The sequence below is a fragment of the Brenneria populi genome (genome assembly GCF_036016195.1).
Classification (GTDB): domain Bacteria; phylum Pseudomonadota; class Gammaproteobacteria; order Enterobacterales; family Enterobacteriaceae; genus Brenneria; species Brenneria populi.
In genome coordinates this window covers 1-56,167 of sequence record NZ_JAYWTM010000027.1, presented here as the reverse complement: position 1 = coordinate 56,167, position 56,167 = coordinate 1, and the positions used below count along the sequence as shown (strand labels likewise).

52 protein-coding genes and 2 pseudogenes are annotated in these 56,167 nt (G+C 56.9%); 37 read left to right on the top strand and 17 right to left on the bottom strand.

Annotated features, from left to right (window positions below):
- Positions 1 to 302: 302 nt before the first annotated feature.
- Positions 303 to 2,567 (bottom strand): 5-methyltetrahydropteroyltriglutamate--homocysteine S-methyltransferase, encoded by a 2,265-nt coding sequence (metE, locus tag VSX58_RS19535; protein ID WP_327619555.1) that lies wholly within the window; start codon positions 2,565 to 2,567, stop codon positions 303 to 305.
- 103 nt (positions 2,568 to 2,670) lie between these two features.
- On the opposite strand from metE, the gene metR reads away from it, so the two are divergent.
- Positions 2,671 to 3,606, top strand: coding sequence for an HTH-type transcriptional regulator MetR (gene metR / locus VSX58_RS19530; protein ID WP_327615572.1), 936 nt, complete (start codon positions 2,671 to 2,673; stop codon positions 3,604 to 3,606).
- Here metR and VSX58_RS19525 read toward each other — a convergent pair.
- From VSX58_RS19525 to VSX58_RS19500, 6 genes are all read right to left on the bottom strand, one after another.
- Complete coding sequence (locus VSX58_RS19525) at positions 3,512 to 4,411, bottom strand: carboxylate/amino acid/amine transporter (RefSeq protein ID WP_327619554.1); 900 nt, start codon at positions 4,409 to 4,411, stop codon at positions 3,512 to 3,514. The genes metR and VSX58_RS19525 overlap by 95 nt on opposite strands.
- 199 nt (positions 4,412 to 4,610) lie before the next feature.
- On the bottom strand, positions 4,611 to 5,150 hold the full coding sequence (gene pagP / locus VSX58_RS19520) for a lipid IV(A) palmitoyltransferase PagP (protein WP_407654898.1): 540 nt from the start codon (positions 5,148 to 5,150) through the stop codon (positions 4,611 to 4,613).
- 621 nt (positions 5,151 to 5,771) lie between these two features.
- Positions 5,772 to 6,593: a serine O-acetyltransferase gene (cysE, locus tag VSX58_RS19515; protein WP_327619552.1), complete on the bottom strand. Its 822-nt coding sequence runs from the start codon at positions 6,591 to 6,593 to the stop codon at positions 5,772 to 5,774.
- Positions 6,594 to 6,715: 122 nt separating this feature from the next.
- Positions 6,716 to 7,735 carry an NAD(P)H-dependent glycerol-3-phosphate dehydrogenase gene (gpsA, locus tag VSX58_RS19510; protein WP_327619551.1) on the bottom strand — a complete coding sequence of 340 codons (1,020 nt, stop codon included), beginning with the start codon at positions 7,733 to 7,735 and terminating at the stop codon, positions 6,716 to 6,718.
- A complete protein-coding gene (gene secB / locus VSX58_RS19505; protein ID WP_327615577.1) occupies positions 7,735 to 8,205 on the bottom strand; it encodes a protein-export chaperone SecB in 471 nt (156 codons plus the stop codon). Before secB ends, gpsA begins: the two co-directional genes overlap by 1 nt.
- 145 nt (positions 8,206 to 8,350) lie before the next feature.
- Entirely contained in the window at positions 8,351 to 8,782 is a 432-nt protein-coding gene (locus tag VSX58_RS19500) for a rhodanese-like domain-containing protein (RefSeq protein WP_327619550.1), read from the bottom strand.
- Between the two features lie 391 nt (positions 8,783 to 9,173).
- On the opposite strand from VSX58_RS19500, the gene envC reads away from it, so the two are divergent.
- The 13 genes from envC (at position 9,174) to VSX58_RS19435 (ending at position 23,912) form a co-directional block, all read left to right on the top strand.
- Complete coding sequence (envC, locus tag VSX58_RS19495; RefSeq protein WP_327619549.1) at positions 9,174 to 10,475, top strand: murein hydrolase activator EnvC; 1,302 nt, start codon at positions 9,174 to 9,176, stop codon at positions 10,473 to 10,475.
- 1 nt (position 10,476) lies between these two features.
- Positions 10,477 to 11,430 (top strand): divergent polysaccharide deacetylase family protein, encoded by a 954-nt coding sequence (locus VSX58_RS19490; RefSeq protein ID WP_327619548.1) that lies wholly within the window; start codon positions 10,477 to 10,479, stop codon positions 11,428 to 11,430.
- A 288-nt stretch (positions 11,431 to 11,718) separates the two neighbouring features.
- Positions 11,719 to 12,651: an ADP-glyceromanno-heptose 6-epimerase gene (rfaD, locus tag VSX58_RS19485; RefSeq protein WP_327619547.1), complete on the top strand. Its 933-nt coding sequence runs from the start codon at positions 11,719 to 11,721 to the stop codon at positions 12,649 to 12,651.
- Between the two features lie 87 nt (positions 12,652 to 12,738).
- On the top strand, positions 12,739 to 13,791 hold the full coding sequence (gene rfaF, locus VSX58_RS19480; RefSeq protein ID WP_327619546.1) for an ADP-heptose--LPS heptosyltransferase RfaF: 1,053 nt from the start codon (positions 12,739 to 12,741) through the stop codon (positions 13,789 to 13,791).
- Positions 13,788 to 14,750 (top strand): lipopolysaccharide heptosyltransferase RfaC, encoded by a 963-nt coding sequence (gene rfaC / locus VSX58_RS19475; protein ID WP_327619545.1) that lies wholly within the window; start codon positions 13,788 to 13,790, stop codon positions 14,748 to 14,750. Before rfaF ends, rfaC begins: the two co-directional genes overlap by 4 nt.
- Before the next feature lie 321 nt (positions 14,751 to 15,071).
- Entirely contained in the window at positions 15,072 to 16,322 is a 1,251-nt protein-coding gene (locus tag VSX58_RS19470; protein ID WP_327619544.1) for an O-antigen ligase family protein, read from the top strand.
- 223 nt (positions 16,323 to 16,545) lie between these two features.
- Positions 16,546 to 17,628 carry a lipopolysaccharide core heptosyltransferase RfaQ gene (gene rfaQ, locus VSX58_RS19465; protein WP_327619543.1) on the top strand — a complete coding sequence of 361 codons (1,083 nt, stop codon included), beginning with the start codon at positions 16,546 to 16,548 and terminating at the stop codon, positions 17,626 to 17,628.
- A gap of 10 nt (positions 17,629 to 17,638) precedes the next feature.
- Entirely contained in the window at positions 17,639 to 18,760 is a 1,122-nt protein-coding gene (locus tag VSX58_RS19460; RefSeq protein ID WP_327619542.1) for a glycosyltransferase family 4 protein, read from the top strand.
- A gap of 12 nt (positions 18,761 to 18,772) precedes the next feature.
- Entirely contained in the window at positions 18,773 to 19,570 is a 798-nt protein-coding gene (gene rfaP, locus VSX58_RS19455; RefSeq protein WP_327619541.1) for a lipopolysaccharide core heptose(I) kinase RfaP, read from the top strand.
- A 22-nt stretch (positions 19,571 to 19,592) separates the two neighbouring features.
- The gene (waaB, locus tag VSX58_RS19450) at positions 19,593 to 20,675 is read left to right on the top strand and encodes a lipopolysaccharide 1,6-galactosyltransferase (RefSeq protein WP_327619540.1); all 1,083 of its coding nucleotides are present in this window, start codon (positions 19,593 to 19,595) and stop codon (positions 20,673 to 20,675) included.
- A 47-nt stretch (positions 20,676 to 20,722) separates the two neighbouring features.
- Entirely contained in the window at positions 20,723 to 21,742 is a 1,020-nt protein-coding gene (gene waaO, locus VSX58_RS19445) for a lipopolysaccharide 3-alpha-galactosyltransferase (protein ID WP_327619539.1), read from the top strand.
- A 93-nt stretch (positions 21,743 to 21,835) separates the two neighbouring features.
- Entirely contained in the window at positions 21,836 to 22,924 is a 1,089-nt protein-coding gene (locus VSX58_RS19440) for a glycosyltransferase family 9 protein (RefSeq protein ID WP_327619538.1), read from the top strand.
- Positions 22,925 to 22,937: 13 nt separating this feature from the next.
- Positions 22,938 to 23,912 (top strand): glycosyltransferase family protein, encoded by a 975-nt coding sequence (locus tag VSX58_RS19435; protein ID WP_327619537.1) that lies wholly within the window; start codon positions 22,938 to 22,940, stop codon positions 23,910 to 23,912.
- Between the two features lie 155 nt (positions 23,913 to 24,067).
- Here the strand turns inward: VSX58_RS19435 and VSX58_RS19430 are convergent, their stop codons facing one another.
- The gene (locus VSX58_RS19430) at positions 24,068 to 25,135 is read right to left on the bottom strand and encodes a glycosyltransferase family 9 protein (RefSeq protein WP_327619536.1); all 1,068 of its coding nucleotides are present in this window, start codon (positions 25,133 to 25,135) and stop codon (positions 24,068 to 24,070) included.
- 561 nt (positions 25,136 to 25,696) lie between these two features.
- Here VSX58_RS19430 and aldA point away from each other — a divergent pair.
- The 4 genes from aldA (at position 25,697) to coaD (ending at position 30,416) form a co-directional block, all read left to right on the top strand.
- Entirely contained in the window at positions 25,697 to 27,136 is a 1,440-nt protein-coding gene (gene aldA, locus VSX58_RS19425) for an aldehyde dehydrogenase (RefSeq protein WP_327619535.1), read from the top strand.
- Positions 27,137 to 27,177: 41 nt separating this feature from the next.
- Positions 27,178 to 28,332: an FMN-dependent L-lactate dehydrogenase LldD gene (lldD, locus tag VSX58_RS19420; protein ID WP_327619534.1), complete on the top strand. Its 1,155-nt coding sequence runs from the start codon at positions 27,178 to 27,180 to the stop codon at positions 28,330 to 28,332.
- A 280-nt stretch (positions 28,333 to 28,612) separates the two neighbouring features.
- On the top strand, positions 28,613 to 29,890 hold the full coding sequence (gene waaA, locus VSX58_RS19415) for a lipid IV(A) 3-deoxy-D-manno-octulosonic acid transferase (RefSeq protein ID WP_327619533.1): 1,278 nt from the start codon (positions 28,613 to 28,615) through the stop codon (positions 29,888 to 29,890).
- Positions 29,891 to 29,927: 37 nt separating this feature from the next.
- Complete coding sequence (gene coaD / locus VSX58_RS19410; RefSeq protein ID WP_327619532.1) at positions 29,928 to 30,416, top strand: pantetheine-phosphate adenylyltransferase; 489 nt, start codon at positions 29,928 to 29,930, stop codon at positions 30,414 to 30,416.
- A 401-nt stretch (positions 30,417 to 30,817) separates the two neighbouring features.
- Here the strand turns inward: coaD and VSX58_RS19405 are convergent, their stop codons facing one another.
- A complete protein-coding gene (locus tag VSX58_RS19405; protein ID WP_327619531.1) occupies positions 30,818 to 31,798 on the bottom strand; it encodes a glycosyltransferase family 9 protein in 981 nt (326 codons plus the stop codon).
- A gap of 107 nt (positions 31,799 to 31,905) precedes the next feature.
- On the bottom strand, positions 31,906 to 32,715 hold the full coding sequence (mutM, locus tag VSX58_RS19400) for a bifunctional DNA-formamidopyrimidine glycosylase/DNA-(apurinic or apyrimidinic site) lyase (RefSeq protein ID WP_327619530.1): 810 nt from the start codon (positions 32,713 to 32,715) through the stop codon (positions 31,906 to 31,908).
- A gap of 183 nt (positions 32,716 to 32,898) precedes the next feature.
- On the opposite strand from mutM, the gene parS reads away from it, so the two are divergent.
- Positions 32,899 to 33,354 carry a type II RES/Xre toxin-antitoxin system antitoxin gene (parS, locus tag VSX58_RS19395; protein ID WP_327619529.1) on the top strand — a complete coding sequence of 152 codons (456 nt, stop codon included), beginning with the start codon at positions 32,899 to 32,901 and terminating at the stop codon, positions 33,352 to 33,354.
- Positions 33,354 to 33,827: an RES family NAD+ phosphorylase gene (locus VSX58_RS19390; protein ID WP_327619528.1), complete on the top strand. Its 474-nt coding sequence runs from the start codon at positions 33,354 to 33,356 to the stop codon at positions 33,825 to 33,827. Before parS ends, VSX58_RS19390 begins: the two co-directional genes overlap by 1 nt.
- A gap of 143 nt (positions 33,828 to 33,970) precedes the next feature.
- Here VSX58_RS19390 and rpmG read toward each other — a convergent pair whose 3' ends face one another.
- From rpmG to radC, 3 genes are all read right to left on the bottom strand, one after another.
- Positions 33,971 to 34,138 carry a 50S ribosomal protein L33 gene (rpmG, locus tag VSX58_RS19385; protein ID WP_004392084.1) on the bottom strand — a complete coding sequence of 56 codons (168 nt, stop codon included), beginning with the start codon at positions 34,136 to 34,138 and terminating at the stop codon, positions 33,971 to 33,973.
- An 11-nt stretch (positions 34,139 to 34,149) separates the two neighbouring features.
- Complete coding sequence (rpmB, locus tag VSX58_RS19380; RefSeq protein ID WP_208229312.1) at positions 34,150 to 34,386, bottom strand: 50S ribosomal protein L28; 237 nt, start codon at positions 34,384 to 34,386, stop codon at positions 34,150 to 34,152.
- A 237-nt stretch (positions 34,387 to 34,623) separates the two neighbouring features.
- Positions 34,624 to 35,289 carry a RadC family protein gene (gene radC, locus VSX58_RS19375; protein WP_327615041.1) on the bottom strand — a complete coding sequence of 222 codons (666 nt, stop codon included), beginning with the start codon at positions 35,287 to 35,289 and terminating at the stop codon, positions 34,624 to 34,626.
- A 187-nt stretch (positions 35,290 to 35,476) separates the two neighbouring features.
- Here radC and coaBC point away from each other — a divergent pair, with 187 nt between their 5' ends.
- From coaBC to slmA, 3 genes are all read left to right on the top strand, one after another.
- On the top strand, positions 35,477 to 36,736 hold the full coding sequence (coaBC, locus tag VSX58_RS19370; RefSeq protein ID WP_327619527.1) for a bifunctional phosphopantothenoylcysteine decarboxylase/phosphopantothenate--cysteine ligase CoaBC: 1,260 nt from the start codon (positions 35,477 to 35,479) through the stop codon (positions 36,734 to 36,736).
- Positions 36,705 to 37,163, top strand: a complete 459-nt coding sequence (gene dut, locus VSX58_RS19365) for a dUTP diphosphatase (protein WP_327619526.1) — start codon at positions 36,705 to 36,707, stop codon at positions 37,161 to 37,163. Before coaBC ends, dut begins: the two co-directional genes overlap by 32 nt.
- A gap of 168 nt (positions 37,164 to 37,331) precedes the next feature.
- Positions 37,332 to 37,928 (top strand): nucleoid occlusion factor SlmA, encoded by a 597-nt coding sequence (gene slmA, locus VSX58_RS19360; protein ID WP_048637006.1) that lies wholly within the window; start codon positions 37,332 to 37,334, stop codon positions 37,926 to 37,928.
- Positions 37,929 to 38,049: 121 nt separating this feature from the next.
- Here slmA and pyrE read toward each other — a convergent pair whose 3' ends face one another.
- The gene (gene pyrE, locus VSX58_RS19355) at positions 38,050 to 38,691 is read right to left on the bottom strand and encodes an orotate phosphoribosyltransferase (protein WP_327615044.1); all 642 of its coding nucleotides are present in this window, start codon (positions 38,689 to 38,691) and stop codon (positions 38,050 to 38,052) included.
- 104 nt (positions 38,692 to 38,795) lie between these two features.
- On the bottom strand, positions 38,796 to 39,512 hold the full coding sequence (gene rph / locus VSX58_RS19350) for a ribonuclease PH (protein ID WP_327619525.1): 717 nt from the start codon (positions 39,510 to 39,512) through the stop codon (positions 38,796 to 38,798).
- A 330-nt stretch (positions 39,513 to 39,842) separates the two neighbouring features.
- Here rph and dgcA point away from each other — a divergent pair, with 330 nt between their 5' ends.
- From dgcA to VSX58_RS19285, 13 genes and pseudogenes are all read left to right on the top strand, one after another.
- Positions 39,843 to 40,808: an N-acetyl-D-Glu racemase DgcA gene (dgcA, locus tag VSX58_RS19345; RefSeq protein ID WP_327619524.1), complete on the top strand. Its 966-nt coding sequence runs from the start codon at positions 39,843 to 39,845 to the stop codon at positions 40,806 to 40,808.
- A gap of 44 nt (positions 40,809 to 40,852) precedes the next feature.
- Positions 40,853 to 42,724, top strand: coding sequence for an ABC transporter ATP-binding protein (locus VSX58_RS19340; protein ID WP_327619523.1), 1,872 nt, complete (start codon positions 40,853 to 40,855; stop codon positions 42,722 to 42,724).
- A gap of 94 nt (positions 42,725 to 42,818) precedes the next feature.
- Entirely contained in the window at positions 42,819 to 44,360 is a 1,542-nt protein-coding gene (locus tag VSX58_RS19335; RefSeq protein WP_327619522.1) for a glutathione ABC transporter substrate-binding protein, read from the top strand.
- 18 nt (positions 44,361 to 44,378) lie between these two features.
- Complete coding sequence (locus VSX58_RS19330) at positions 44,379 to 45,299, top strand: ABC transporter permease (protein WP_327619521.1); 921 nt, start codon at positions 44,379 to 44,381, stop codon at positions 45,297 to 45,299.
- An 8-nt stretch (positions 45,300 to 45,307) separates the two neighbouring features.
- Positions 45,308 to 46,207, top strand: coding sequence for an ABC transporter permease subunit (locus VSX58_RS19325; RefSeq protein WP_327615050.1), 900 nt, complete (start codon positions 45,308 to 45,310; stop codon positions 46,205 to 46,207).
- A gap of 8 nt (positions 46,208 to 46,215) precedes the next feature.
- On the top strand, positions 46,216 to 47,283 hold the full coding sequence (locus tag VSX58_RS19320) for a DmpA family aminopeptidase (protein ID WP_327619520.1): 1,068 nt from the start codon (positions 46,216 to 46,218) through the stop codon (positions 47,281 to 47,283).
- Positions 47,284 to 47,285: 2 nt separating this feature from the next.
- On the top strand, positions 47,286 to 48,107 hold the full coding sequence (locus tag VSX58_RS19315) for a M55 family metallopeptidase (protein WP_327619519.1): 822 nt from the start codon (positions 47,286 to 47,288) through the stop codon (positions 48,105 to 48,107).
- Between the two features lie 38 nt (positions 48,108 to 48,145).
- The gene (locus tag VSX58_RS19310; protein WP_327619518.1) at positions 48,146 to 49,093 is read left to right on the top strand and encodes an isoaspartyl peptidase/L-asparaginase family protein; all 948 of its coding nucleotides are present in this window, start codon (positions 48,146 to 48,148) and stop codon (positions 49,091 to 49,093) included.
- Between the two features lie 209 nt (positions 49,094 to 49,302).
- Positions 49,303 to 50,247, top strand: a complete 945-nt coding sequence (locus VSX58_RS19305; RefSeq protein WP_327619517.1) for an Rpn family recombination-promoting nuclease/putative transposase — start codon at positions 49,303 to 49,305, stop codon at positions 50,245 to 50,247.
- A 360-nt stretch (positions 50,248 to 50,607) separates the two neighbouring features.
- A pseudogene (locus VSX58_RS19300) lies at positions 50,608 to 51,574 on the top strand (dipeptidase).
- A 133-nt stretch (positions 51,575 to 51,707) separates the two neighbouring features.
- The gene (locus VSX58_RS19295; protein WP_327619516.1) at positions 51,708 to 52,616 is read left to right on the top strand and encodes a LysR family transcriptional regulator; all 909 of its coding nucleotides are present in this window, start codon (positions 51,708 to 51,710) and stop codon (positions 52,614 to 52,616) included.
- Positions 52,617 to 52,723: 107 nt separating this feature from the next.
- A complete protein-coding gene (locus VSX58_RS19290; RefSeq protein WP_327619515.1) occupies positions 52,724 to 53,587 on the top strand; it encodes a YicC/YloC family endoribonuclease in 864 nt (287 codons plus the stop codon).
- Positions 53,588 to 53,823: 236 nt separating this feature from the next.
- Positions 53,824 to 55,107, top strand: a complete 1,284-nt coding sequence (locus VSX58_RS19285; protein ID WP_327619514.1) for a tyrosine-type recombinase/integrase — start codon at positions 53,824 to 53,826, stop codon at positions 55,105 to 55,107.
- Here the strand turns inward: VSX58_RS19285 and VSX58_RS19280 are convergent.
- On the bottom strand, positions 55,089 to 55,340 hold the full coding sequence (locus VSX58_RS19280; protein WP_034918379.1) for a helix-turn-helix transcriptional regulator: 252 nt from the start codon (positions 55,338 to 55,340) through the stop codon (positions 55,089 to 55,091). The genes VSX58_RS19285 and VSX58_RS19280 overlap by 19 nt on opposite strands.
- A 121-nt stretch (positions 55,341 to 55,461) precedes the next feature.
- Between VSX58_RS19280 and VSX58_RS19275 the strand changes: the two genes are divergently transcribed.
- On the top strand, positions 55,462 to 55,725 hold the full coding sequence (locus tag VSX58_RS19275) for a helix-turn-helix domain-containing protein (protein WP_039550300.1): 264 nt from the start codon (positions 55,462 to 55,464) through the stop codon (positions 55,723 to 55,725).
- Positions 55,726 to 56,009: 284 nt separating this feature from the next.
- Here VSX58_RS19275 and VSX58_RS19270 read toward each other — a convergent pair.
- Positions 56,010 to 56,111, bottom strand: a pseudogene (locus VSX58_RS19270) (integrase domain-containing protein); the annotation flags it as partial.
- Positions 56,112 to 56,167: the final 56 nt, after the last annotated feature.

Genomic DNA, 56,167 nt, shown 5'->3' with positions numbered 1-56,167 from the left:
ATGGGGATGACGGAGGGAAACGAGGTTTTTCCACACTCTGAGAGCCGAGGAATCGCCACAAATTTGGGGAAGAATTTCTGTCAGTACAGCGAAGGTTTCGTGCGCACTCACCATTGTCGAATCATGCGGTTATCGCCGCACGCGCCCGATACGGGGGGCTCAGCGTCAGCCCCCAGTGGCGGAATACTCGTCTCATCCCTGAGACTCGCCCTAACGGGCCAGCGCAAGCGCTGTGCAAAAACGTTCCAGACGTTTTTGTCCGACGCGGCACTGGCTTTCGCCTCCCGGTGTTTATTTAACGTTTACCGCGCCGCGCGCAGACGCCGGGCGGCTTCAACCATATTCGCCAGCGCCTGGCGGGTTTCCGGCCAGCCGCGGGTTTTCAGGCCGCAATCCGGATTGACCCACAGACGCTCCGCCGGAATACGCTGCGCCGCCTTGCGCAATAACGCCTCCATCCACTCTACGCTCGGTACGTTCGGCGAGTGAATGTCATACACGCCGGGGCCGATCTCGTTGGGATATTCAAACTCCTCGAACGATTCCAGCAGCTCCATATCGGAACGGGACGTCTCAATGGTAATCACATCCGCATCCAGCGCGGCGATGGAGTCCATTATGTCGTTAAATTCGCAGTAACACATATGGGTGTGAATCTGCGTATCGTCGCGGGCAACGGCCGCGTTCAGGCGGAAGGCTTCCACCGCCCAGGCCAGATAGGCTTCCCAATCGGAGCGATGCAGCGGCAAACCTTCGCGCAAGGCGGGCTCATCGATCTGAATAATACCGATGCCGGCTTTTTCCAAATCGGCGACCTCGTCGCGCAGCGCCAGCGCTATCTGTTTGGCGATGGTTTCCCGGGTGACGTCTTCGCGCGGGAAAGACCAGCACAGAATGGTGACCGGACCGGTCAGCATGCCTTTCATCGGCTTATCGGTCAGCGACTGCGCGTACTTCGCCCACTCCACGGTAATCGCTTCCGGGCGGCTGACGTCGCCGATGATCACCGGCGGCTTCACGCAGCGGGAGCCGTAGCTCTGCACCCAACCGTTCTGGGTAAAGATAAAACCGTCCAGATGCTCGCCGAAGTACTCCACCATGTCGTTGCGCTCGGCTTCGCCGTGCACCAGCACGTCGAGCCCCAGACGCTCCTGTTCCGTCACGGCCTGCTTGATGTGCTCGGCGATGCCGGTACGGTAGTGGTTGCCGTCCAGCCGCCCCTGTTTGAAGTCCAGACGCAGACCGCGAATCTCCGTGGTTTGCGGGAAAGAACCGATGGTAGTGGTCGGCCAGGCCGGCAGATTGAAGCGCTCGCGCTGGGACGCGGCGCGCAGCGGGTAAGCGCTCCGGCGCTGGCTATCCTGCGCGGTGATGGCGGCCAAACGCCGGGCCACCGCCGGGTTGTTGACGCGGGTCGAAGTGCGGCGCGCGCGAATCGGCGCGCTATAGTCTTCCAGCGCCCGGCCATCGCCGCCGTTCAGCGCCTGAGATAATAAAGAAAGCTCGGCACATTTCTGAATCGCGAAAGCAAACCAGCTTTTTACTTCGTCGTCCAGACGTGTTTCCACGCTTAAATCGATTGGGCTATGCAGCAAAGAGCAGGAGCTTCCCAGCCACAGATCGCGTTTTCCCACCAGCGGTTGCAGGCGTTCAAGCCACTGGCTCAGATCGGCGCGCCATACGTTACGCCCGTTAATCACGCCCAGCGACAGCAGCCAGTCGGCAGGCAATTGCTCAGCCAGCGCGGCAGCGTCGTCTTTACCATGCACCAGATCAACATGCAGCCCCTGTACCGGCAGCGCTTTGATGGTGTCCAGATTCTGGCCGATGCTGTCGAAATAGGTGGTCAGCAAGACTTTCACCCGCCCTTGCAGCGCGTCGTACGCCGGCTTGAACGCGGCCAGCCACGCCGACGGCAGCTCCAGCGCCAGCGCCGGCTCGTCGATCTGCACCCATTCGATGCCGCGCTGCGCCAATTCAGCCAATACCTGCTGATAGACCGGTAAAATATCCGCCAGCAGCGACAGGCGCTCGAACGGTTCGCCTTTTACCTTGCCCAGCCACAGGTAGGTTACCGGCCCCAGCAGCACCGGTTTCACTTTATGCCCCAGCGCTAGCGCCTCATCCACCTCATCCAGCAGCTGCGTCCAGGTTAGTTTGAACTGCTGGCCCTGGGTAAACTCCGGCACCATATAGTGGTAGTTGGTGTTGAACCATTTGGTCATCTCGGCGGCGGCGGCGGGTTCGCCGGTCGGCGCCCGACCGCGGCCGATACGAAACAGCGTGTCCAGATCGACCGAGCCGTCCGCGTTCCGATGGCGAGCCGGGACGTTCCCCAGCAGCAGGCTGGTGGTCAACACGTGATCGTACCAGGCGAAATCCCCCACGGGCAGCAGGTCGACGCCGGCGTCCTTCTGCTGCTGCCAGTGACGGGCGCGCAGTTCGCGTCCCACGCTCAGCAGCTCTTCCTGCGTCGCATTGCCCGCCCAGTAGCTTTCCTGCGCTTTTTTCAGTTCGCGCCGCAGTCCAACGCGAGGGAAACCCAGCGTGTGATTTAAAATCGTCATCGTTAACCCTTATTTAGCCATCCAGATGTTTACACATCTATAATCCGCAGGTAGTGTATCGGGCACAAGCGCAATTTATTCACTGTCACTGTGAAGGACTCTCATGATCGAATTTAAACACCTGCGAACGCTACAGGCGCTGCGTAACACCGGCTCGCTGGCCGCCGCCGCCGCCGCGCTTCACCAAACCCAATCCGCGCTGTCGCACCAGTTCAGCGATTTGGAGCAGCGCCTCGGGTTCAGGTTATTCGTGCGCAAAAGCCAGCCGCTGCGCTTTACGCCGCAGGGGGAGATCCTGCTGCGGCTGGCGGAACAGGTGTTGCCGCAAATTCAGCAGGCGTTGCAGGCATGCAATGAACCGCACCAGGCCATGCTGCGCTTGGCGATCGAGTGCCACAGCTGCATCCAGTGGCTGACGCCGGCGCTGGACGAGTTTCATAAAAACTGGCCGCAGGTGTCGATGGACTTTAAATCCGGCGTCACCTTTGACCCGCAGCCCGCCCTGCAGCAGGGCGAGCTGGATCTGGTGATGACGTCCGATATTCTGCCGCGCAGCGGGCTGCACTATTCGCCGCTGTTTGATTTTGAAGTCCGGCTGGTGCTGGCGCCGGAGCATCCGCTGGTGGAAAAGGCCGCCGTCGAACCGGAGGATTTACGCGCGGAAACCCTGATGATTTACCCGGTGCAGCGCCAGCGGCTGGATATCTGGCGCCACTTCCTACAGCCCGCCGGGGTGAGTCCGGCGTTGAAAAATGTCGATAATACGCTGCTGCTGATCCAGATGGTCAGCGCGCGCATGGGGATCGCCGCCCTGCCGCACTGGGTGGTGGAAAGCTTCGAACGTCAGGGGCTTATCGTGACCAAGACGCTGGGAAAAGGGTTGTGGAGCCGGCTGTACGCCGCCGTGCGGGATGGCGAGCAGCGTCAGCCGGTGATAGACGCGTTTATTCGTTCGGCGCGTCGGCACGCCTGCGAACATCTGCCGTTCGTGCGGGACGCTTCACGACCCAATGCCGATGCACCCATAGCGAGGACATGATGATTAGCGCGCCGATAATAAAGCTCGGCCAGTGCACCTTTTCCTGCCAAATGGCCAAGTTGACCAGCAGCCCGGCGGGAACATGGAAATTATTCATGATGCCCAGCGTGCCGGCGTCAACCTGGGTCGCGCCGTAGTTCCACATAAAGTAGCCCAGCCCCGAAGCGACGACGCCCAGCCAGACCAAAACGCCCCACTGCAACGAGGTCGTGGGCAGCTGGCCGGCATTGCCGAATAGCAGCCAGGCCGCCGCCGCAACCGCCAGCGCGCCCAGATAAAACCATGAAAAAGCGCAGTGCTGCGGCATCGGATAGAGCTCCATCAGCCGTTTATAGCCGACCTGCCCGATCGCAAAGAAGATATTCGCCGCCTGCACCAGCAGCAGCCCCCATAAAAAGTGCGTGCTGACCCCGTCGTAGCGGATCACCGCCGCCCCCAGCACCGCCAGCAGCGCGCTGAGCATATAGCCCCAGCGCAGGCGTTCGCCGCGCAGCAGATCGTAAATCAGCGTGATATACAGCGGCGTCATCACCGTGAACAGCAGAAATTCGGGAACGGAAAGATAAAGATAGGCTTGGAAAACAAATAGATACATGATACCTAATTGGCAAGCGCCCACCAACAGATAGAGTAGGATCACGCGCGGCGCATAGCCTCTCCAGCGTAAAAACGGCAAAAAAACCAGCGCGGCCAGCCCGACGCGCACCAATACGGAAAACCAGCTATCGACATGGCCTGCCAGATATTCGCCAATCAAACTGAATGAAAAAGCCCACAGGATTGTGGTGATAATAAGTAATGGCACAGCAATATCCACCGCTCAAAAAAAGAGTCGCTATTGTAGCGAAGGATAGCGGATAAATTTCAACCAATATGGTTGACATGAGGACAAATAACGTCCAATCGATATGCCGCGGCGCGCAACCTGCGGGCCGGTTACCGAAGTAACGCCCCTTGCGCCACGGCGGCAAGGGGCTGCATATCGGGATGCGCCGATACCGTTATTAAATTTGCCATCTAAACCAGGCGAAAAAGACATTCCCGTTATTATGCGTGCCGGGAATATAGGTCGCCTGGAAAGAGAGCTTCTGGTAGCTAATGGATGCCAGCGGCAGCAATACCGGAATAGGAATATAGTTCCAGTTGTTGCGCATGGTGACGCCGGCGGTAAAGCCCAGCCCCAGTTGGAAATCCCTATCGTCGGCCGGACGCCAGCGTTTCTCGAAACCATAGCCGCCTATCGGTTCCCAGTCGTTGTGGGAATCTTTGAACGCCATCAGGTATAGCGAGTGCCAGTCGCCGTCCCGATCCAGCCTTGATACGCCGTAGCCCGCCCCCCAGGGACGTTCATTGTACGAGTCGATCTTGTCTTTATCGTACGTCCAGCGGTTATGCCAGGTGATCGCGGGAATGTAGATGTCGTGGTTCGGCGATGACGACCAGGTTTCAGACAGATTGTTTTTACTTCGTTGCCACCAGCTTTCATCATGTTCAGCCCCGTTCGCCGTAGCGGAAGCGCCGGCGGCATAAGCGCAGACCGACATCGCGGACGACAGGATAAAACTCATAACCACTAAAATACGTTTTAAATACATTATTGGACTCTCTGCAACCATAACATCACTACCCATTTACCCACATATCTATTCAGAATTAAGGGAAGCGCAACAAAGGAGAGGCGACTCGAAATATGAAGGGTATAGTTCAAGTTGCCTCTCTTTGCACGACTTCCCTTGGCATCCGGGTGATAAAAAGCCGGTCATTATGGAGGAATAAGCGGGGATAGCGGTTAAATAAATTATCACGGGGGAGGCAGTTTCGGATATTTCCCAGCCGGACGACAAAAGCGCCTGATATTCACCGGCGAAAAAGCGATGGATATATTTTTTATCGCGCCGGCGGCGCGGAAATATCCTGGGTATAAAACGCTGCGCGCCGCCGAATATTCGAATCCCGCTTAGAGCCTATGCCATTAGGGCTATTTCACTTGCCATTTTGGCCCTGGGCAGTGCTCGAAATCCTCACGTACTCCATGTACGTTCCGGTTTACTCGCTACGCTCGCTCTTCGGGCCGGACCTTGGTCCGTTCAACATGCACGGCATGTTGTCTGCGCGCTGTCCGTGTCCAAACTGGCTGCGCCAATTACGCCTACTGGGATAGGCTCTTAAATACCGTCGCCGTATTCAAAACCCCGATTAACGCCGTTGAAATACTGATCCATATCCATCGACGGCTTATCCGTATCGGGACGGCCCACGATGCGCGCGGGAACGCCCGCGGCGGTAGTATGAGGCGGAACCGGCTGCAAGACCACCGAACCCGCGCCGATCTTCGCGCCGCGGCCGACCTCGATATTCCCCAGTATCTTAGCCCCCGCGCCGATCATCACCCCTTCGCGGATTTTGGGGTGGCGATCGCCGCTGGTTTTCCCCGTACCGCCGAGGGTCACGGATTGCAGAATAGAGACGTCGTTCTCAACCACCGCGGTTTCCCCGATCACAATGCCCGTGGCGTGATCGAGCATAATGCCGCAGCCAATGGTCGCCGCCGGGTGGATATCGACGCCAAAGGATACCGAGATCTGATTTTGGAAATAGATCGCCAGCGCTTTGCGATCCTCCGACCAGAGCCAGTGACCGATGCGGTACGCCTGTAACGCGTGGAAGCCTTTCAGATAGAGCAGCGGCGTCGAGTATTTATCCACCGCGGGATCGCGCAGGCAGACCGCCTGAATATCACGCGCCGCGGAAACGATCATCCGCGGGTCGGCGCGGTAGGCCTCTTCGGCGACCTCGCGTATGGCGATGGCCGGCATGATGGGGCTTGCCAGCTTATTCGCCAGCATATAGCTTAATGCGCTGCCCAGGTTCTCGTGTTTCAGCAACGTCGCATGAAAAAAACTGGCCAGCATCGGTTCGCAATCCGCCAGACTGCGCGCTTCCGCCTTAATATTTTTCCACACCAGTTCCAGCTCTTCTGTCGACATTGCTTTACTCTCCGAAATACCGCCAATCTAAATCCAACTCACAGCCCATGCCGCGCATAGGCGGCAAAGTACGCCGGGCCATCAGGCCCGACATAAACGGGATCGCAGTGAAATAGGGTATGTTATAACCTGGCGCTTTCGTCTTTGCGCGTGCGCCCCAACAGGCTTAGCGCCGCTTCACGGGCCTCTTTTCCGCAATACAGAACTTGCCAAAGCTGCTCCGTAATCGGCATCTCGACGCCGTGGCGCTGCGCCAACGCCAGCACTTCTTTGGTATTGCGATACCCTTCGACAACCTGACCAATTTTATCCTGCGCGCCCTGAACATCCATCCCCTGCCCCAGCATCATGCCGAAACGTCGGTTACGGGATTGGTTATCGGTACAGGTCAGCACCAGATCGCCCAATCCGGCCATGCCCATAAAGGTGGTGGGATCGGCCCCCAGCGCCACGCCCAGCCGGGTCATCTCGGCCAGCCCCCGGGTGATCAGCGCGGTGCGGGCATTAGCGCCGAAGCCGATGCCGTCGGACATGCCGGCGCCAATCGCGATGACGTTTTTAACCGCCCCCCCCAGCTGTACCCCGATGAAATCCGGATTGCTGTATACCCGGAAGCTTTTGCCGCAGTGCAGCAGACGCTGCAGATCGTCGGCGAACTCGCGATCGGTCGCCGCCAGGGCGATCGCCGTCGGCAGGCCGGCGGCCAGCTCTTTGGCAAAGGTTGGGCCGGACACCACCGCAAGAGGAATCTGTTCGCCCAACGCTTCGCGCGCGACGTCCTGCAACAGGCGCCCGGTTTCCGCCTCCAGCCCCTTCGTCGCCCACACCAGGCGCGCGTCCGCGCGCAGATGGGGCTTAATCTGACGCAGTACGTCGCCAAAAACATGGCTGGGCACTACGACCAGCACATCGCGGCTGGCCGCCAGCGCCCGCGACAAATCCGCCTCCAGACGCAGCGAATCGGGAAAGGGAACGTCGGGCAGGAAGGTCTGATTACAGCGGGCGGCCTGCAAAGCATGAATATGGTCGGGATCGTGCCCCCAGAGCACCACCTGGTGGCCGTTACGCGCCAGCGTAATCGCCAAGGCGGTGCCGTATGAGCCGGCGCCGATTACGGTCATGGAAGCGTCGGGCGCGTTCATCAGGCATCCTGGCTCGGCGCGGCGCCTTCGCCTTCCGCCTGCTGCTGCAGGTAGTTCATAAACAGCGCGTCGAAGTTAACCGGCGCCAGGTTCAGCTGCGGGAAAGTGCCGCGGGAAACCAGGTTGGTGATGCACTCACGCGCATAAGGGAACAGAATGTTCGGGCAATATGCGCCCAGGCAGTGCGCCAGCTGAGTGCCTTCGATGCCGCCGACGGTGAAAATCCCGCCCTGCTGAACTTCGCACAGAAATGCCGTTTCCTCGCCCAAAGAAGCCGTTACCGTCACACGCAGTACGACTTCATAAATATCTTCCGCCAACTGGCTGGATGCCGTATCCAGATCCAGCTTTACCTCAGGCTGCCACTCTTTCTGAAACACCTGAGGCGCGTTCGGCGCTTCAAAAGAGATATCTTTGGTATAGATGCGTTGGATTTGGAAAGACATTTCAACGTTGTTTTGTTCAGACATGTTAAATAATACCTTTTGTTGGATTTCATCGACGCGTTCCGCCGTCGACGAAGATAGCTATCAGTAGATTACGTAATCTTGTCGCTGCAGCCGGGCTATCCGGCCAAAATCATTTACCGCGCATGGATTATTCGCCGCGCGCCGCTTATTTACCGCGCACCAGGGGCAGGTTTTCACCGCTCCAGCCCGTAAGGCCGTCCTTCAGCACCAGAACACGCTCAAATCCCGCCTTCAGCAGATCGTTTGCCGCATCACGCGAAGAGATACCGTTGGCGCAGACCACGATCACCGGCTGGGTTTTATGCTTTTCCAACTCGCCTACGCCGCCGTTTTTAATCTCATTGGGCAGCAGGTTAAACGCGTTGGCGATATGGCCGCGACGATAGTCGTCACGATTGCGGATATCGACAATCACGGCATCTTCTTTGTTTATCAGCCTGATCGCTTCGCCGCGCACCACTTCCTTCACTTTGGACAGTTTACTCTTCACCGTAAGCACGATCACGACAACAAACAGGGCAACCCAGGCCACGCTCAATATAGGATGCTTGCTAATGAATGGCATAATCTCTTGCATGGGGTATAACGACTCCCGAATCAGTTAAGCGATAAAATATAAGGTTCCTGAGTATATTACTCTAAATAATTCGAGTTGCAGGAAGGCGGCCCCAACGCCAACGGGGCGAGCCCCAAGGATGGGGCGAGTAACAAAGCCAACGCACATGCAACTTGAAGTATGACGAGTATACCTGCGCGATGCGGCAATTACAGCCATATAGCGTATGGAATCTGCGGGGCGATACATAAAAATCACGCTAAAATTGTGGAATTCAGCCATCTTATGCGCCCAGGCGCCCATTTATCTATCCCCCGCTGCGGATTCCATGCCGGCCTTGTCACGGATGGAAATAGAAATCCAGAATCGGACGACTGGTAAGCCGCTGTTCATCGTGGAATAATCCTTTGCTATGAGTGAAAAAGCGTTATCTGTTCAGTTGAGAACCCCGCGCCGCGCCGCGTTGCGATTTCCGGCGTTACGCCAGCGGTTCGCCCGGTGCGCCTGCGCGTTTTGCGTCGGCGTTTTGCTGTGGCCCGATGTCAGCTCGGCCGCGGACAATCAGCAGCAGCTCAAAAACCTGCAACAGGATATCGCGGCGAAAGAAAAGCGCGTTCAGCAGCAGCAGCAGCAGCGCGGCGCGCTGCTCCAGCAGTTGAAAAAGCAGGAACAGTCGATCGCCCAGTCGAGCCGCCAGCTGCGCGAGACGCGGAATACGTTATCCGCCTTAAATAAAGAGCTGAGCGAACTCGCGGCATCCATCGCCAGGCTGCAGTCACAGCAAAAAAAGCAGCAAGCGCTGCTGTCGCGCCAGCTTGACGCCGCATTCCGCCAGGGGCAGCACAGCGCGCTGCAGTTGATCCTGAGCGGCGAAGAGAGCCAGCGCAGCGAGCGCATCCTCGCCTATTTCGGCTATCTGAACGAGGCGCGTCAAAAATCAATCAATGAGTTACGGCAAACGCGAACCGAGCTGGCCAGCCAGAAACAGCTGCTGGAACAGAAGCAAAATCAGCAAAAAACCCTGTTGAGCGACCAACAGCGGCAGCAGCAAACGCTGGAGCAGACGCAGTCCGAGCGTAAGAAAACGCTGACTACGCTGGAAAGTTCGCTGGAAAAAGACCAACGTTTGCTCACCGAACTGCGCCAGAATGAGACCCGCCTGCGCGATCAAATCGCGCGGGCGGAACGGGAAGCCAAGGCGAGGGCGGAACGTGAAGCGCGGGAAGCGGCCAGAGTGCGGGCCAAAGAGCAGCAGGCCAAACGCAGCGGCGGCAGCTATAAGCCGACGCCAAGCGAGCAGTCGCTGATGGCGCGCACCGGCGGTTTGGGCCGCCCTGCCGCGCAGGCCTTCTGGCCGGTGCGCGGTCGCATCGAACATCGCTTCGGCGAATCGCTGCAGGGCGAGCTGCGCTGGAAAGGAATGGTTATCGCCGCGCCGGAAGGAACCGAGGTGAAAGCGATCGCCGACGGCACCGTGCTGATGGCCGACTGGCTGCAAGGCTACGGCCTGGTAGTGGTGGTGCAGCACGGTAAAGGCGATATGAGTCTATACGGTTATAACCAAAGCGCGCTGGTTTCCGTCGGGGCCCAGGTCAGAGCGGGCGAACCTATCGCGCTGGTAGGCACCAGCGGCGGACAAAGCCAGCCCGCGCTCTATTTTGAAATTCGCCGCCAGGGGCAGGCGGTAAACCCACAACCGTGGTTGGGAATATAGCTTGTACCATTTAAAATCAAAAATACTGTTTTTTTTCAGCCTGCTGTCACTATCCGCGATCGCCATGGCCGGCAAACTTTCCATTGTCATTGACGATTTCGGCTACCGCCCCCATAACGAGAATCAGGTTTTAGCCATGCCCACGGCCGTTTCGGTGGCGGTTTTGCCTAATGCGCCCTACGCCAGAGAAATGGCGACCAGGGCGCATAATCAAGGCCGCGAAGTATTAATCCACCTGCCGATGGCGCCGCTCAGCAAACAGCCGCTGGAGCGCGATACCCTGCATCCGGACATGAGCGGCGAGGAGATTCAGCGCATCATTCGCCAGTCGGTCAACAACGTGCCTTACGCCGTCGGGCTGAATAATCATATGGGCAGCGCCATGACCTCCAGCCTTCCCGGGATGCAAAAAGTGATGCAGGCGCTTAGCGCCTATCGCCTCTACTTCCTCGACAGCATGACCATCGGCAGCAGCCAGGCCAGCCGCGCGGCGGCGGGCACCGGGGTAAAGGTCATTAAACGCAAGGTGTTCCTGGATGACTCGCAGAACGAGGCCGATATCCGCCGGCAGTTTAACCGCGCGGTGCAGATAGCGCGACGCAGCGGCTCCGCCATCGCCATCGGCCACCCGCACCCGTCAACCATTAAGGTTTTGCGGCAGATGCTGCCCGAGTTGCCGTCCGACATTGTTTTAGTCCGGCCCAGCCAACTGCTGAATGAGCCGACGCCGCACGATGAATTCCTCCCAGCGCCGGTAACGCCGAAAGAGACGAAACCGCAGACACCGCCCGGCGACGCCAGGCCGTTCCCCGGTATAAAACAGTGCAGGATGAAACATCCGCCGGAACCGGTGAAGATTGAGGCGATATTCAAACTGTTCGGCGACAGCGCGGCCGCGGAGTTTGTCGAACGCCGCTGGCAAACCTGGTTCGCCCCCGCGGAAAAACCACATTAGACGGCAATCCGTTGGAATTACTGGCAAAGCCTAATGGGGCAGAATCGGCATTTCCGCATACATCTATTATTTGTCACTCCCACACCCCGTCACTCCCGCTTACTCGGGAATGACGGAGGGCGCGACGGATATAACCGGGAATTCATGCGAGTGGCGACGGCGGGTTGCCGCAGAAATGTCGGATAAACCAACGCCGGGCTGCTTGCGATAAAATGAAATGCTATTATAGCGCGTATAGACAGCGTGAGGCGTGGTGCCTCACCGGCAAGATTAACAAGGGTAGATCCCATGATTATCGTTACTGGCGGCGCCGGTTTCATCGGCAGCAATATCGTAAAAGCGCTCAATGACATCGGCTATCGGGATATTCTGGTCGTTGATAACCTGAAAGACGGAACGAAATTCGTCAATCTGGCGGACCTGGATATTACCGACTACATGGATAAAGAGGATTTCATCGCCAATATCATCGCCGGCGATAATCTGGGCGACATTGACGCCGTTTTCCATGAGGGCGCCTGCTCGTCAACCACCGAGTGGGACGGCAAGTATATGATGGACAACAACTATCAATACTCGAAAGAGGTGCTGCACTACTGCCTCGATCGCAATATCCCGTTCCTCTACGCCTCTTCCGCCGCAACCTATGGCGGACGCGACAATAACTTCATTGAAGATCGCCGGTATGAGCAACCGCTGAACGTCTATGGCTATTCCAAGTTTCTGTTCGACCAATACGTGCGCGAAATTCTGCCGCAGGCCGAATCGCAAATTTGCGGCTTCCGCTATTTCAATGTCTATGGTCCGCGCGAAGGACACAAGGGGAGCATGGCCAGCGTCGCCTTCCACCTGAACAGACAGATTAATCAGGGCGAAAATCCCAAGCTGTTCGCCGGCAGCGAAAACTTCAAGCGGGACTTTATCTACGTCGCCGACGTCGCCGCCGTCAACCTGTGGTTCTGGCAAAAAGGCGTGTCCGGCATTTTCAACTGCGGCACCGGCCGGGCTGAGTCTTTTCAGGCGGTTGCCGACGCCACGCTGGCGTTCCACAAAAAAGGCAGCGTGGAATATATTCCGTTCCCAGAGAAGCTGAAAGGCCGTTATCAGGCATACACCCAGGCAGACCTGAGCAAACTGCGCGCGGCGGGTTACGACAAGCCGTTTAAAACCGTCGCCGAAGGCGTCGCCGAATACATGGCCTGGTTGAACCGTACCGCTTAACACGATGCCGCACACCGGACGTTGTCAGCAAACTCATACTACGGCATGCGTCATTAAGGAACAGATAAACGGTATGGAAGCAAAATCATGAGAATCATGGTTATCGGCCCCTCCTGGGTTGGCGACATGATGATGTCGCACAGCCTGTATCGCACGTTAAAGGCGGAACATCCGCAGGCGGTTATCGACGTCATGGCGCCGGCCTGGTGCCGCCCCCTTCTCGCGCGCATGCCCGAGGTCAATCAGGCTCTGGCGATGCCGTTGGGCCACGGCGCATTGGCGCTGGGAGAACGGCGCCGCCTCGGACTTGGTCTGCGGGCCGCCGGCTATGACCGCGCCTATGTTCTACCGAATTCGTTTAAATCGGCCCTGGTGCCGTTTTTCGCCGGCATTCCGCAGCGGATCGGCTGGCGCGGAGAGATGCGCTACGGGCTGCTGAACGATGTCCGCATACTGGATAAGGCCGCCTTTCCGCTGATGGTGCAGCGCTATGTCGCCCTGGCCTACGAGCGCGGCCGTATTCACCGCGCGCAGGACCTCCCTCAGCCGATATTGTGGCCCCGGCTACGGGTCGGCGATGAGGAGATCGCGCAAATGACGGCGGCCTTCACGCTGAAAAGTCCGCGCCCGGTTATTGGTTTTTGCCCCGGCGCGGAGTTCGGCCCCGCCAAACGCTGGCCGCATTATCACTATGCCGCGCTGGCGGATATGCTGATTGAACGGGGTTATCAGGTCGCCCTGTTCGGCTCCGCCAACGATCGGGCGGCCGGCGACGATATTCGTTCGGCGCTGCCGGAAAACGCCCGGCAGCACTGCGTCAACCTTGCCGGACAAACGTCGCTGGAACAGGCGGTGGTGCTGATCGCCGCCTGTCGCGCGATAGTGAGCAATGACTCGGGGCTCATGCATGTCGCCGCCGCGCTCAACCGTCCGTTAGTTGCGCTCTACGGCCCCAGCAGCCCCGACTTCACGCCGCCTCTGTCGCATCAGGCGGAGGTTATCCGCCTGATTAGCGGTTATCATCGGGTGCGTAAAGGCGATGCCGAACAGGGATACCATCAAAGCCTTATCGACATTCAGCCGCAACAGGTTCTCATCGCGCTGGAAAAATACCTGGCCGCGCCGGGAGCGCGCGCATGAGGGTACTGATCGTCAAAACCTCCTCCATGGGGGATGTGCTGCATACGCTGCCCGCGCTGACCGACGCCATGCGCATATTGCCCGGGGTAAAGTTCGACTGGGTGGTGGAAGAGGGGTTCGCGCAGATCCCCAGCTGGCATCCTGCGGTATCCCGGGTTATTCCCGTGGCCCTGCGGCGCTGGAGAAAGAGCTGGTTCAGCGCCCAAACACGCCGGGAGCGGGCGCTCTTTAAGCAGCAGCTGCGCGCCTACCGCTATGACGCGGTGATCGATGCCCAGGGCCTGATTAAAAGCGCCGCGCTGGTTACGCGCCTCGCGCGCGGCAAAAAGCACGGGCTGGATTGTAAAAGCGCCCGCGAACCGATGGCGAGCTTTTTCTATAACTACCGTCACCATATCAGCCGCCGGCTGCATGCGGTCGAGCGCGTGCGCGCGCTTTTCGCCGCCAGTTTGCAGTATGGGAAACCGGCGGATAGCGGCGATTACGCGATTGCGCCGCGTTTTCTTGCGCAGCCGCCGGCCGACGCCAATCAATATTTAGTGTTTCTTCACGCCACCACGCGGGATGAAAAACACTGGCCGGAAGCGCGCTGGCGGGAACTGATCGCCCTGCTGCAATCCAGCGGTCTGCGGATTAAGCTACCCTGGGGCGCGGAGCATGAACATCAGCGCGCCCTGCGTCTGGCGCAGGGATTTCCACACGTCGAGGTGTTGCCCCGTCTTACCCTGCGGCAGGTCGCGCAAGTCTTGGCCGGCGCCAAAGCCGTGGTTTCCGTCGATACGGGCTTAAGCCACTTAGCCGCCGCGTTGGATCGTCCCAACATCACGCTGTATGGCCCGACCGATCCGGGATTGATCGGCGGGTACGGGAAAAATCAGGTGGTGGAACTGTCTGAAAATCACCGGATGGAGGACATTTCAGCGGATAGCGTCCAGCGGAAGCTGGTGGAAATGATATAATTATCCCACACTGATAAATAGGCGTCGCCGCTGGCCTTTGTTGCTAACGAAATGGGCAAAGGCGGGAGTGAAAAAGGTGATAGGTTTGTCAACAGTCTAAGACAACCGCCATAAAAAAACGCCGCATACGGCGGTCCGAAGGGTGGAGGGCAGGACGCCGCCATAAAAAAACGCCCCATAAAATTAGTGCGCCAACCATACCTCCTCAGAGCGTCTCATCGAGATGACGATGATTCAACCATCGTCAATAAAATGAATAGCGCAGGTTGCGTATTTCATATGGCAGGCTTTCAGCCGGTTTTTCAACATTGAATAAATAGAATGCTAAATTATTTAAGATATAGCTGGGCGAAGACCCCGGCCATCAGCGCCTCGCTGGTTATTAACACATTACTTCCCGGTTGCCTGCTGACGTTATCCATAATGCCGTTCAGCACCATTATTGCAGGGTATCTATTTTATTTAACCGGCGTGATTGCCGCCCTGTATGTAATAACGCATTTAAAAGCCATTCTGGCGAAAAAACAGCTGCTGACGATACCGCTGCTATTACTGATTATCGGCTGCGCTAATTTATTCTGGTTTTATAGTTATTATCAGCCGGATACTTTTTTCCCGCATGTCTATTACGCCTATTTGTCCTCCGGCCATGCCGCCATTTTGGGCGCGTTTATTTTTCTGGCGGTCTGCCACCTCCCGCAGCCGCAGCGGCGATATCTGCTGATATGGCCGCTGGTTATCTGCTGGCTGACCCTGTGCTATGCCTTTTACCAGTCGCTCAGCGGCGTACACCGGGTCGACCTGATTTTTGGCCAGGCGACCAGCGCCGCCTACTTTATGACCTTCGTCGGCGCGCTCAGCGCGCAGGCGCTGCTCAAGTTCAACTCCGGCTATAAATATTACCTTTACCTGCTCCACTTTTTACTCGTCACCGTGGCGATCATTTTGACGGAGACGCGCGCGGCCATTGTGGTCTATCCGATCGTCGGCGCCATGATCCTGCTATCGGAGGTGCGCCACGATAAGCGTCAGTTACTCAAGGCGCTTCTGGGATCCGCCATTATCATCCTGCTGTGTTCCTTGCTCTTTCAAGACACCATTCACCAGCGGACCGACGATCTGCTAAACGATATGCGCAACTACAGCATGAATAACAGCAAAACGTCGGTCGGCGCGCGTATCGCCATGTACCAATCGGGGATTGAAGCCGGGGAAAGCGCGCCGCTCGGACAGTCCGCCGAGCGGCGTTCGGTGCAAATCACGCTGCTGGCGCAGCAAAAACCCGGCTTAAACGGGGCGGTAGAGTATTTAGATGTGCACCTGCACAACGAATTGATTGATGCATTCTCGCTGAAGGGGCTGCCCGGCGTAGTGCTGTTGGTCGCTTTATACGCGGCGCTATTCTACTTCTCCTGGTTTATTCTGCGCAGCCACCTGTCGGCCGCGCTCCTTTTCGCCCTGATCATGTACGGACTCAGCGACGTTATTTTGTACGCGCGCGATATGCTTATGGCCTGGCTCATGGCGTTGTGTCTCGGCACAACGCTAACCGGTAAATGGCTGAAGCGTTAACGGCGGGATAGCGCCGCGCCCGGCCCGCAGAGGCGCCGCCTTGCGCGGGCCGGCATAATCTTAATTAGCGCTGTGAGAACATAGCGGGTTTTAGTACCATAGCGGCGTGTCGCCCCTCCTTCGCGGCGGCCTTGCGATAACCGGGTTCGCCCTCAGTCCACTGGTAGCTGTTGAGCCAGGAGCGGTAGCGTTGCGTTTATTTAGAGGAAAGTAAGGAAAGCAAGTGAGTCAAAAAGCCCTCCCCTACCGGCGGATTTTGATCGTGAAACTGCGGTTTCACGGCGATATGCTTCTTACCACGCCGCTTATCAGCACCTTAAAAGCACATTATCCCGAGGCGAGGATCGATCTCTTATTATACGAAGACACGCGCCCTATTCTGGCGAAAAACCCGGATATTCACCGTCTGTACGGTTTGCAAAGAAAAACGTCGACCCTGGCGGAAAAGCTAAAAGATTTTATCGGTATACGAAACAGCCTTAAGCAGAACCATTACGATTTGATCGTCAATCTGGCCGACCAGTGGCCCGTCGCCCTGTTAGTCAGGTCATTGGGCGGCTACAGCATCTCCATCACGCGCGGCGACAGTCTGAAGGGGAAACTCTGGCGCCGGCTGTTCAGCGCATGCGTCCAGCCGCAGGGCGAGCACATTATCGAACAAAATCGCTCAATGCTTGCGCCGCTAGGCCTTCCCGATACCGGGCGGAAAGATCGCATGTCGCTGTATTACGGCCGGGAAGATGCGCAGCAAGTTTTCGGCCCGCATCCCCATCTTTCGGCGCGGCCCTACGTGGTGATTCAGCCGACGGCCCGCCAGCTGTTCAAATGCTGGGATAACGAAAAGTTCGCGCAGGTGATTGATTATCTGAAAGAGAAAGGGTTAGAGGTCGTGCTGACCTGCGGCCCCTCGGCGGACGATCTGGAGATGGTGCGCGATATCCATGCGCGGTGCGCGCATAAGCCGGACATCGCCCTGGCAGGCAAAACCAGCTTTTTGCAACTGGCGGCGTTAATCGACAAAGCGGCGCTCTATATCGGCGTCGATTCCGCTCCGATGCATATGGCGGCGGCGCTGAACACCCCCGCCGTGTGCCTGTTCGGCCCCACCGATCATAAGAAATGGCGGCCCTGGTCTGATAACAGTATCGTTATCTGGGCGGGCGACTATCAGACGATGCCGGAGAGACGCCACCTCGACAGAGGCCGGAAATATCTCTCCTGCATCCCCGCGCAGGATGTGATTCAGGCCGCGGCGACGCTGCTGGCAGACCATGACGACCGTCCGCGCCTTACCGCCGGGAAATAAGAGACCGCCGATGAATATTGCTATCTGCCTGTATAAATATTTCCCTTTTGGCGGGCTACAACGCGACTTTTTCAGTATCGCCCAGGCCTGCGTGAAGCAAGGGCACCATGTCCGCGTTTACGTGCTGTCATGGCAAGGCGAACGGCCGGATAACCTGGAGATCGTTCTCGTTCCCGTTTCCGGCATGAGTAATCACCGCCGTAACCAGCGCTATGCCGCCTGGGTCCGACGCCATCTTCAGCAGCATCCCGTCGATCGCGTCGTCGGCTTTAATAAAATGCCGGGATTGGACTTTTACTATGCGGCCGACGTTTGCTACGCGGAGAAGGTTGAGCGGGAGAAAGGATTTCTCTACCGTTTGACGCCTCGCTACCGCCACTATGCCGACTTTGAAAAAGCGGTATTCGAACAGCGCGGCCGCACCAAAATGCTGATGCTGACGCAGCGCCAGATTGCGGACTTCAAGAAACATTACGACACCCAGGACGCGCGTTTCTTTATTCTTCCGCCGGGCATCGCCGCCAACAGAAAATATGACCGCCAGGCGCCCGGAGTTCGGCAAAGATTTCGTCATGAGCAAGGTATCGATGAGAACGCCATCGTACTGCTGCAGGTCGGCTCCGACTTCAGGCGAAAAGGCGTTGAACGCAGCCTGCGCGCCATCGCCAGCCTGCCCGACGCCGACAAGAAACGCGCCGTTTTTCTGGTCGTCGGCCAGGATAAACCCGAACGTTACCAGAAAATCGCCGCGCAGCTGGGCATCGGCCCGCAGGTCCGCTTCTTCTCCGGCCGCAGCGACATTCCCGACTTTATGGCGGCGGCCGATTTGCTGCTCCATCCGGCCCACCAGGAAGCGGCGGGCATCGTGTTGCTTGAGGCGCTCACCGCCGGACTGCCGGTAATCGTAACGGAAGTCTGCGGCTACGCCTTTTATATCGATCGGGCGCATGCCGGGGCGGTGATAAAAGAGCCTTACCGCCAGCCGGATCTGGATCACGCGCTGCGCCACGCGCTGGCTCACCCGGAGGTGCGCGCGCAGTGGGCCGCCAGCGCCCGCCATTTCGCCGATACGGAAGATTTATACAGCCTGCCGGAAAAAGCGGCCGCGCTGATCACCGGCGAGCAACCATGATTGAATTACACAATGATTGAATTAAAAGAACCTTTCGCTTCGCTGTGGAAAAACCGCGACCCTTTTAAAGAGGTCGAAAAGCTGGACGGCGACGTATTTCGCGCGCTTGAAAGCCGCCGCACCCTGCGTTTTACCCTCGACGGCGGCGCATATTTTATCAAAATACACCGCGGCACCACGCTGAAAGAAGCGCTTAAAAATCTGATAGCGCTGAGGCTGCCGGTATTGGGCGCCGATCGCGAATGGCGGGCGATCCACCGTCTGGCCGAATTGGGCGTGGATACCATGCGCGGCGTCGGCTTTGGCCAGCGCGGGTTGAACCCGCTGCGCCGCCACTCCTTTATCATTACCGAAGACCTTAACCCGGCAATCAGCCTGGAAGACTACTGCGCGGCCTGGCCGCAGAACAGACCGGCGCGGCGCGAGAAAAGACAAATTATCCGCCGCGTGGCGGAGATGGTGCGCAATATGCACGCCGGCGGCGTCAATCATCGCGACTGTTATCTCTGTCATTTCCTGCTTCACCTGCCCTATACGCCGGGCGACGACGATATGAAGATATCGGTGATTGATTTGCACCGCTCTCAGATACGGGAAAAGGTTCCTACGCGCTGGCGCGATAAAGATATTATCGGTTTATATTTTTCATCGCTTGATATTGGATTAACGCGAACGGATATTCTCTATTTTCTAAAAATCTACTTTAACCAACCGTTACAACTGATATTAAAAAATGAAGAGAAACTGTTCAGCGAGGCGGAAATCAAAGCTGATAAAATAAAACGCAGAACTGAACGTAAATCACTATAATTCACGGCAAGATTGAATCGATATGAATATACTTTTCGTTGGCGAGGCGGTATCCGGGTTCGGCGGCATTGAAACGGTGATACAAAAGGTGACGAGCTTTCTCACTGACGATCCCGAAACCAGCAACAGCTATACGCTCTATTTTCTTTGCCGTGATGACAGAATGGACAAAAACTGGCTGGCGGGTAAAAACGCCGTTTATTCCCATTCAGGCATCAAGATCTCCTTTATCAGACGGCTCAGGCATATCTGTGCGCTCCGCCGTTATATTGAGAAAAATAATCCTGATGTCGTGATTGCGTTTGACTCGCCGTCCTGTCTGATTGCATCCCGAGCGCTCAAAGCCGGCAAAAAAGATATTCGCCTCATTTCATGGATCCACTATTCCCTTAATCATAAAAAACATTCAGAGCAGGTGCTCGCCGCAGATTACCACCTGGCCATCAGCTCCGGCATTTATCAGCAGCTGGTCGATCGCGGCGTGCCGCCGGACAGAATCCATACGATATTCAACCCGGTAACCCCGACGGATAAAATCATCCCTCGTCCGGGTTCGGCGCAGCCGGCGGCTTTTCTATACGTCGGCAGAATAAAGTTCGAAGGCCAGAAACGGCTTAAGGACTTGCTGGACACGCTATCCGGACTCGAAGGCGACTGGGTATTTCACGCCGTCGGCGACGGTTCGGATATGAAGATCAGCCAGGAGTACGCGCGGAAGTTAGGCATCAGCCAGCGGGTGCGCTGGCACGGCTGGCAGGCGAATCCGTGGGAATACGTTCAGGATAAGATCAAGAGCGTCAGCGCCTTCGTCATGACCTCCGCATTTGAAGGACTGCCCATGACGCTGCTTGAGGCGATGTCTTACGGCGTTTACTGCGTCAGCAGCGATTGTCCTTCGGGACCGGGAGATATCATTAAAAATGATATCAATGGAAAGCTATATCCTCCCGGTGAAACGGCGGCGCTAAAGTCTATTTTGCAACGCATCGTCAATCAGGAAGCATTGCCATCAGCCGATATGATCAAAGCTTCGATAAACCGTTTTTATGACGAGAAATACTATCAGGAAATCAAAACAACGATTCAGTTCATATCGAGTCGCTAACCGGCGTTGCCCGCCGCATCACGAAAGACGTCATTGCTGAGATTATTATGTATTTTAATAAAAACGATGTTATCACCGAAACCATCGAATTTTCTTTTAGCGCCGCGCCTAAGACATCGCCGGCGTTAAATATTTCTTTCGGCACGGATAAAAACTTTCTGTTCGGCTGCGCAATTTCCATCGCCTCCATATTGATAAAAAATCCACTTCAGCCGTTGGCCTTCCACGTTTTCACCGATACGCTGGAGGCCGCCGAACGGGAAAAATTTCGTGAATTGGCCCAGCAATATAATACAACCATCACGTTTTATATCGTGAATTGCGACTGGCTAAAACAGTTACCCAGCACCAAAAATTGGTCTTACGCCATCTACTTCCGCTTTATTATCACCGACTATTTTAGCAATACGCTTGATAAAATCGTTTATCTGGACTCCGATATCACCTGTAATGGATCATTACAGGAGTTGATTGATTTAGATATCAGCCATTATATTATTGCCGCGGTGGCGGAAGGCACGCATAACTGGTGGGCGAAATGCGCGCAAAGGCTGGCGACGCCGGCGGTTGAAAAAGGGTATTTCAATTCAGGCGTCTTACTCATTAACCTTAAAAAATGGCACGAAAATAACATTACGCAAAAAACAATGGAGCTGTTAAGCAACAACAGGACCAAGGGGAAAATATCTTATCCCGATCAGGATATCCTTAATATCCTATTGCCCGGTCATATTCTGTTTCTGGACAAAAAATATAATACCCAGTTCAGTATTAATTATGAATTGAAATGTAAACCCGGCGAGACTTATCCTCATCCGATCAACGACAGTACCGTGTTTATCCACTATATCGGTCCGACCAAACCCTGGCATGCCTGGGCGAACTATCCCAGCACCCGTTTTTTTCAGCAGGCGAAACAGCATTCGCCCTGGAAAGAGGTACCGTTACAAGAGCCTCAGGATGCGAATCAGCTAAGATACTGCGCTAAGCATATGTTCCATATAAATAAAAAAGTAAAAGGCCTGTTACTCCATATAAGATATTTTATAAAAAAAATATCCGCCTGAAATGCAGGATAACGTTCGATATTGAACGAATCAATATCTCTGGAATAATATTAAACGCATTGCTGATCGTAAGAATAGACATGAGGTTTTAGGATGTTTGATAAATTAAGGCAACTCAATCGTGCAAGAAATTTAAAGACCAAAAAACTTAAACTACGGCTAAAAAATAAATTACTTGCTGTTCAAATCAAGAACAGAAAAGAAAAAATCGCGCTGCCAGAGATAAAAAACATTTGTATTTTATTATTCAACATTGGCATTGGCGATAGCATTATCGCAACGGGATTTATCCGGGAACTCAGCAAACACGGCTACAATATTAGCGTTTTTATAAACCCGAAGACCGCATTTCTTTTTGAGAAAAACCCTTATGTTCAGCATATTTATTTTGTTGAAGGGAAGTTTTCTCTAATAGATAAAAAAATACCCCCCTTCGATTTATTAATCGATCCCTACAGTCGTATGGACGATCATTTTCGCTATGCCTATTTGAAAGTGATGAGAAAACTCACGTATAAATACGCTATCGGATTCAATGTAAAAGATCTCGAAATCTACAATGAAAACATTGTCTTTACCGACAAGGCGATTCACCTGACAGACGTTTATCGGAAAATACTTGAGTCTATACACATAAATGACGCCAATTTATCCTATGAATTCAATATACCCGAAAATCATTTAGCGCAGGCGAAAGACTATCTTTCCCACTATCACGACAAGACGATCATATCATTTAATCCCTTTGCCTCATGCGACGTACGCAGCTTTACCCTACCGCAGATAAACGAACTATTAAATAAACTAAGCGCCATTGACGATGTTATTGTTATCATCATCGGCGAAGAGCATAAAACAGCGGAATTAGCCGCTTCAGATAAAATCATTCACAATCCCTTTAAGTCTTTTTTTGGCGCGAGTGCTATTATGTCTCTATCTGATATTATCATATCAGTGGAAACAGCCATGGTTCACGTATCCAACGCGCTGGATAAAGAGCTGGTCTCTATCTACAGTTCGGAAATATTGGATGGTTTTGAGTCAAACTTCCTGTTTGCGCCTCATTACGATAAGGCGGTACAGTTAATCGCACCTGATAAGAATGCGGCCAATATGGATATGACTCTCGTCTATAACGAAGTGATGGAAAAAATTCATTCTCATCAGGCACAAAAACCTTAATCCGGCGATAAAAATGATAAATATTACCGCTCTTATAATTCTTTATAATGCTAAAATTTCCGCATCGGACACGCTAAATTCGATATTTTGCAATAAGCTGTCAAATATTAATTTATCATTAATCGTCTGGAATAACGGCCCGGTACCGCTGGCGAATGAAGATATTGACTATCTCCACGATAAAGCGAAAGAAAAACACATCGCGTATTCTCTCTACCAGGACATGCGTAACGTATCATTGCCGAAGATTTATAATCTTTTTATTAATAAGCTAGTCAGGCAGCCTCAGAGCGAAGATAAATGCGATTATTTTATTATATTAGATCAAGATTCGATATTAAGAGACGGATATTTCGAGCAAATGGCGGCGGCGGATGGCTATGATCTGATTGTTCCCAAAATATTTCTTGAAAGAGACCGTCACCTTTATCAAACGCATCCTCACCGGGAAGAAGATGCTATCTTCACTATCGCTCGTCATGGCATAATAGATGAAAAATTCCACACCTGCATGTCCGGCGCATCGCTTTCTCTTCCATTCATAAATAATCTATTAAGTACGCGAAATAATATTTTCGATGAAAGATTAGGATTATATTACGCCGATACCGAATTCTTTATTTTTATTAATAAGCTGATTGATAGCGGAATGACGATAAGCCGCTATTGCGCGGGAGAGATCGTTCATGATAGTTATCAAATGAACGGCATATTCGATCAGTCATTTAAAAAGTCCAATCCCCGATTCGCTGAGTTACAGATAGTCAATCTGTATAAAGAGTTATATATCGACCACAAAAGTAAGGCCAGTCTCTATAAAAAGATCCTGTCGGGCTTTATTAAACGTAAGAAATATTTCAGCAAGGACAATGTCCGCAGCTGGTTGAAATTTATTCATGACGGCCAGCATGAGCGTTCAAAATATGACATCAGCGACAGTGAGCCAACGCATCGATATAATCCAGAAACGCGCCGCATAGCCCCGTAATTGAAAAAACGCGTTCACCATAAGCCGGCCGAAAGCGGCCCGCGCCGCCGACAGTATCCTTTCCCGCTTGCCGTCAGGCTTAGGGATAAAAGAGCATCCGTTTAACGCATAAATAGCGATAGCGCGCCACGCCCACGCGCCTGGCGGCGTCCATCTCAACGCTCAAATTTATCGATTGCCGTTAGCTTCTCGTCCACATAAGCGTAGAGCCTATCGATATCCATATTCCTTGCTGCGCCGTTCGGCGCAATCAACTGCACGGCCTTATCATAATGGGGCGCGAACAAGAAGTTGGACTCATAGCCGCCAAACTTTTCAGAACTGTAAACCGACACTAACTCTTTGTTTAATGCGTTCGCCAGGTGAACAATAGAGGTCTCCACCGATATAACCATGTCAGAGTAAGCCACCACCGCTGCCGCGCCCCAAAAAGATTCAAAGGGGTTCTTTATTACCCTCTCCTCTTCCTTAATCTCTTTTATCTTATTCTTCTCACCAATAATAATCACAATGACATCATCGTGCTTCTGCAATAAATTCAACAGAAGATTAATTTGCTGCGAGGTAAAGCTCCTTACGTCATTTGATGCGTACGGATTGAAGGCAACAATCTTTTTATGCGCGAAAGGCTGTAAAAATGCCCTGGCTTTCTCTTTTTCTTCCTCAGGTAAGTAAAGATCGTATGACAAATCCACATCATGGATGCCAATATAGTTTAATAGACAGGCATAGGCATCCGTCAGGTGAATTTTTTTACTGTCAGGAACAATGCTGTGGTTATAAATTTTTGTCTTTTTAACATCAAAGCCAATACAGTAGCGGTGGTTTATTTTCGTTATTATACTAAGATAACGAATGTTAAAATGCTCATCGACCCGACTGTACAGATCGATCAGCAAATCAAAATATAGATCTTTATAATTATCAACAATATTTTTTCTTTTTACGACAATGACCCGATCAAGGTTTTCGTTTCTTTCAAATAAGAATTTAGATTTGGCATCAACAAAAACGCTTACCTGATAGCCATGTTTTTTTAGCTCCCGAAATATTCCGGTTGCAATAATAACGTCGCCGAGTCCCACGTTAAAGAGGAGTACGCCAATACTCTTCACGTTTTTCATGTCCAGGGGCTCTTTTTTGCCCTTTGACAAGCCTAAAAATAGCATTTCCTTTATTTTGAACTTTATTTTTTTTATTTTTTTATCTTGCTGCCTGCTCATAATTTTTCACTTTCCTGTCGAACTCGCGTTTACATCACGAATAGACTACGGCTCATCGCCACACTGTAGCATAATTGTCAAAAGGGTAACATTCATTACGGCGCAGCCGACGTTAAGCGCAAAGAATAATACGAAAATCTGAATTATTGTTTACCGGCCAGCTCGGCAGTCGCGCCGGTTCGTTAACCCGCCGGACAAGGAAACAACCGTATATTGTTTCCTATCTTAATAGATTGATATTGCTGAATTTTACTCTGATTCATTTCCCTTCACTCCCACAGCCTTACCGCGGCAACAACCCAGACGGTTGTGCGCCCGCCTTCTTACTCCGCTCATTCCAGCGCCGCGCCGTTTTATATTTTCATTCCCGCAGCCCAATGTTTGCAAAAATGTTAATTAAAGCGGTCAGATCTGGACGTTTTTGCCATTCCCCGAGATTAACTGGCAACCACAAAAAGGTAAAAGTCGGATGAAGAGAGCAGGATGTTAAAAATTCACAAAAAAGAATCGATTTTTTAACAACTACCCATCACCGCCGGCCAGACTTTGGAGAGACCCCACATGAGCACAATGCAGAAGCAGATGTATATCGACGGCGAGTTCGTTGAAAACAGCGGAGGAAAGTGGATTGACGTCATCAATCCGGCGACCGAACAGGTTATCTCGCAGATCCCGGAAGGCACGGCGGAAGACGCCAAACGGGCGATCGACGCCGCGGAAAAAGCGCAGCCGGGCTGGGAAGCGCTGCCGGCGGTCGAACGCGGCGTCTGGCTGCATAAAATCGCGGACGGCATCCGCAAACGCGCCGCCGAACTCACTGAAACCATTATTGCCGAAGGCGGAAAAACCCACGCGCTGGCGCAGACCGAAGTGCTGTTTACCGCCGATTATCTGGATTACATGGCCGAATGGGCGCGCCGTTATGAAGGCGAAATCATCCAGAGCGACCGTCCGAATGAGAATATTTTCGTGTTCCGCAAAGCGATCGGCGTCACCGCCGGCATCCTGCCGTGGAACTTCCCGTTTTTCCTGATCGCGCGTAAGGCCGCGCCGGCGCTGATCACCGGCAATACCGCGGTAATAAAACCCAGCGAGATCACACCCAATAACGCGATCATTTTCGCCGAAATCGTACATGACATCGGCCTGCCGCAAGGCGTGTTGAATATCGTCACCGGCTACGGCCCCACCGTGGGACACGAGCTGGCCGCCAACCCGAAAGTCGGCATGGTCAGCCTGACCGGCAGCGTCGTCGCCGGGGCCGCCGCCATGACCGCCGCCGCGCGGAATATCACCAAAGTGTCGCTCGAACTGGGCGGTAAAGCGCCGGCCATCGTGATGGATGACGCCGATCTGGATCTGGCGGTGAAGGCGATCGTCAGCTCCCGGGTCATCAACAGCGGACAGGTATGCAACTGCGCGGAACGCGTCTATGTGCAGCAAGGGGTGTACGACGAATTTATCGCCCGCATCAAAGAGGCGATGGCCCGGGTCTCTTTCGGCAATACCGCGGAGAAAAAAGAGCTGGATATGGGGCCGCTGATCGGCGCCGCGGCGTTGCGGCGCGTGGAAGAAAAGGTGGCGAAAGCGGTGGCGCAGGGGGCGAAAGTGTTGCTCGGCGGCCGGCGCCACGGCGGCGTGGGCTATTTCTATCCCCCGACGCTGCTGGTGGACGTCAGGCAGGATATGCCGATCATGCACGAAGAAGTGTTTGGTCCGGTATTGCCGGTGGCGACGTTCGAGACGCTGGAAGAGGCGATCGCGATGGCCAACGACAGCGAATATGGCCTGACCTCTTCGATTTATACCCAGAATATCAATACCGCGATGAAGGCGTTGAAGCAGCTGAAATTCGGCGAAACCTATATTAATCGCGAGAATTTCGAAGCGATGCAGGGTTTCCACGCGGGCTGGCGTAAATCGGGCGTCGGCGGCGCCGACGGCAAGCACGGCTTACAGGAATATCTGCAAACCCACGTCGCTTATTTGCAGTTTCATTAACGGCGCATCGTTAAAAACGCGAACAAAAACGGGAAAGCATCATGATCATCTCTGCTTCAACGGACTACCGTGCGGCGGCGCGGCGCAGGCTGCCGCCGTTTCTGTTCCACTATATCGACGGCGGCGCCTATGGCGAACACACCCTTAGGCGCAACAGCGCCGACCTGGCCGACATCGCGCTGCGCCAGCGCGTATTGAAAAATATGTCAGAACTGAGCCTGACTACGCGGCTGTTTGATGAAACGCTGGCGATGCCGGTGGCGCTGGCCCCCGTCGGTCTGACCGGGATGTATGCCCGGCGCGGCGAAGTGCAGGCCGCCCGCGCGGCGGCGCAAAAAGGCATTCCGTTTACCCTCTCCACCGTCTCGGTATGCCCCATCGAGGAAGTGGCGCCGGCGATTGACCGGCCCATATGGTTTCAGCTTTATGTGTTGAAAGATCGCGGCTTTATGCGCAATGTGCTGGAGCGCGCGCAGGCGGCGAACGTCAAAACGCTGGTGTTCACCGTGGATATGCCGGTTCCGGGGGCGCGCTACCGCGACGCCCATTCCGGCATGAGCGGCCCGAACGCCGCCGTCCGCCGTCTACTGCAGGCGGCGACGCACCCGCGATGGGCGTGGGACGTCGGCATCAACGGCAAGCCGCACGACCTCGGCAACATCTCCGCCTATCGCGGCAGACCGACGACGCTGGAGGATTATATCGGCTGGCTGGGCGCCAACTTCGATCCCTCCATTTCGTGGAAAGATCTGGCGTGGATCCGCGAATTCTGGCGCGGCCCGATGATCATTAAAGGCATTCTCGATGCGGAAGATGCCAAAGAGGCGGTGAGATTCGGCGCGGACGGTATCGTGGTGTCCAACCATGGCGGCCGTCAGCTTGACGGCGTTCTGTCAACGGCGCGCGCCCTGCCGGCGATTGCCGACGCGGTGAAAGGCGATATCGCCATCCTGGCGGACTCCGGCATTCGCACCGGGCTGGATGTGGTGCGCACCATCGCGCTGGGCGCGGACGGCGTGCTGCTGGGGCGCGCGTTCGTCTATGCGCTGGCGGCGGCGGGAGAAGCGGGCGTAATCAATCTGCTGGACCTGATCGAAAAAGAGATGCGCGTGGCGATGACGCTGACCGGCGCCAGATCCATTGCCGAAATCAGCGCGGAATCGCTGGCGTTCGCGATGAGAAGGCATTCAGACTAGCCGGTTTTTAGCCGTTTTAGCCACTGCCGGTAACCCATGCGCGCCCCCTAACGCCCAATATACTGATTTTACGCAGCGTCAAAAGATGTTTCCCCCAACCAGGCGCGATCGCGCCTTACCAGCGTGAACGCACCGCGGAAAGCGCCATCCCCGCGACGCTCGCCGCCATTTCCGCCTGGCGCGCCGTCCGCAAGATAAAACGCCGTCGTTTTACAAATAGCCATCCCCAGGCTAACCCGATAAAATCACCGCCAGCGATAACCAACGACAGTAAAAACGCATGCTACAAACCCTCTACACCGTTCTTTTATACCTGATTCAACCGTTGATATGGATTCGGCTGTGGCTGCGCGGCCGCAAGACGCCGGCATACCGCAGACGCTGGAGCGAGCGCTACGGTTTTTGCGCGGAGAAGGTCAAACCCGACGGCATCATGCTGCACTCCGTTTCCGTAGGCGAAACGCTGGCGGCGATTCCTCTGGTTAGGGCGTTACGCCACCGCTACCCGCATCTGCCGATCACCGTGACCACCATGACGCCAACCGGCTCCGAACGCGTGCGTTCGGCATTCGGCGATTCGGTTTATCATGTCTATTTACCCTATGATTTGCCCTGCGCCCTAAAGCGCTTCTTTAATCAGGTTCGCCCTAAAGTCGTTATCATCATGGAAACGGAACTGTGGCCGAACCTGATCGCAGAGCTACACCGGCGAAAAATTCCCCTGGTGATTGCCAATGCGCGCCTGTCGGCGCGTTCAGCCGCCGGTTATAAAAAAATCGGCCGTTTGACGCGCCACATTCTGCGCCGCATCACGCTGGTTGCCGCGCAGAATGCGGAAGACGGCGCGCGCTTTATCGAACTGGGTCTAAAACGTTCAAGCCTGGCGGTCACCGGCAGCCTTAAGTTCGATATTTCCGTTACCCCGGAGCTGGCCGCCCGCGCCGTGGCGCTACGACGCCAGTGGGCGCCGCACCGCCCGGTATGGATCGCAACCAGCACCCACGAAGGCGAGGAAGCCATTGTGCTGGCGGCTCATCGCATACTGTTGACCAGCTTTCCCGACCTACTGCTGATCCTGGTGCCCCGCCATCCGGAGCGCTTCGCCGCCACGCAGGCGCTGACGCAAAGTTTGGGCTTCAGCTATATTTTGCGCAGCAGCGGGGAGACGCCGTCCGCCGGCACTCAGGTGATTGTCGGCGACACCATGGGCGAACTGATGCTGCTATACGGCATCGCCGATCTGGCCTTCGTCGGCGGCAGCCTGGTGGAGCGCGGCGGACATAACCCGCTTGAGGCCGCTGCTCACGCCATTCCCGTGCTGATGGGGCCGCACACCTTCAACTTCAAAGATATCTGCAACAAACTTGAGCAGGCGGACGGCCTGATTACGGTGGCGGATAGCGAATCCTTGAGCACGGAGGTCGGCAAACTGCTCGCCGATGAGGATTATCGCCGCTATTATGGCCGGCATGCCGTAGAAGTCTTGCACCAGAACCAAGGGGCATTGCAGAAGTTACTTTCCTTACTCGAACCTTATCTGCCGCCGCGGACGCGCTGACTGACCGTGGTTTTACGCACTAATGCAGAGGTACGCCATGACAACTAAAGCGATCTACCCCGGCACTTTCGATCCGCTGACCAATGGTCATCTGGATCTGCTGACCCGCGCAGCGCGCATGTTCGACCATCTGGTGCTGGCGATCGCCGCCAGCCCGGGCAAAAACACCCTCTTTACCCTGGATGAGCGCGTGGCGCTGGCGAAGGGGGTCACTCAGCACTTGCCCAACGTGGAAGTGATCGGTTTTCGCGAACTGATGGCGCACTTCGCGCAGAGTCAGCAGGCCAACATCCTGGTGCGCGGACTGCGCGCGGTTTCCGATTTCGAGTACGAACTCCAGCTCGCCAAGATGAACCACCACTTGATGCCGACATTGGAAAGCGTATTTCTGATGCCTTCCGAAGAGTGGTCGTTTATCTCATCCTCCCTGGTTAAGGAAGTCGCGCGCCACGGCGGCGATGTCTCTCATTTTCTGCCCGCGTCCATCGCCGGCGCATTGACGGAAAAGCTCCGCGCCGGAGCGTAACGCAACCGCTTCCCAAGGAAAGAATCCGCCTATGTATTACCGGTGCATAGGCGTAAACATAACGCCGGCCGATAAGAGCCACGCGCGCTTAACGCCCGCCGCCCTGCATCCATATCTGCCCGGCCGCACCGAGGCGAATGGATTAACGCCGATCCTTTATACTCGTCATACTTCAAGTTGCATGTGTGTTGGCTTTGTTACTCGCCCCATCCTTGGGGCCGCCGCAAGCGGCGTTCAAATCTGCTCCCGGCAGATTTGTCGCTCGCCCCAGTCGCTTGACTTCAGTAAGCTCCTGGGGATTCACTGCGTCGCCGCGTTATTCGGCCTGATGGCCTCACCCCTTCGGGGTCAGCGCAAGCGCTGTTCAAAAACGCTTTGGCGTTTTTGTCCTGCAACTCGAATTATTTAGAGTATAGAAAAAGATCTATAGCGCCTTGCACTGACTCAACGCGAATATCCTCCACCCGCGCCCCTTCGTGAATTAAAATATGTTTAACTCCCAGCGGATACCAGCGTAGATATTTTTCCGGTCTGGATTCAAATAGAGCGATAACCGGTATTTGCAGCGCGGCGCCGATATGCACCGGGGCGCTATCCGCCGAAACGATCGCATCCAATTGGCTCATCGCCGCCATCAAATCCGCTACGGTATCCGTCGATACGCAGCGGGCATTAATACCTTCCAACTGCGCATCCGTGGGCCGATCGCCCGGCGTATGGAAAATAACAAAATCGACCATCGCGCCATATTTTAATGACAGACGATGCCATTTATCCCATGACCAGCGTCGAGCGGTTGATTTATTTGATACAAACAGACCGATGCGCGGATTTTTCTTTACCCCGAGAATTTCAATCCATTTATCCTGCAATGATTTATCGGGATAAACATATAATCGTAACGCATTGATATCCACCGGCCCCAACTCCGGCACCAGCTCATATCCGGATAACACTTCATGCTTCATGACGCGTTCATTAATATGCGATTCAACGCGATCGTCAAATCCACTCTCTTGCGTATGCCAGCGGCAATCGCCAACATTCAGAAATTTGGCGAATTGGACGGAGCTTTTATTCATGCCGCCGTTGGGTATTATCAGCAGGTCGAAATTCAGGCGACGTAATTTATGAATCAGCTTAATACGATCGATAAACGCATTTAACCTTCCGGGCCTGCAGTTTTTTTCAAATTTTTTACTGTACACATAGCGATGAACGGCATGCACATCCGGGTTGCCGTCTAATGCCGACGCGTTGTACTTATTCGCCAAAACATGAATTTCAGCCTGCGGCCAGCGCTGCTTTAATGAATGAATCAGTGAAGTGGAACAGATCATATCGCCAAGAAAATCAATTCGTATAATCAATATACGATGCATAGTGCCAATCCTTTTACTTCTTTTACGCTGAATAAACCGCAGCCGTCAGGCTGACGCGCGCCAAAAACAGACGGCGCCTGGACGCCTACCCTCAATGGCCGTACCAATCAACGCTGACAGCGCCGACAAAAAAACGTGCTGCGCTGCCCGTGTTTTGCGCTCTCTATCGGCGTACCGCAAATTCGGCAAGGCTCTCCGGCGCGGCCGTAAACCTGCAGCTCCTGAGCGAAATATCCGGGCTTGCCGTCTGATTGCAGGAAATCACGTAAGGTTGTCCCGCCCTGTTCAATGGAACGCAGCAACACCTGTTTAATGGTCTGCGCCAGCCGCGCCGCTTCGGCTTCGGTTAATGAGCCCGCCGCCCTGTCCGGGCTGATGCCCGCCGTAAACAGCGACTCGCTGGCATAGATGTTCCCCACGCCGACCACCACTTTGTTATCCATAATCCAGGGCTTAATCCGCGTTTTTTTCCCGCGCGAGCGCTGATACAGATAGTCGCCGGAAAACGTCTCGCTTAACGGTTCCGGCCCCAGGTTCGCCAGCGCCGAGCTGGTTTGCGGGTTATCCGTCCATAGCCAGGCGCCGAAGCGGCGGGGATCGGTATAACGCAGCACCCTGCCGCTATCCATAACAAGATCAACGTGGTCGTGCTTCCCGGGTTCAGCGTACTCCGGCAGAATACGCAAACTGCCCGACATGCCGAGATGGATGATAATCCAGCCGGAGGCCAGCTCAATCAGCAGATATTTGGCGCGCCGATGAACCCCCAGAACCCGGCAATCGCTGAGGGACAAAATCTCGTTGGAAACCGGCCAGCGCAGGCGGGAATTGCGCACTTCGGCATAAAGAATGGTATGACCGACAAGATAGGGAGAGATTCCCCGACGACTGGTTTCAACCTCTGGTAATTCTGGCATGGTTCATCTCCTGGAACATTCTGATTACATTAGCATAAAACGGCGCGCGGCAAAAAAACGCGTCTGAATCCCACAGCCCGCGCACCGTCCCGACATCTGTTGCGCCGGAGCGACGCAACATCGCGCGTTTCACATACTGCGCACATGCTCTATAATAAAGTTCATCTGAACAAGGAGGCCAGCATGACCAGGTCTATCTTTACCCCCCGATCCCCGGCCCAGGCGCAAAAATCGCTTATGGCGAGCCTGAACCTGCCGGAAGTGGCCGTGGACGCTCACGATCGCATCACGCAAGGCCTGGACGTCTCGCTGCTCAAAGATATGGCGGCGCTAATACAGCTTGATGAGCAGCAGCTCTACCGCATGGCGGGCATCGATCGCACCACCTATAACCGGCGAATGAAAAGCGCCGAAAGACGTTTCTCTCCGGAACAAAGCGCCAGAATTTACCTGCTGGCCCGGACGATCGCCGCGGCCAGCCAGCTTTTCAACGGCGATTCGCAACGGATGGCGCAATGGCTGAACAAACCGGCCAAGGGACTGGCCGGTAAAAAACCCGCCGACCTGCTTTCCACGCCGACGGGAGCGGAAGCCGTACTGACGCTTATCGGCCAAATCGAGTATGGGGTTATCAGCTAATGGCCGAACTGGCCTTCTATCGGCTGGTAAAGCAGCGCTATGCGGCAACCGCCTTCGACGGGTATGGCGCGAGGATTTACGGCGGACGCTGGAATTCGCCGGGGAAAAGCTGCGTCTACCTGGGCAGCACCAAGGCGCTATGCGTGTTAGAAAATCTGGCGCACCTCGAACTTGCAGACCTCGCCCACGGCTACTGCATGATGAAAATCCGGGTTCCAGAAGCGCTTGTGGCGTCGCTGGACGGCAATGCGCTGCCGGACGACTGGCGAAGCGATCCCGCGCCGCAGTCCACGCGCCGCATCGGCGATGAGTGGCTAGGCAACCCGGCGAACGGGTTGGTCCTGCGGGTTCCCAGCAGCATTACCGGCGAATGGAACGCCCTGTTCAATACCCAGCATCCCGCGGCCGACACGGCGCTCCGCTCTGTCGCTACGGAACCTTTTCTCATCGATCCGCGTCTGGTCCGGCAGTGATACAATCCCCGCCGGAAGGCGGCCAGCGCAGCTGAAGCAGAAAGCGTGGAGATAGGCGGAACAGGCCAGCAAGCGGCCGCTTCTCAGGATGCCCGGCCATAAAAAAACCCGGACAGCGCCGGGTTTTCATTAGTCCGCTAAAATTATTTAATCTTAGCTTCTTTGTAGATCACGTGCTGACGGACAACCGGATCGAATTTCTTCAGTTCCAGTTTTTCCGGCTTAGTACGCTTGTTCTTCGTCGTGGTATAGAAGTGACCAGTACCAGCAGAAGAAACCAGCTTGATCTTCTCGCGAACACCCTTAGCCATGATTCAGTTCCTTAATACTTTTCACCACGGGCACGCAGATCGGCCAGAACCGTCTCAATACCCTTTTTATCAATGATACGCATACCTTTAGCGGATACGCGCAGCGTTACAAAGCGCTTTTCACCCTCAACCCAAAAACGGTGTGAGTGCAGGTTCGGCAGAAAACGGCGTTTAGTCGCGTTCAGTGCATGGGAACGGTTGTTACCGCTCACCGGGCGCTTGCCAGTAACTTGGCAGACTCGGGACATGTCTATTCTCCAAAAATCAAATCAGCTCGAGCTTCGTATAGGGTGTCGGCCGCCTCGTCAGGCCATAGAGCCCATCCCAGCAACTTCACTGAAAAGACTCTGTCATCAGGATAACCTGCTGAGATAGGCTCTTAACGCCACACCCAAGATTCTCAAAGGTGGCGTAGTATACGCTCTGAAGCGTAAGTGCTCAAGTCCCGAACAGCTAAAGATCTCTTCGGATCGCGGAAATATCGGTTAAATCCATCCACGCTCGGCAAAAGAGACGTACTCGCCGTGTCCGATGACCAGGTGGTCGAGCACACGAATCTCTAATAGCAAGCAAGCTTTAATAATCTGTTCGGTTATCGCACGGTCAGCCTGACTGGGCTCCGCTTTTCCTGATGGATGATTGTGCGCCAGAATCAATGCCGCGGCATTGTATTTCAACGCTTCGCGCACAATTTCCCTCGGGTGTACTTCTACGCAGTTAATAGTACCAGCAAACATCTCCTGATGACGAATAACCCGATGCTGATTATCTAAAAACATGACTAAAAAGATCTCCCGCTCCTGACGAGCCAGCAGTAACTGCAGGTACTGTCCGGTGATTTCGGGGCTGAGCATCACGCTTTCCTTCGCCAGACGAGAGGAGAACAGCCGGCGCGACAATTCCGACACCGCTTTCAACTGCGCATATTTCGAAATGCCGATGCCCTTCACCCGATAGAACTCGGCCCGATCGGCGGACATCAGCTGGTGAAGCGAACCAAACTGCATCAACAGACTCTCCGCCAGCTGCATGACGTGCATGCCGGGTATCCCGGTGCGTAAGAAAATCGCCAGCAGCTCGGTATCCGTCAGCGCCTCGGCCCCCAAACTGACCAATTTCTCCCGCGGGGCCAGCTTATCTTCCCAATCCATCGCACCTCCTTTCCGGCAGAACGCCATCATGACACGGCCGGCGTCACGGGGCGATGCCGGCGCCGACGGGCTGCGTATCGGTTCGCAATCTTTACCGGAAGAGCGGGCCGACGTCTTAAGATTCATCTCATGCGCCAAGGTTATGGTAAAATGGCGCTCTCTTTAGGGTTTTTATCGGACCACGACGATGACGGCACTTTCCAGCCCGCACGGGCTCTCTTCCGACAAAGGTCTTGCGGGCAAACGAATTTTGCTCGGTATCAGCGGCGGTATCGCGGCTTACAAATGTCCCGAGCTGGTCAGGCGCCTGCGCGACGGCGGCGCGGAGGTACGCGTCGTCATGACGCAGGCGGCGCAGGCCTTTATCACGCCGCTGACGATGCAGGCGGTGTCCGGCCACCCGGTGGCGGACGATCTGTTCGACCCGGCGGCGGAAGCCTCGATGGGCCACATTGAGCTGGGAAAATGGGCCGATCTGGTGATTCTGACGCCGGCGACGGCCGATCTGATCGCGCGGCTGGCCGCCGGTATGGCAAACGACCTGCTGACCGCCCTCTGCCTGGCGACGCCGGCGCCCATCGCCGTCGCCCCCGCCATGAACCAGCAGATGTACCGCGCCGCGCCGACGCAGGACAACCTGCGTACGCTGACCGCCCGCGGCCTATTCGTATGGGGACCGGACAGCGGCAGCCAGGCCTGCGGCGATGTCGGTCCCGGCAGAATGATCGATCCGCTGGCGCTAGTTGAGCTGGCCCGACGCCATTTCGCCGCCGCCGACGATCTGCAACATCTGAACATTATGATCACCGCCGGCCCGACGCGCGAAGCGCTGGATCCGGTGCGCTTTATCAGCAACCACAGCTCGGGAAAAATGGGCTTCGCCATCGCGCAGGCCGCCGCCGCCAGAGGGGCGAAGGTGACGCTGGTCGCCGGACCGGTCGCCCTGGCGACCCCGGACAACGTCAGACGTATCGACGTCAACAGCGCGCTGGAGATGCGGCAGGCGGTGATGGAGGAAGCCGCACGCCAGCACATCGTCATCGGCTGCGCCGCCGTTGCGGACTACCGTCCCAAACAGGTCGCGGACGAAAAAATCAAAAAGCAGGGTGATGAAATAAGCGTCGTCATGATAAAAAATCCGGATATTATCGCCGATGTCGCCGCTATGGGTGAAAATCGACCTTATGTCGTCGGGTTTGCCGCCGAAACCCAGAATGTGGAAGAATACGCCCGGCAAAAGCTGGAGCGTAAAAATCTGGACTTGATCTGCGCGAACGACGTTTCCCTTTCCGGGCATGGTTTTAACAGCGAAACCAATGCATTACATCTTTTCTGGCATCAAGGAGACAAGCAGTTGCCACAGTGCGATAAACGTCTTCTTGGCCAAAATTTAATCGACGAGATTGTCAGCCGTTATGATGAAAAAAATCGACGTAAAGATTGTTGACCCGCGAATCGGCCAACAATTTCCGCTACCGACCTACGCCACGCCGGGCTCCGCCGGACTGGACCTGCGGGCCTGCCTGGATCGGGCCGTGGAGCTGAAAGCCGGGGAAACCGTTCTGATCCCCACGGGGCTGGCGATTCATATCGCCGACGCCAATCTGGCCGCGATGGTGCTGCCCCGTTCCGGGCTGGGCCATAAGCACGGCGTGGTGTTGGGTAACCTGGTCGGGCTGATCGACTCCGACTATCAGGGGCAGCTAATGGTTTCCGTCTGGAACCGCGGTCAACAAACCTTCACCATTGAACCCGGCGAGCGCATCGCCCAGATGGTTATCGTTCCGGTGGTGCAGGTCGAATTTAATCTGGTCGACGATTTCGTCAACAGCGAACGCGGGGAAGGCGGCTTCGGCCATTCGGGCCGTAACTGACGCGCCCAAGCCTGCCGCCCGACGGGGTAAAAAACAGATATAAGCCATAGGGATACTCCACCCGACCTCAGATTACGGCGCAGCGGCGATCTGAAAGGGGGGAGATCCGCGACTATGGCTCCGTCGGGCGTGCGTCCGTCACATTTTTAGCAAGGGTCTTTTCACAACATGGCAGAAAAAGAAAATACCAAAAGGAATCGCCGCGAGGAAATTTTGCAGGCGTTGGCGCAAATGCTGGAGTCCAGCGACGGCAGCCAACGCATCACCACGGCAAAACTGGCCGCGAACGTAGGGGTGTCCGAAGCGGCGCTTTATCGGCATTTTCCCAGCAAAACCCGGATGTTCGACAGCCTGATCGAGTTTATTGAAGATAGCCTGACAACTCGCATTAATCTGATTCTGCAGGATGAAAAGGAGACGTTTAATCGTCTGCGGCTGATTTTATTGCTTATTCTGGGGTTTGCCGAACGGAATCCGGGGTTGACCCGTATTCTCACCGGACATGCGCTGATGTTTGAACAGGACCGTTTGCAGGGCCGTATCAATCAGCTATTTGAGCGTATCGAGTCGCAGCTGCGTCAGGTATTGCGCGAGCAAAAGCTACGCGACGGCAAAGGTTTTCAGCATGATGAAACGCTGCTGGCCAGCCAGCTTTTGGCATTTTGCGAAGGCATGCTCTCGCGCTTTATCCGTTCCGAATTTCGCTATCGCCCCACCCAGGAATTCGATACCCGCTGGCCGCTGCTAGCCGCTCAGCTGAACTGAAATCGGCGCTTGTGGCTGGGCGCCACAAGTCTGGCCGTACTCTGCGGCCATAGCGTCAATCTCTATACGCGCGCGTCGTCATTCTCGCTCAGGCGGGGGAACGGCTCTCTTCCAGACGGGCTCACACGCCGTAGCGATCGCGGTACGCCTCAACGGCGGCAAGGTGAGCCGCCATTTCAGGTTTTTCAGCCAGATAGGCGATCAAGTCCCGCAGCGTAATGATGGAGATCACTTTACACTGGTAGTCGCGCTCGACTTCCTGAATCGCGGAAATATCGGCGCGCCCGCGCTCCTGGCGATCCAGCGCAATCATCACCCCGGCGAGGCGGGCGGCGTTGGCGGCGATAATCTCCATCGACTCGCGGATCGCCGTTCCCGCCGTAATCACGTCGTCGACCAGCATCACCCGCCCCTGCAACGGGCTTCCCACCAGATTGCCGCCTTCGCCGTGATCCTTGGCCTCTTTACGGTTGAAGCAGTAAGGCAGATCGCGCGAATGCTGTTCGGACAGCGCCACCGCCGTGGCGGCGGCGATCGGAATGCCCTTGTAAGCCGGCCCGAACAGCAAATCAAACGCGATCCCCGAATCCACCAGCGCCTCGGCATAAAAGCGTCCCAGCAACGCCAAATCCCGCCCGGTATTAAACAATCCGGCATTAAAGAAATAGGGGCTGACGCGTCCTGATTTCAGCGTAAATTCACCGAACTTTAATACCTGTTTGCCGAGCGCAAACTCAATAAACTGGCGCTGATAGGCTTTCATTACTGCTTCTCCTCATATCACGCGGTTAATGGATTTACTACTAACGCCGGTCAACGCCAAAACGCCCGACCGTAAAAAAGCGACCCATCGGTCGCTATTGGAAATTAATCGGCCAACACCGCTTTCTGCGCCCGAATGATATGTTCTATCCCCCCGCGCGCCAGCGCCAGCAGGGACAAGAGCTCTTCATGAGTAAAGGGTTCCCCTTCCGCGGTGCCCTGCACTTCAATCATGCGGCCGTCTTCGGTCATTACCACATTCATATCGGTTTCAGCCGCGGAGTCTTCAACATACTCCAGATCGCAAACGGGTTCACCGTTGACGATGCCGACCGAGACCGCCGCCACCATGCCCTTCAGCGGATTTTTTTTCAGCTTGCCGGCGGCGACCATCGCGTTCAGCGCGTCGGCAAGCGCCACACAGGCACCGGTAATCGATGCGGTACGGGTGCCGCCATCCGCCTGCAGCACATCGCAATCCAGCGTGATGGTATACTCGCCCAACGCTTTCAGATCGATGGCGGCGCGCAGCGAACGGGCTATCAGCCGCTGAATTTCCATCGTCCGTCCGCCCTGTTTGCCCTTCGCGGCTTCGCGGGCGTTACGGCTATGCGTCGCGCGCGGCAGCATGCCGTATTCGGCGGTCACCCACCCCTGGCCCTGCCCTTTAAGAAAGCGCGGCACGCCCTCTTCAACCGTGGCATTACATAAAACTTTGGTATCGCCGAACTCAACCAGAACAGAGCCTTCGGCATGCTTGGTGTAATGACGGGTGAATTTAAGAGGGCGCACTTGCTGTGCATTTCGGCCTGTAGGGCGCATGGGTCGTCTCCGGCGGGTAAAAGTTAACTGGCGCGCATTATACGGCCTTCGCGGTGCAATGCCTACCTTGCCTCGCGCCAATAACAAAAAGTCATACGCCAGCGGGCATATAACCTCAGGCTATACCCTACCCATGAACAAGTATTCGTCAGCCATGACGCCGCGTGGAATATTCTGATTAAAACCGATCGTTGATGAGAAAAGCGCCATGTCGACCCGACAACCTTATCCGCCGCGCTCCGGCGATAGGCGCGCCGTACGCGTCCGATGATTTTCCACAACTTATTATCGTTGTTAGCAACGTTAAACAGCACGGGAAGCGAGATTAGCATGCGCCATATGCAAATCGAAGCGGTCAATCTGCCGCTGGCCAAGCCTTTCACCCTCTCCCGCGGCACCCGCAGCGCCGTCTCCGTGGTGCGGGTTACGCTGGAAGAACGCGGATTTATCGGACAGGGCGAATGTACCCCGACGCCGCACTATGGCGAATCGGTGGAGAGCGTTTGCCGACAGCTGCAGGAAGCGGCCGCAGCGGTGGAAAACGGCCTCAGCATCGAGCAACTGCAAAGCCATTTGCCGCCGGGGGCGGCGAGAAACGCGCTCAACTGCGCGCTATGGCGGCTCAAGGCGGCGTTGGGCAAACGGACCCTATGGCAGAGTTTCGGCATACAGCCGCCGCCCTCCGTCATTACTGCGGAAACCCTTTCGCTCGATAGCGTGGAAAACATGGCCGCCGCCGCTGCGGATGCGGTTTCCCGCGGCGCCCTGCTGCTGAAAATCAAACTCGACCGCGACCTGATTCTGGAGAAAGTCGCGGCCGTTCGCGAAGCGGCGCCGGATACCCGGCTGATTATCGACGCCAATGAAGCCTGGAGCGGTCTGGATCTCGCCAGCCTGCTCAATGCGCTGACCCGCTATCAGATCGCTATGGTGGAGCAGCCGCTGCCCGCGGGCAGAGACGACGATCTGCTGCGGTTTTCCCACCCGATTCCGATCTGCGCGGATGAAAGCTGCCGCCACAGCGCCGATATCGCCGGACTGCGCAGCCGTTACGACATGATTAACATCAAGCTGGATAAGTGCGGCGGCATCAGCGAAGCCTTGGCGATGGTGGAAGAAGCGAAACTTTACGGTTTACGGGTGATGGTCGGCTGCATGCTGGGCTCATCGATGGCGATGGAGGCCGCCCTGCCGATCGCCGCGGCGGCCGAGTACGTCGATCTCGACGGCCCCATCTGGCTGGCCGCCGACAGCTCGCCTTACCTGACCTATAACCTCGGCCGAATCTGGCTATGACGCCTTCAGTCGGCCTGGCCATCACACAATCAACCGGAGTGACCATGACGGATATCATGCACGCGGGCGCCGCCACAGCACCCGGCAACGTCCCCAGACCTGTACTGGAAATCGACGATCTGAGCGTCAGCTTCAGCGGCCGTTCCGGCACGCACCAGGCGCTGAAAGGCATCTCCTTCACCGTCAATAAAGGGGAAGTGGTCGCCGTGGTGGGCGAAAGCGGCTCCGGCAAGTCTGTGACATCGCTGACCGTGATGGGGCTGCTGGCGGATTCCGCCCGCATCGCACGCGGCGCGATCCGCTTTACCGCGCGCGACGGCCGAAAGCACGACCTGCTGACGATGAAGGCGGAAGCGCGCCGCAAGCTGCGCGGGCGCGAGCTGGCAATGATTTTCCAGGAGCCGATGACCTCGCTCAATCCGGTGCTGAAAGTGGGCGACCAGCTGACGGAAGCCCTGCGCGACCACCAAATCTGCGACGCCGCCGACGCGGATAAAAAAGCCCGCGATCTGCTGCGCAAGGTGCGCATCGCGGACGTCGATCGCGTAATGAAAAGCTACCCGCACTCGCTGTCCGGCGGCATGCGTCAGCGCGTGATGATCGCCCAGGCGCTGGCCTGCGACCCGCAGCTCCTGATCGCCGACGAGCCGACCACCGCGCTGGACGTCACCGTACAGGCGCGCATTCTGCAAATTCTGCGCGACCTGCAACAGCAGAGCGATATGGCGGTGATGTTTATCACCCACGACATGGGCGTCGTCGCTGAAATCGCCGACCGCGTGGTGGTGATGTACCGCGGCGAAATCGTCGAGCAAGGCGCCGTCGAGCAGATTTTCGCCGCGCCACAGCATCCCTATACCCAGTCGCTGCTGGCCGCTGTGCCGAAGTTGGGCGATATGCGCGATAGCCTCTGGCCGCAGCGCTTCCCGCTGCTGGGACAGGCCGCCGATACGGAAAACAGTGAACAGGTCACCGCGCGCTATGACGCGGAGCCGCTGCTGGATATCCGCGGGCTGCGCGTCTATTACCCGATACGCAGCGGGATTTTATCCGCCGTCACCCACTACGTTCACGCCGTGGAACAGATCGATTTCAACGTCTGGCCGGGCGAAACCCTGGCTATCGTCGGCGAGAGCGGCTGCGGCAAGTCCACCACCGGACGCGCGCTGCTGCGTCTGGTGCAAAGCGACGCCGAGAGCATTTACTTTCAGGGGCAGGAAATTTCCCAGATGAAAGAGCGCGATTTCCAGCCGCTGCGCCGCGAAATGCAGATGGTATTTCAGGATCCCTACGCCTCGCTCAACCCGCGTCTGACGGTCGGCTTTACCATCGCCGAACCGCTGCTGCTGCACGGGCTGGTGAAATCGCTGGAAGAGGCCACGCCGCAGGTGCAGGCGCTGCTGAAAAGCGTCGGTCTGCTGCCCGAGCACGCCCGCCGCTACCCGCACGAGTTTTCCGGCGGGCAGCGCCAGCGTATCGCCATCGCCCGGGCGATGGCGCTGCAGCCGCAGGTCATCATCGCCGACGAGGCCGTCTCGGCGCTGGATGTGTCGATTCAGGCGCAGGTGGTCAACCTGATGATGGATCTGCAAAAGAAAACCGGCGTGTCATGGATCTTCATCTCGCACGATATGGCCGTCGTCGAGCGCATCGCCAACCGCGTCGCCGTGATGTACCTCGGCCAGATTGTGGAGATCGGCCCGCGCCAGTCGGTGTTCAACGACCCGCAGCATCCCTATACCCGCCGCCTGCTGGCGTCGGTGCCGATTGCCGATCCGACCCGCCGCGGCACGCGCCAGTTCGACGACAGCGAAATCCCCTCGCCGCTGCGTAAAGCGGGAGAGAGCGTCGCCAAAACGCGCTACCGGCAGGTGGCGCCGCAGCACTGGGTCGCCGATGGCGAATCGGCGGCCTGACGGGCGACGCGGTATAAAAAAATTCACAAAAATATTTACAAAACATAGTGATAAAACGCAACACCTCAATCATTGCTGACCAGGAGAGATAACCATGAAGCCATTCGTTCGCCGCTCCGCCGTTGCCCTCGGGCTTTCGCTGTGTCTGGCCGCCGTTGCCCAGGCGCAGGATCTGCGCATTTCCATCTATGCCGATATCACCGGACTCGACCCGCACGACACCTCGGATACGCTGAGCTACTCCATTCAAAGCGGTATTTTCGAGCGTCTGTTCCAGTTCGACAACAAAATGAAGCTGGTGCCGCGTCTGGCGACGGGCTACACCAGCAACGACGACGCCACCGAGTTCGTCGTTACGCTGCGCGGAGGCATCACCTTTCAGGACGGCGCGCCGTTTAACGCCGACGCCGTGAAGGCCAACCTTGACCGCCTGGCCGACCAGAGCAAGGGTTTAAAACGCAACAGTCTGTTTAACATGGTGAAAACCGTCACCGTGCTGTCGCCAACCCAGGTTAAAATCGAGCTGAACAAGTCCTTCGGCGCCTTTGTCAACACGCTGGCGCACCCGTCCGCCGTGATGCACAGTCCGGAAGCGCTGAAAAAATACCCGGACGAAGCGCAACTGCGCGTCCATCCGGTCGGCACCGGCCCGTTCAAGTTCACCGAATGGCAGCAGGGTAAAGACGTCAAGCTGGTGAAATTCGACAACTACTGGCAAAAAGGCTGGCCGAAAGTCGACAGCGTGACCTTCTACCCGACGCCGGAAGACTCCACCCGCGTGGCGTCGCTGAAATCCGGCCAGGTGGATGCGGTATATCCGCTGCCTTCCGATCTGATCGCCACCGTACAGAGCGACAGCAAACTGGCGATTCAGCGCGACCCGAGCATCTATCAGTTCTGGCTGGCGATGAACAACCTGCGCCCGCCGCTGAACGATATCCGCGTGCGTCAGGCGCTCAACTACGCCATCAACCGCGATATCTGGCTGAAAGTCGGCTTTGCCGGCATGGGCGTTCCCGCCACCTCGGCGATGGCGCCGGACGTGCAGTTCTTCGCCAAACAGAGCGCGCCGAATTACACCTATAACCCGGAAAAAGCCAAGGCGCTGCTGAAAGAAGCCGGCTACGCCAACGGACTGAGCCTGAAACTCTGGACGACGAACCGCACCGACTACATCCGCAGCGCGCAGTTCTTCAAACAGCAGTTAGAGCAGGTCGGCGTTAAGGTCACAGTGACGCCGATGGATTCGGGGATGCGCAACGCCAAGCTGTTCGGCGTGAAAGATCCTAAGCAGGCCGAATTCGACCTGTTCTATAACGGCTGGTCGCCGTCCACCGGCGATGCCGACTGGGCGCTGCGTCCGCTGTTCGCCACCGAATCCTGGGTGCCGACCGCGTATAACGTCTCCTACTACAGCAGCCCGGTAACGGATAAGGCGATCACCGCCGGTCTGGCGACCGCCGACGCCGGCAAACGCGCCGCCGCATACGCCGACGCGCAGCGCCAGATTTGGCAGGACGCGCCCGTGGTCTTCCTGGGAACGCCGGACAACATCGTCGGCAAAAGCAAAAACCTCGACGGCGTCTACATGCTGGCGGACGGCTCGCTGATTTTCGATCAGGCGCAGTTTAAGTAATCGGACAGGGAGAACGCCATGTTTGCTTATATCGTCCGACGTTTGCTGGAAATGATCCCGGTTCTGCTGGTGGTCTCCCTGTTGGTGTTCGGTTTTATCAAGCTGCTGCCGGGCGATCCGGCGCGTATTTACGCCGGCGCCGACGCCACCATCGAGGCGGTGGAAGCCGCCCGCCAGCAGCTAGGGCTGAACGATCCGCTGCCGCAGCAGTACATCCGCTGGCTCGGCGGCCTGTTCAGCGGCGATCTGGGCGTGACGTACCGCACCCAGCAGCCGGTCGTCGATGTGATCGGCAAGAGCTTTATGCCGACCATGTGGCTGGCGCTGGCGGGGTTCGCCTGGTCGGTGGCGCTCGGTCTGCTGATCGGCGTGGTTTCCGCGCTCAAGCGCGGCAAGTGGCAGGACTGGACGCTGATGAGTTTCGCCGTCGGCGGCATTTCCATGCCGCCGTTCTGGCTCGGCCTGCTGCTGATCCAGTTTGTGGCGATGCCGTTCGGCGTGTTTTCCGTCAGCGGCTTTAATCAGCCCAGCGATATCATTCTGCCGGCGCTGACGCTCGGGGCGTCGGTAGCCGCCGTCATGGCGCGCTTTACCCGCTCCGCCTTTCTGGAAGTGTCGCAGGAAGACTACGTGCGCACCGCGCGCTCCAAAGGGCTGCGCAATCGGCTGGTCACCTGGAAGCACGTGATGCGCAACGCGCTGATCCCGGTCATCACCATGCTGGGGCTGCAGTTCGGCTTCCTGCTGGGCGGGTCGATCGTGGTGGAGAGCGTGTTTAGCTGGCCGGGGCTGGGCTGGTTGCTGATTGAGTCGATCAAGACCCAGGATCAGCCGGTGATTCAGGCGCTGGTGATGCTGTTCGTGTTTGAGTTTATTGTGATTAACCTGTTGGTCGACCTGCTGTACGCGGTGGTCAATCCGGCGATTCGCCTACGTTAGGAGACAGGATGAATTTACCTTCCGAACCCGTCGCGGCCGCCGCCGCGCTTGATGAAGAGACGATACGTTCGCCGTGGCGCGATTTCGTTCAGGTCTTTATCCGCAACCCGATGGCGCTGATCTCCGGCGGCTTTATCCTGCTGCTGGTGCTGGTCGCCATTTTCGCCCCCTGGCTGGCGCCCTGGAACCCGATGGAGCCGGACTGGATGGCGCTGGCCTCCCCGCCGTCGGCGGCGCACTGGATGGGCACCGACGATCTGGGGCGCGATGTGATGAGCCGCATCATCTACGGCGCGCGCATCTCGCTGTATATCGGTATTTTTTCCGTCACGCTGGGCATGCTGGCGGGCATTGCGCTGGGGCTGCTGGCGGGGTATTACGGCCGCTGGGTGGATATGCTGATTATGCGCGGCTCCGACGTGCTGTTCGCCTTTCCCGGCATGCTGCTGGCGATTGCCGTCGTCGCCATCCTCGGCCCCGGCCTGAATAACGTGATTATCGCCGTGGCGGTGTTCAGCGTGCCGGTTTTCGCCCGCATCGTGCGCGCGTCGACGCTGTCGCTGAAGCAGGCGGCCTATGTGGAGGCGGTGCGCTGCGCCGGCGCGCCGGACCGCATCGTGCTGATGCGCCACATCCTGCCGGGCACGCTGCCTAACGTGATCGTCTATTTCACCATGCGTATCGGCACCAGCATCCTGACCGCGGCGGGGCTGAGCTTTATCGGCCTCGGCCCGGAGCCGGACGTGCCGGAGTGGGGCAACATTCTGGCGATGAGCCGCAGCCTGATGATGGCCGGCGCATGGCACGTCAGCGTGTTCCCCGGTCTGGCGATTTTTTTCACCGTGCTGGCGTTTAACCTGCTCGGGGATGCGCTGCGCGATACGCTCGATCCCAAACTGAAAAGCTGAGAAACACCATGCTCGACTATCAACGGCGGCAGCAGGCGCTGCTGCTAACGCGCTGGCGGGCGACGCGCCAGCTGGGCACGCCGCGCTCGGCCAGCGGGCCGCGCAACCGCATCAGCGACGTGGCAGGCGTACGCGTCGGCCACAGCACGCTGGCGGCAGGAGAGATTCAAACCGGCGTCACGGCGATCGTGCCGCCCGGCGAAAACCTGTTCGCCCGCCCCCTGCCCTGCGGCGCGGCGGTGCTCAACGGCTTCGCCAAGCCCGCCGGACTGGCGCAGATTGAAGAGCTGGGGCTGCTGCAAACCCCTATCCTGCTCAGCAATACGCTGGCCGTCGGCACCCTGTTCACCGCGCTGGCGCGCGACGCCATTGCCCGCAACCCGGAGCTGGGACGCTCGCTGCCGACGGTTAACCCGCTGGCGCTGGAGTGCAACGACGGCTGGCTCAACGATATTCAGGCGCTGGCGGTAACGGAACAGACGGCGCGCGAGGCGCTGGACGGCGCGACGGACGCCTTCGCGCGCGGCAGCGTCGGCGCCGGGCGCGGCATGAGCTGCTTTAGCCTGAAAGGCGGCATCGGCACCGCTTCGCGCCTGATTCCCGCACTAAACGCCACGCTCGGCGTGCTGGTGCTGGCGAACTTCGGCGCGCTTTCCGCGCTGACGCTGGACGGCGTGCAGATGGGGAACGCCATCGCCCCGGTTCTGCCGGAACTGACGCCGCAGCAGGATGCCGGTTCGATCATCATTATTATGGCGACGGACGCGCCGCTCGACGCGCGGCAGCTCAAGCGCATCGCCAAGCGCGCCGGCGCAGGATTAGGCCGGCTCGGCAGCTACTGGGGACACGGTTCCGGCGACATCGCCGTGGCGTTCTCCACCTGCCCACGACCACAGCCGCCGGAGGATGCGCAGCTTGAACCGCTGTTAAGCGCCGCCGCCGACGCCACCGAACACGCGGTGCTCGACGCCATGCTTCAGGCGGACGCCGTCACCGGCTTTCGCGGCCATCACCGCCCCACGCTGCCGCAGGCGCTGGACCGGCTGGCCGCTGACCTCTCTCTCGCAGGACACTGATTATGAAAGTATTTATCTCCGCCGATATCGAAGGGATCGCGGGCGTGATGCGCCCGGAACAGTGCAGCCCCGGCACCGCCGAATACCAGCTGGCGCGCGGGCTGATGGAGCAGGAAGTGAACGCCGCGATTGACGGCGCCTTCGCCGGCGGCGCGACGGAAGTGGTGGTGGCGGACAGCCACGCGGCGATGGTTAACCTGCGCGCGGAGAATATCGACGCGCGCGCGCGGCTGGTGCAGGGCAAACCACGCGGCTACTCGATGGTGGAAGGGCTGGAGCGGCAGCCGTTCGACGGCCTGATGTTCATCGGCTACCACAGCGCGGCGGGCGAATTCGGCGTGCTGGCGCACACCATCAACGGCCGCGCCTTCTATCGCGTGCGCATCAACGGCGAGATCATGGGCGAAAGCGACATCTACGCCGCCGCCGGCGTGGAGCAAAACACGCCGCTCTGGCTGGTGAGCGGCGACGACACGCTTCAACGCTGGATCGCCCGCTACTACCCCGCCGCCGGCTACGCCTGCGTCAAACGCGCCATTTCGCAGCATGCGGCTGAGTCCCTCAGCGCGGAACAGGCGCGTCGGGTGATTCGCGACGCGGCGCAGGCGGCGGTGGAGAAAGCGCCCCGCGCTCTGGAACCCAGAATTCAGGCGCCCTATCGCCTTGAACTGATGGTGGCGAAGCCGGTGCTGGCCGATCTATTCTGTCTGCTGCCGAATATCGAGCGTTTGGATGCCGTCACCGTAGGCTATACGGCGCAAACCATACGGGAACTCACCAGCCTGCTGGGCGCGTTCTCCTATCTGGCGACGACGCAAAACTGATGCCGGCGCGCAACCCGATGAACAAGAGAAGCTATCGCATGACGAAACCCGTGATTGTGATCCACGGCGGCGCAGGCGCGCTGACCCGCTCGGCCATGAGCGCCGAAAAAGAACAGCGCTATCTGGCCGCCTTATCCGAAATTATCGCCGGCGGACAGCGGATTCTGGCGCAGGGCGGCAGCGCGCTGGATGCAGTGACGGAAGCCGTCCGGCTGCTGGAAGAGTGCCCGCTGTTCAATGCCGGGCGCGGTTCGGTCTTTACCCACGCGGAAACCCATGAGCTGGACGCCAGCATCATGGACGGCCGCACGCTGGAAGCCGGCGCGGTCAGCTGCGTCAGCCATATCCGTAACCCGGTTCTGGCGGCGCGCGCCGTGCTCGAAAAGAGCCCGCACGTGATGTTTACCGGCGACGGCGCGGAAGCCTTTGCCCAGCAGCACGGTCTGGAAAGGGTTGACCCTGCATTTTTCTCCACCGACGAACGCCGCCAACAGTTGCGTAACGCGCAGGCCGGCGCAGGTCGTGTCATTCTCGACCATGACGGCCAGAGCGACCCTATCGATCCCGACCGTAAATTCGGTACAGTCGGCGCGGTCGCGCTCGACAGCGCCGGCAACCTTGCGGCGGCGACCTCGACGGGCGGCATGACCAACAAGCAGGCCGGCCGCGTGGGCGACAGCCCGATCGTCGGCGCGGGCTGCTACGCCAATAACCAGACGGCCGCCGTCTCCTGCACCGGCACCGGCGAAGTGTTTATGCGCGCGGTGGCCGCCTACGACGTATCGGCGCTGATGGAGTACGCCGGGCTGACGTTACGCCAGGCCGGCGATCGCGTGGTGCTGGAGAAACTGCGGCGGATGGGCGGCAGCGGCGGGCTGATCGCCGTCGACAACGCCGGCAACATCGCGCTGCCGTTCAACAGCGAAGGGATGTACCGCGGCTACGGCTACGTGGGGAAAGAGCCGGTCGCGGCCATTTACCGCTGACGGCCCCCCTAATCAAATAGCATAAGCGGCGATCCTCACGAAACGGCATACCCCCGCGTTCAGGGATCGTCCTCACAGGGAAAAATGTCGCTCGGACGTTTTTCCATTCTGTTTTCAACCCGCTTTCCAAAATAGGCGACGCTGCCTTTACGCGCCAACGCCATGCGCTACTCTGACCCTCGCAAGGAACATAAACGGTCAGGGACGACATGCAATCACACGATGCCATCTGTAAACAGTTTCTCGGCGACATTGAGGTGGCGCGGGATTTTCTCGCCATCCACCTGCCGCCGGATATTCGCGGCCGCTGCGATTTCAACACGCTGCAACTGGAATCGGCCTCGTTTATCGACGAAGATTTGCGCGCGCGGGTTTCCGATATGCTCTATTCGCTGCGCACTACCGCCGGACAAGGCTATATCTATTGTCTAATCGAGCACCAGAGCCGGCCGGAAAAACTGATGGCTTTTCGCCTGCTGCGCTACTGCCTGGCGGCGATGCAGCAGCATTTGGCGCAGGGGCATAAGCAGTTGCCGCTGGTGGTGCCCCTACTGTTCTATCAGGGGAGACGCCGCCCATATCCGTACAGCCTGCGCTGGCTGGATAGCTTTGCCGACCCATCATTGGCGCAGCGGCTATACGTAAGGGACTTCCCGCTGGTGGACTTGACCGTTATCCCCGATGAGGAGATCAAAACCCATCGGCGGGCGGCGCTGCTGGAACTGGTGCAGAAGCATATCCGCACGCGGGATATGCTAGAACTGGCGCGAGATATCGGGTTATTATTTGAGCGCTGGCAGGTGCCGTTGACGCAGAAGCGGGCGTTGCTGTTTTATATTGCGCAAACCGGCAATACATCCAGACCAGCCGACTTTATCGAGAGAGTGGCGGCGCCACTGTCAACGGATCGGGAGGAAATCATGACGATTGCACAACAGTTGGAGCAGATTGGGTTTGAGAAAGGTATTCGAAGCGGCATGGAGAAAGGAATAGAACAAGGGATGGAGCAAGGGATGAAAGCCGGCGCGCGGCGCATTGCCCTCCGGCTACTGCTGAGCGGCATGGCGCGCAAGCAGATCCAACACATCACCCAGCTTTCCGATGAGGAAATGGCTCAGCTGTCCGACGCCACGCCTCCGGATGCCGGCATATAAATTATGAAAAAACCGCCGCCCCTCAGCGCTGATACGTCACTATCCGGCCGCGGTTCAACAGTAGCCTCATGCCGTTAGCCTCCACCTGGCTGGCAAAACGTTTTTGCCACGGGCCAATGCCCATAACCGTTTGTCGCCCGCGATCGCCGGCTAATGCTGGCACGCGCGCGTTTTGGTCAAGACCTGACGGTTCTCCGATGAAATCAGCTGAGCTTTGATGCCGATGGCGCCCAGTTACGTTTGCATCGCCCGATGCGCTATTTTCTCCTTAGCGACGGTTTGTCCATTACGGTGCGAACGCACCAAAAATGGGCAGGATAACGCCTCATTGCACCACATCCAGAGCCGATACTTGCGACGATGTCAGACACTCACTCATCCCTCATTGAACAAATCCCTCTCTTCGACGGGCATACGACGTACTCCTGCGTCTTTGGTCTTCTCACCGCGATAACCGGTAAAGGCTTTTCTAAACGGTCCGGCGGCCGGTCAGATCGACCTGCCGCGCATCCGCCAGGGCGGATGCGTCGGCGGATTGTTCGCCGCTTATCTACCTTCACCCAAAACAGCAAAATCCGTACCAGGAAGCGGCGGACTTTTCGTTCCCCACGCGACGCCGACGACGGAAAACGCCAGAGAAGTCACCTTTTCGCTGATTTCCACACTGTTGCGCATTGAGGCGGCGTCCGCCGGACAGGCCAAAATCTGCCGCAGCGCGACGGATATCCGCCAATGCATGGCGCAAGGCGTATTGGCGATGGTGATGCACATTGAAGGCGCCGAAGCGCTCGACCCCGATCTGGAGCTGTTGGATATTTTGTATGCCGCCGGATTGCGCACCCTCGGGCCGCTGTGGAGCCGCCCGAATATTTTCGGCCAGGGCGTACCGTTCCGTTTCCCCTCCTCGCCGGATACCGGCGACATCACCGATGCGCCGCTGGTCGCCAGCCACTGCAACGCGCACGCGCTCTGCGCCCAGTCGCGCAACCTGACGGACGGTCAACCGGCCGCCATCCGGGAAAGCCGCGGTTTCGTCGGCGTGAATTTCGGCACCATGTTCCTACGCGAAGACGGGAAAAAAGATCCTGACGCGACGGTAGACGAGATCGTCCGCCACGTTGATTACCTGCTGACAAAGCTCGGCGAAGAGGGCGTCGGCCTGGGGTCGGACTTCGACGGCGCCAGCGTTCCGCCGGATTTGGTCGACGCCGCCGGCCTGCCGGTGCTGGTCAACACGCTGGCCAAGCGCGGCGACGATCGTCCGCTGCTGGAAAAGATCTGTTACGGTAACGGGTTGCGTGTACTGGAGCGCACCTGGGGCGCGTAACCTCAACGCGCGCAGCCGGGATAACGCGCGTCAGCCTGCGCCGTATGGCGTGGATATTGCATAGGGAATATCGCCGACAACGTTGCGCCCGACGGCGCAACGACCACCCAAAAGATACACGGGGCGTGCTCCCATGCGTTTACGACATATCGAAATTTTTCAGGCTATTGTGCAGGCCGGCACCATCAGCGGCGCCGCCCGTTTACTGAACGTTTCCCAGCCCAATGTCAGCCGGGTGCTTAACCATGCTGAACAGCAGCTTGGCTTCTCTCTGTTTGAACGAAATACGCAAGGCATGATCGCCACGGAGGCGGGCCGTAGCCTGATCCCTAAAGTGCAGGAGTTGTACAAACAGCTGCAGGCCATCAGCACACTGACCGAGCAGATTAAAACCGGCAAAGAGCAATCCGTCCGTCTGGGCGCCGCCCATGCGTTCGGGCAGATGATCGTCGCTCCCGCCTTAGTGGAATTTCATAAGCAGGAAACCCGGGTCAACGTCGAGCTGGTGACGGAGCATTTCAGCACCCTGTGTCTGAATATCCTGCAAAACCAGCTCGATTTCGCCCTGGTGTTCGGACAGCAGGTCGACGCGGCATTGCTGGCGGAACCGCTGTTTCAGTCTTCGATGGTGGCGCTGCTGCCTAAAGACAGCCCGGTGAACGGCCCGGTATCGCTCGAATGGCTATGTTCGAACAATCTATTGATGATGCAGCATCAGGATCCCCTCGGGCAGGTATTACACCGGGCGTTACGCACCCGGCATCTCAAACCGGCGGCTTCGCTGTACATCAAAACCTATTCAGTCATCGCGGATATGGTACTGGCCGGCGGCGGCGCCGGCGTGGTCGATCTCTTTACCGCCTGCCGCTATGCCGGCCTGCTGAAAATCGTCCCCATCGATCAGCCCTTGCCGTTTGAGGTGACGCTGATTAGCCGGCGCGACAACCCGCAGTCGCAGGCGACATTGCAGCTTAAGCAGATGATGAAAAACAAATGTCGGGAGATCGCCAAACAAAACGAAGCGCTGCTGCACGCCGCATAATAGCCGCCGCGCGGGCCGAGCGACCGCCCGCGCGGCGATTTTATTCTACCCTGCCCAGAGACACGACGTTATAATCCCCGCATCATTTGCTCTACAGGTATGCACCAATGATTCGCAGCATGACCGCTTACGCCCGACGAGAAGTCAAAGGCGACTGGGGCAACGCAGCCTGGGAACTGCGTTCCGTTAACCAACGCTATCTGGAAACCTATATCCGTTTGCCGGAACAGTTCCGCAGTCTGGAGCCCGTTATCCGCGATCGCATCCGCGCCCGCCTGACCCGCGGTAAAATTGAATGCAACCTGCGTTTCGATCTCGATCCGAGCGCGCAAAGTTCGCTGATCTTGAATGAAAATCTGGCTAAACAGCTGGTTAGCGCCGCCAACTGGGTGAAAATGCAGAGCGACGAAGGGGAGATCAACCCGGTCGACATTTTGCGCTGGCCTGGCGTGATGGCGGCGGAAGAACAGGATCTGGACGCCATCGGCGCCGAACTGTTGCAAGCGTTGGACGGCACGCTGGATGACTTCATCCGCGCGCGGGAAAGCGAAGGCAATGCCTTAAAAACGCTGATTGAACAGCGTCTGGCCGGCGTCAGCGCCGAAGTCGCCAAAGTCCGGGCGCATATGCCGAATATTCTACAATGGCAGCGCGAGCGGCTGCTCAGCAAGCTGGAAGAAGCTCAGGTTCAGTTGGAAAATAACCGGCTGGAACAGGAGCTGGTCATTATGGCGCAGCGCATCGACGTGGCGGAAGAGCTTGACCGCCTGGAAGCGCACGTGGCGGAAACCTATAAAATTCTGAAAAAAGAAGAGGCCGTCGGCCGCCGTCTGGACTTTATGATGCAGGAGTTCAATCGCGAATCCAACACGTTGGCCTCTAAGTCCATCAACGCCGACGTCACCGCTTCCGCCATCGAACTGAAGGTTCTTATCGAACAGATGCGGGAACAGATCCAGAACATCGAATAATTTCCACCTTGCTCCACCGACTTCCACAACGCCCTGTTTTCAGGGCGTTTTTGTTGCCATCAACGTCTACTTTGTACTACCCGAATCCACCGAAATCCACTGCCGAGTGGGTAGTACATTGGGTAGTACAATCGCTTTACAAGCCAAAATGTTCGTTTTATAACCTATGTACTACCCACTTTTTCGCGCAGGCCACGATTGACGGACGCTGGCGGAATACCTTAGGGAGGCAGGGCATGGGAAATCTGACCGTTAAAACCATACAGTCCATCCTGAAAGCAAGCCGTCCCGGACGATACAACGACGGTCAGGGGCTATACCTGATGGTGCCGCAGCGCGGTGAACCTTACTGGATGCTGCGCTATACCCTGAACGCCAAACGCCGTTCGCTCACGCTGGGCAAGCCGTCCGATCTGTCGCTGGCGGAAGCCCGCTCTCAGGCCGAAGACGCCCGCAGGAAGGTCAGGAAAGGCGACGATCCCATCGCCGAACGTAAACGCAATCGCCCCGCCAGAATCCATACCGTCAACGATCTGTTTAACGACTGGAAGCAGGATTTGGTGCGACGCCTTAAGCACCCGCATATCCCACAGCGGATCTTCGCCAGAGAGATCGCGCCACACATTGGCGAGCTGGCGTTAGGCAAGGTCACACCGCTGGACATACGCGCCATCATCCAGCAAATCACCGCCAGCGGCAGGCCCTGCACCGCCAACGATGCGCTGATGTACCTGAAACAACTGTTTAATCACGGCATAAAACTTGGGCTTCTCGGACATAACCCGGCGGCGGCGTTCAAGGTGGATGATGCGGGCGGCATTGAAAAAAGCCGCGATCGGGCGTTGAGTCAGGAAGAGTTGACGCAGGTTTTTCAGGTATTCCGCAACCAGAGCGACAGCTTCACTCGCGATAACTATCTGGCTTGCGCATTACTGATCGTGCTTGGCGTACGCAAAAGCGAACTGACCGAAGCCCAATGGGATGAATTTTCCCTCGAAGACGCAACGTGGGAACTGCCTGCGGCGAGGAGCAAATCGGGCGTCGCTATCGTCATTCCCCTACCCCCGCTGACGCGGGAATGGCTGCGTGAATTGAAGATACGCGCCTGCGGTTCAGCGTATGTATTCCCCAACCGCCGGGCCAGCAGTTCGCCGCATATGGGCAGCGATACCCTCAACCGGGCGATCGCCAAACTTTTCGGCCGCGAACCGGGAAGAAAAATTCAACCGCCCAATCGCATGGGTGAACTTGAACCGTTCACCGTACACGACCTGCGCCGCACCTGCCGCAGCCTACTGGCCGCGTTAGGCGTTCCGGGCTATGTCGCCGAACGGTGCCTTAATCATAAGCTGAAAGGCGTTGAAGGCATTTACGATCGGTATGATTACTTTGAGGAGCGGCGGGAAGCGCATTGTAAACTGGCAGACCTCGTTAAGCCGATTATTGAGAACAACGAGCTGCACAGCGTTTCGAACGAACAGAGCAATAACGTGGACAAGCGCTATTTTTTCGTAGGGTGATAATTCAGAATGATTTCGGCAAGATCGTCTTCGACGGTATAAAAATAGCAGGCAGGAACATCAAGCACCGCCGCCAGTCGGCAGGCAAGATCAAAATCAGGTGTATGCACACCGCGCTCATATTGGTTCATCCGAGCGCTGGCCGTGGCTTCATCAATACCCGCCAGAACCCCAAGCCGCTGTTGCGACAGGCCCGCTCTTAGTCTGGCTTCTTTTAAACGATGTGGCAGCATGAGGATCCCGACCGACTGGATAACCAGCGGTGATTTTCATGTCTGCCTGTTGAAAATGTACTAAGTATTACTTAGTATTGATGTTGAAAAATTATTCTGTCTCTACGAGCAAGGAGGGAGCATGACTAACAAAATTGATATGCATCCGGCAGACATAATTGCCTCGTTACACAAGAAAAAGATAACGATGGCAGCGGTATCCCGGCAGGCAGGATTAAGCTCTTCAACGCTGGCGAACGTGCTTACCCGCCCGTGGCCGAAAGGCGAATTTCTGATCGCGGAGGCATTAGGTATTCATCCGTCGGAGATCTGGCCGAGCCGCTACTTCGATGAAGAAGGCAACCTGATTGAACGCCACAAGCAGATCAGAAAAAAATCCGCCTGACTTCCCCCATTTTTACCCGACTTGCAGACGGATCATGTTTTCCCCCACCAGAAACGGCAATCTGGCATTCAACCCCGTCAGCATGCGGTTTTTGGTCACTCTCCCCACCTGACTCCGCTATATACGTGGATAGTGGGGGAACCCAGTTTTTTTGGGCCGGGTTCCCCCACCAGTACCACATAGGTAACACTTAATTCCCCATCTCAGCGCCAATCTGATCTTTTTCCCTGGCTGGCGGGGTTACCTGAAGAACGTGAACTGATGAGCCAGCCAGGGGAAAGGGCCTACGCCGTTCTGCCGTAGACCTGCTGCACATACCGCCCGCGCCCGTCTCCATGCCCTAAATCCATCGATACCAGCGAGCTGGCTTCCCGGTTGCTGAAACCGGGTATGGCTGCCGCCAGCCTGTCGGACTAGCGTTTGCATCTCCCGGCTTAATCGT

What these genes read in the sequence shown, in the direction of transcription:
- lldD (WP_327619534.1), top strand. Translation starts at nt 27,178, where the DNA reads ATGATCATCTCTGCTTCAACGGACTACCGTGCGGCGGCGCGGCGCAGG.
- slmA (WP_048637006.1), top strand. Translation starts at nt 37,332, where the DNA reads ATGGCAGAAAAAGAAAATACCAAAAGGAATCGCCGCGAGGAAATTTTG.
- VSX58_RS19280 (WP_034918379.1), bottom strand. Translation starts at nt 55,340, where the DNA reads ATGCTGCCACATCGTTTAAAAGAAGCCAGACTAAGAGCGGGCCTGTCG.
- metR (WP_327615572.1), top strand. Translation starts at nt 2,671, where the DNA reads ATGATCGAATTTAAACACCTGCGAACGCTACAGGCGCTGCGTAACACC.
- VSX58_RS19435 (WP_327619537.1), top strand. Translation starts at nt 22,938, where the DNA reads ATGATAAATATTACCGCTCTTATAATTCTTTATAATGCTAAAATTTCC.
- coaD (WP_327619532.1), top strand. Translation starts at nt 29,928, where the DNA reads ATGACAACTAAAGCGATCTACCCCGGCACTTTCGATCCGCTGACCAAT.
- pagP (WP_407654898.1), bottom strand. Translation starts at nt 5,150, where the DNA reads ATGTCGGTCTGCGCTTATGCCGCCGGCGCTTCCGCTACGGCGAACGGG.
- rpmG (WP_004392084.1), bottom strand. Translation starts at nt 34,138, where the DNA reads ATGGCTAAGGGTGTTCGCGAGAAGATCAAGCTGGTTTCTTCTGCTGGT.
- aldA (WP_327619535.1), top strand. Translation starts at nt 25,697, where the DNA reads ATGAGCACAATGCAGAAGCAGATGTATATCGACGGCGAGTTCGTTGAA.
- VSX58_RS19330 (WP_327619521.1), top strand. Translation starts at nt 44,379, where the DNA reads ATGTTTGCTTATATCGTCCGACGTTTGCTGGAAATGATCCCGGTTCTG.
- VSX58_RS19325 (WP_327615050.1), top strand. Translation starts at nt 45,308, where the DNA reads ATGAATTTACCTTCCGAACCCGTCGCGGCCGCCGCCGCGCTTGATGAA.
- waaO (WP_327619539.1), top strand. Translation starts at nt 20,723, where the DNA reads ATGTATTTTAATAAAAACGATGTTATCACCGAAACCATCGAATTTTCT.
- VSX58_RS19315 (WP_327619519.1), top strand. Translation starts at nt 47,286, where the DNA reads ATGAAAGTATTTATCTCCGCCGATATCGAAGGGATCGCGGGCGTGATG.
- radC (WP_327615041.1), bottom strand. Translation starts at nt 35,289, where the DNA reads ATGGATTGGGAAGATAAGCTGGCCCCGCGGGAGAAATTGGTCAGTTTG.
- VSX58_RS19470 (WP_327619544.1), top strand. Translation starts at nt 15,072, where the DNA reads ATGCTAAATTATTTAAGATATAGCTGGGCGAAGACCCCGGCCATCAGC.
- VSX58_RS19335 (WP_327619522.1), top strand. Translation starts at nt 42,819, where the DNA reads ATGAAGCCATTCGTTCGCCGCTCCGCCGTTGCCCTCGGGCTTTCGCTG.
- VSX58_RS19320 (WP_327619520.1), top strand. Translation starts at nt 46,216, where the DNA reads ATGCTCGACTATCAACGGCGGCAGCAGGCGCTGCTGCTAACGCGCTGG.
- rfaC (WP_327619545.1), top strand. Translation starts at nt 13,788, where the DNA reads ATGAGGGTACTGATCGTCAAAACCTCCTCCATGGGGGATGTGCTGCAT.
- VSX58_RS19275 (WP_039550300.1), top strand. Translation starts at nt 55,462, where the DNA reads ATGACTAACAAAATTGATATGCATCCGGCAGACATAATTGCCTCGTTA.
- dgcA (WP_327619524.1), top strand. Translation starts at nt 39,843, where the DNA reads ATGCGCCATATGCAAATCGAAGCGGTCAATCTGCCGCTGGCCAAGCCT.
- coaBC (WP_327619527.1), top strand. Translation starts at nt 35,477, where the DNA reads ATGACGGCACTTTCCAGCCCGCACGGGCTCTCTTCCGACAAAGGTCTT.
- waaB (WP_327619540.1), top strand. Translation starts at nt 19,593, where the DNA reads ATGAATATACTTTTCGTTGGCGAGGCGGTATCCGGGTTCGGCGGCATT.
- VSX58_RS19460 (WP_327619542.1), top strand. Translation starts at nt 17,639, where the DNA reads ATGAATATTGCTATCTGCCTGTATAAATATTTCCCTTTTGGCGGGCTA.
- rpmB (WP_208229312.1), bottom strand. Translation starts at nt 34,386, where the DNA reads ATGTCCCGAGTCTGCCAAGTTACTGGCAAGCGCCCGGTGAGCGGTAAC.
- rfaF (WP_327619546.1), top strand. Translation starts at nt 12,739, where the DNA reads ATGAGAATCATGGTTATCGGCCCCTCCTGGGTTGGCGACATGATGATG.
- VSX58_RS19390 (WP_327619528.1), top strand. Translation starts at nt 33,354, where the DNA reads ATGGCCGAACTGGCCTTCTATCGGCTGGTAAAGCAGCGCTATGCGGCA.
- metE (WP_327619555.1), bottom strand. Translation starts at nt 2,567, where the DNA reads ATGACGATTTTAAATCACACGCTGGGTTTCCCTCGCGTTGGACTGCGG.
- VSX58_RS19290 (WP_327619515.1), top strand. Translation starts at nt 52,724, where the DNA reads ATGATTCGCAGCATGACCGCTTACGCCCGACGAGAAGTCAAAGGCGAC.
- mutM (WP_327619530.1), bottom strand. Translation starts at nt 32,715, where the DNA reads ATGCCAGAATTACCAGAGGTTGAAACCAGTCGTCGGGGAATCTCTCCC.
- rfaD (WP_327619547.1), top strand. Translation starts at nt 11,719, where the DNA reads ATGATTATCGTTACTGGCGGCGCCGGTTTCATCGGCAGCAATATCGTA.
- VSX58_RS19340 (WP_327619523.1), top strand. Translation starts at nt 40,853, where the DNA reads ATGACGGATATCATGCACGCGGGCGCCGCCACAGCACCCGGCAACGTC.
- rph (WP_327619525.1), bottom strand. Translation starts at nt 39,512, where the DNA reads ATGCGCCCTACAGGCCGAAATGCACAGCAAGTGCGCCCTCTTAAATTC.
- cysE (WP_327619552.1), bottom strand. Translation starts at nt 6,593, where the DNA reads ATGTCGACAGAAGAGCTGGAACTGGTGTGGAAAAATATTAAGGCGGAA.
- pyrE (WP_327615044.1), bottom strand. Translation starts at nt 38,691, where the DNA reads ATGAAAGCCTATCAGCGCCAGTTTATTGAGTTTGCGCTCGGCAAACAG.
- VSX58_RS19405 (WP_327619531.1), bottom strand. Translation starts at nt 31,798, where the DNA reads ATGCATCGTATATTGATTATACGAATTGATTTTCTTGGCGATATGATC.
- gpsA (WP_327619551.1), bottom strand. Translation starts at nt 7,735, where the DNA reads ATGAACGCGCCCGACGCTTCCATGACCGTAATCGGCGCCGGCTCATAC.
- waaA (WP_327619533.1), top strand. Translation starts at nt 28,613, where the DNA reads ATGCTACAAACCCTCTACACCGTTCTTTTATACCTGATTCAACCGTTG.
- parS (WP_327619529.1), top strand. Translation starts at nt 32,899, where the DNA reads ATGACCAGGTCTATCTTTACCCCCCGATCCCCGGCCCAGGCGCAAAAA.
- dut (WP_327619526.1), top strand. Translation starts at nt 36,705, where the DNA reads ATGATGAAAAAAATCGACGTAAAGATTGTTGACCCGCGAATCGGCCAA.
- rfaP (WP_327619541.1), top strand. Translation starts at nt 18,773, where the DNA reads ATGATTGAATTAAAAGAACCTTTCGCTTCGCTGTGGAAAAACCGCGAC.
- VSX58_RS19440 (WP_327619538.1), top strand. Translation starts at nt 21,836, where the DNA reads ATGTTTGATAAATTAAGGCAACTCAATCGTGCAAGAAATTTAAAGACC.
- VSX58_RS19310 (WP_327619518.1), top strand. Translation starts at nt 48,146, where the DNA reads ATGACGAAACCCGTGATTGTGATCCACGGCGGCGCAGGCGCGCTGACC.
- VSX58_RS19305 (WP_327619517.1), top strand. Translation starts at nt 49,303, where the DNA reads ATGCAATCACACGATGCCATCTGTAAACAGTTTCTCGGCGACATTGAG.
- VSX58_RS19285 (WP_327619514.1), top strand. Translation starts at nt 53,824, where the DNA reads ATGGGAAATCTGACCGTTAAAACCATACAGTCCATCCTGAAAGCAAGC.
- secB (WP_327615577.1), bottom strand. Translation starts at nt 8,205, where the DNA reads ATGTCTGAACAAAACAACGTTGAAATGTCTTTCCAAATCCAACGCATC.
- VSX58_RS19430 (WP_327619536.1), bottom strand. Translation starts at nt 25,135, where the DNA reads ATGAGCAGGCAGCAAGATAAAAAAATAAAAAAAATAAAGTTCAAAATA.
- envC (WP_327619549.1), top strand. Translation starts at nt 9,174, where the DNA reads ATGAGTGAAAAAGCGTTATCTGTTCAGTTGAGAACCCCGCGCCGCGCC.
- VSX58_RS19295 (WP_327619516.1), top strand. Translation starts at nt 51,708, where the DNA reads ATGCGTTTACGACATATCGAAATTTTTCAGGCTATTGTGCAGGCCGGC.
- VSX58_RS19500 (WP_327619550.1), bottom strand. Translation starts at nt 8,782, where the DNA reads ATGCAAGAGATTATGCCATTCATTAGCAAGCATCCTATATTGAGCGTG.